We start from the raw sequence: 56,011 nt of genomic DNA, 5'->3' as shown, positions 1-56,011 counted from the left end.
CCTCGGCGAGGTCGAAGCCGTCCGCGACGCCGCCCACGAGCATCGTCGACAGGGCGTCACGGTCGGCGACCACGCGCTGCGACTGGGACAGGGCCTCGCCCATCAGCCGTCGCGCCCACAGCGCGAGCCGGCCCCCCACCCGCGGGTCGGCGTCGATCGCGGCGCGCACCTTCTCGATGGCGAAGCCGGCGTGACCGGTGTCGTCGAGGACGCCGAGGACGAGCCCGCGGGTGTCCGAGTCGAGGCGGGCCGCGACCTCACGGTAGAAGTCACTGGCGATCGAGTCGCCGACGTACGCCTTGACGAGCCCTTCGAGCCAGTCCGAGGGAGCCGTCTGCTTGTGGAAGCCGTCGAGCGCGGCGACGAACGGCTCCATGGCCTGCGTCGGCTCCGCGCCGACCGCGGCGAGCCGGTCCCGTAGCTGCTCGAAGTGGTGGAACTCGGCCGACGCCATCTTCGCCAGTTCCGCCTTGTCGCTGAGCGTGGGCGCCAGCTTGGCGTCCTCCGCGAGCCGCTCGAACGCCGCGAGCTCGCCGTACGCGAGCGCCCCGAGCAGGTCCACGACGGCGGCCCGGTACTGCGGGTCGGCCGAGGCCGTGTCCCAGTCCTGCGCGGCTACTCCGGTGGCTGCGGGAGCGGTGTCGGCGGGGGCTTCGGCGGGCTTCTCAGCGGCGTTGTCAGGCGTCGTCATGAAGCGCACAATAGCCCGCTCACAGCACGAGGGAAGTCCCTGGTCAACCAGTGTGACGACGACTACGTGACCAAATCGGCCATCGCATGTGCGTGATTCCGGGGTATGGTGGTAATGCGCCCGGCGAGTATTCGACGGGCCGCACGAATGAGGATGCCCGGTCGGTGGCCCGATCGGCTCCGACCCGACAGCCCTCCACGTCGGTACGGCACATTGCGTACGACATCCGGAGGGAACCCTCAGCGGCACGAGAGCTCGAGCGTCGGCAGTGGTCCCATGCCACTCGGCCCGCCCGTCAAGAGCGGCCGACGTCCCCGGCACGGTCCCGACACGACCCCCGCGCTCGCCTCGCACCGCGTACACAGAAGAGGCAGCACCCTGACTACGACTTTCCGAGACCTCGGAATCCTTCCTGAGACCGCCGAAGCCCTCGAGGCCGTCGGCATCATCACGCCCTTCCCCATCCAGGAGATGACGCTCCCCGTTGCCCTTTCCGGCACCGACGTCATCGGCCAGGCCAAGACCGGCACCGGCAAGACGCTGGGCTTCGGCCTTCCGCTCCTCGAGCGCGTCACCGTCCCCGCGGACGTCGAGGCGGGCCGGGCCAAGCCCGAGCAGCTGACCGACGCCCCGCAGGCCCTCGTCGTCGTCCCGACGCGCGAGCTGTGCACCCAGGTGACCAACGACCTGCTGACCGCGGGCAAGGTCCGCAACGTACGCGTTCTCGCCATCTACGGCGGCCGGGCGTACGAGCCCCAGGTGGAGGCCCTGAAGAAGGGCGTCGACGTCATCGTCGGCACCCCGGGGCGCCTGCTGGACCTCGCGGGCCAGAAGAAGCTCAACCTCAAGCACGTCAAGGCGCTCGTCCTCGACGAGGCCGACGAGATGCTCGACCTGGGCTTCCTGCCCGACGTCGAGAAGATCATGAACATGCTGCCGGCCCGCCGTCAGACGATGCTGTTCTCGGCGACCATGCCGGGCGCGGTCATCGGTCTCGCGCGCCGCTACATGTCGCAGCCCACGCACATCCGTGCCACCTCGCCGGACGACGAGGGCGCGACGGTGCGCAACACCGAGCAGTTCGTCTACCGCGCGCACAACATGGACAAGCCCGAGCTGGTCGCCCGCATACTGCAGGCCGACGGCCGGGGCCTGGCCATGGTCTTCTGCCGCACCAAGCGCACGGCGGCCGACCTCGCCGACCAGCTCCAGCAGCGCGGTTTCGCCTCCGGCGCGGTCCACGGCGACCTCGGCCAGGGCGCCCGCGAGCAGGCGCTGCGCGCCTTCCGCAACGGCAAGGTCGACGTCCTCGTCTGCACCGACGTGGCCGCCCGCGGCATCGACGTCGAGGGTGTCACCCACGTCATCAACTACCAGTCCCCCGAGGACGAGAAGACGTACCTGCACCGCATCGGCCGTACCGGCCGCGCGGGTGCCAAGGGCATCGCGATCACCCTCGTCGACTGGGACGACATCCCGCGCTGGCAGCTGATCAACAAGGCGCTGGACCTCGGCTTCGGCAACCCGCCGGAGACGTACTCCACGTCCCCGCACCTCTTCGAGGAGCTGAAGATCCCGGCCGGCACCAAGGGTGTCCTGCCGCGTTCCGAGCGCACCCGCGCCGGCCTCTCGGCCGAAGTGGTCGAGGACCTGGGCGAGACCGGTGGCCGTGGCGGTCCGCGTGGCCGCGGTGGCCGTTCGGCGGCGCCGTCGGCCCCCGAGCGCGAGCGTGAGCGCTCGCCGCGCACACCGCGCCAGCGCCGCCGTACGCGCAACGGTGCGCCGCTGGACGAGACGTCCACGACCCCGTCCACGTCGCCCGAGGCCGCCACGGACGCTCCCGCGTCCGTCGAGGCCACCGAGCCCCGCACGCCTCGCCGCCGTCGGCGTACCCGTGGTGGAGCCGGCTCCGAGCCGGTGGCGGCCGCTGCCGTGGCCACCCCGGTGACCGAGGCCGCCGAGGCCGCCGTGGCGACGGCCGAGGGCACCGCAGACGAGCCGGCCAAGCCGCGTCGTCGCCGGAACCGCAGGACCGCCGACACCGTCGTCGAGACGGCGGAGGCGGCGGTGACCGCCGCCGAGGCGGTGGTCGAGAACGTCGCCGCCGAGATCGCCGCCGAGGCTCCGGCCCAGCCGGCCCGCCGTCGGACCCGCAAGGCCGTCGAGACGGCGCCCGCCGCCGAGACGGTCACCGAGGCCGCCGAGGTCACCGAGACTCCGGCCAAGCCCGTGCGGCGCCGGACCCGTAAGGCCGCGGAGGCCGTGGTCGACACCGTCGAGGCCGCCGCCACCGAGGTCGCCGAGACCAAGCCGCGCCGTACGCGGGCCAAGGCCGCGAGCACCGTCACGGACACGGCCGAGGCCGCCGAGGCGACCGAGGCCAAGCCCGTCCGCCGCCGGACCCGCAAGGCCGTCGCCGACGCCGACATCCCGGCCCAGGCCGCCGAGGAGGGCGACGCGAAGCCCGCCACCCGCCGACGCACCCGCAAGGCCGCGGAGGCCGTGGTCGACACCGTCGAGGCCGCTGCCACCGAGGTCGCCGAGACCAAGCCGCGCCGTACGCGGGCCAAGGCCGCGAGCACCGTCACGGACACGGCCGAAGCCGCCGAGGCCAAGCCCGTCCGCCGCCGGACCCGCAAGGCCGTCGCCGACGCCGACATCCCGGCCCAGGCCGCCGAGGAGGGCGACGCGAAGCCCGCCACCCGCCGACGCACCCGCAAGGCTGTCGCCGCGGAGCCTTCGGAGAGCTGATCTCCCGTCCGATGGCCCGGTCCCACTCCGGTGGGGCCGGGCCATCGGCGTTCCCACCCGCTCCCGGCCCCGCCTGTTCCGGCGGGAGGCGGGGCCGGGAACCCGGGGTGGGCGAGGCCTGACCCGGCCTCCCGCGGGGACCGCACCGGAGGAGAGCGAGGCCTCGCCCCGGGGTCCTGCCCCGTGGCGAGGCCTGTCCCGTGGCGAGATCTCCCGTGCTCCCCCGGACCGCCCCTCCCGCCGAGCGTCCGTCTTCCCCGCCCGATAGCCTCCTCCGCATGAGCAGGCCCTACACGTTCGTCCCGCCCGCCGGTGTCCGCGCCTACCGTCTGCCGACCTCGCGCGGCGAGTTCGCCGTGCTCGACGGCGCCCCGGACGGGCAGCCCAAGGGGACAGCGTTGCTGCTGCCGGGGTTCACCGGGAGCAAGGAGGACTTCATCGCGCTGCACGCTCCCCTGGCCGCGGCGGGATACCGGACGGTGGCCGTGGACGGGCGCGGACAGTTCGAGAGCGAAGGGCCCCGGGACGACGAAACCGCCTACGCGCAGAGCGAGTTGGCGCAGGACGTGCTCGCGCAGGCCGCCGCGCTCGGCACCCCGGTGCACCTCCTGGGGCACTCGCTCGGCGGCCAGATCGCCCGCGCGGCGGTGCTGGTCGACTCCTCGCCGTTCGTCTCGCTGACGCTCATGGCCTCCGGCCCCGCCCAGATCTCCACGGCCCAGCAGCAGCGCGTCAAGTTGTTGCGGGACGCGCTCACCGTGATGAGCATGGCCGAGGTCTGGGAGGCGATACGGGCGATGGAGCCGCCCGAGGAGACCGACACGGGCGGGCTGGACGCGGGGCTCGACGACCTCGCCGACCTGCGCCGCCGCTGGCTCGGCAACAGCCCCGCCCAACTGGTCGCCACGGGCCGTCAGCTGTGCGTCGAGCCGGACCGCGTGGCCGAACTGGTCGCCGTCCCCCTCCCGAAGCACGTCATCTCCGGCGAGCGCGACGACACCTGGCCGGTGTCCCTGCTGGACACGATGGCCGTACGGCTGGACGCCCGCCGCACGGTCGTCGAGGGCGCGGAGCACTCCCCCAACGCCGACCAGCCGCTCGAGACCGCCCGCGCTCTGGCCGGGTTCTGGGACAGCACAGCCCGCTAGCGCCACGAACGCCAGGACTGTCAGGACTGCCCGGGTGGCCGGGGCGGTCGGGGCCAGCCGGGGCTCCTAGGACCGCCGGAGACTCCCCGGACCGCCAGGGATTCGTGAGATTCCTGGGACCACCAGAGCTGCCGGGATCGCTAGTACTGCGCCTGCAGGTGCTCCCAGAAGCCGTCCCGCAGGGCGCGGCGCAGGTCCGACTGGCCGCGCAGGGAGTACTGGAGCAGCCCCTCGGCCTCGACCAGCAGGTCCTGGTCGACCGAGCCGGGGAGGTACGGGTGCCCGGGCAGCAGCTCCACCAGGGATTCCCTGCCCCGTGCGGCCAGCCACTTGGCGGCGATCTGCGCGCCCACGAAACGCACGTCCTCCCGTGCGGGCCGGGCCGTCGCCGTCGGGTCGTACGACTGGGCGGTCCGCCTGGCCACGTACGGCTTGAAGAAGTCGAGGTCGAATGTCCGCTGACTGTCGACCTCCCAGAGCAGCGGCTCGGCCTGGTTGCGGCCCTCGGGCGCCTCGATGCCCCAGAGGTGGACCCGGGCGCCGTAGCCCTGCGCCGCCTCGACCGCGGAGACGAGGTCCTCGTCACCGCCGAGCAGCGCCGCGTCGCTGATGGCGCGGTGCCGGGCGAGGGACTCCAGGTCGGACCTGATGAGCGAATCGACGCCCTTCTGCTGGTTGTTGGCGTTCAGGTTGCCCAACCGGACCTTCACGTCCGGGAGTTCGGCGATCGACTGCTGCTCCGCGGTGTGGATACGGCGCCGCGCGCCGTCGTACCAGTAGACGCGCAGCAGCCGGCTGTCGGCGAAGATCGTGCGGGCCCGGTCGATGAGCGCCTCGATGAGGCCCTCGGTGTCCAGGTCGAACGAACGGCGGTCCTCCGTGCCGGCGACGAGCCGTCCCGCGGCCGCGTACAGATATCCGGCGTCGACGAAGATCGCGTGGGTGGAGGGTGTCTTCGCGACCTCGGCGAGCATCCGCTGGAGCAGCTCGTTCGTGCGGTCGATGCGGGCGGCGAGGGCCGCGTGGTCGTCGTTCATCGATTCCATTGTCCCGGCGGTCACGCTGCGAACACAACTGGCGCCGTTCAGTCTCCGCCAACCTGCTTACCCGTCAGTAATTAGGTTCTCGAAAAATTTCCTTAGCGTAGGGAATGTTTGTAACACGCATCCCGTTGGCTACTTACGGAAGCGAGACACCGATGACTCGCTCTCCGCACAAGTAGTTCTCCTCAGGAGGATGACCAGACGAAGGGAGAAGCCCATGCGCTTCGAAATCATGCGACTCGACGATGTCGACGGCACGCCCGTGGACAGCACTGTCGTGGACGCCGCCTCCGTCAACCGGATCGTTCAGCAGGCCGCCGCCATCGGGCAGCGACTGTGGATCCGCCCGGCCGACACGTCCGCTTCGTAATACGAGGACCCGCCTCGTAGCGCCCAGGGGCGTTGCAGGACGCGGACGTTTTCAGACTTCAGAGCCCCGTACGGCATCCGTGCCGTACGGGGCTCTGCGTGTCCTGGGAGCCGTCAGCTCCCCTGGATCACCTGCGTGACGCCGTTGATGATCTGCTGCACCGCGATGGCGGAGAGCATCATGCCCGCGAGCCGGGTCACCAGCACCACGCCGCCGTCCTTGATGACACGGATGATCAGCAGCGAGTAACGCATCACGATCCAGAGCACGACATGGATCGCCAGGATGGCCGTCCACACCGAGACCTGGGTGGCGACGGTGTCGGCCTTCTGCACCGCGAGGATCACGGACACGATCGCGCCGGGCCCGGCGAGCAGCGGCATGCCCAGGGGCACGAGGGCGACGTTGACGTCCTTGGTCTGCTTCGGCTCGTCGGTCTTGCCGGTCAGCAGGTCGAGGGCGATGAGCAGGAGCAGCAGTCCGCCCGCGATCATCAGCGCGGGCACGGAGACGTGCAGGTAGTCCAGGATCTGATGCCCGAGGAGCCCGAAGACGACGATGACGCCACCGGCGACACAGACCGCCTGGAAGGCCATGCGCCGCTGCACCCTGGCGGGGCGGCCGGCGGTGAGCGCCAGGAAGATCGGGGTGATCCCGGGGGGATCCATGATGACGAAGAGCGTGAGGAAGAGGGAGCCGAAGACGGCGACGTCGAACATGGTGAAGGGAAGCCTTGCGAGGTGGTGAGAGGCGGTGGGCGGGTCTTCCGGCCACCGTTGTGGGCAGTGGTTCCGCGGGACGGAACGAGGAGGCACGACCGGCGGTGCCGGGTGCCTGGGAACGGGCCGGTGAACGCGGTTCCGGCCGAGCGCGGGGCGGGACGTACGCCCCCGGGTGAGTACGCTCCGGTGCGGCGACCGGCGCGAGCGCGGCCCGGCACGCAGGGCGCCGGCCCTCAGCCATGGCGCCGGCCAGGACTTCCGTCCCGACCGGGCGGAGGCGTCAGTCCGCGCGCCGCCCGCCGGGCTCAAGCCTCACTGGCACGGACCCGGCCCGTACGGGCCGCATGGCGCGAACCCGGCGGATGCGGAACCGACGGAGGCGCCCGACGGCCGGAGCTCGACGGCACGGCCCCCGACGAAACGGACCCGGCCCGCACAGACGGCCTCATGGCGCCGACCCGTCGGCACAGGCCCGACGAGACCGGCCCGGCGTGGAACGTCCGGGGATTCAGGCTCCGCCTGCGCCCGGCACCGGGAACGCCCCGGTGGCCCGGCGGGTGATCTCCCCGTAGACCTCGGGGTCGGTCGTGAACTCCCCGAGCACACAGGTCTTGCGGCTGCCGTGGTAGTCGGACGAGCCCGTGACCAGCAGCCCCATCTCGGAGGCCAGACCGCGCAGCCGTGCCCGGGTGGCCGGCTCGTGGTCCATGTGGTCGACCTCGATGCCGTCGAGTCCCGCGGCGGCGAGCTCCGCGATCGCCGACTCCGGCACGGTACGGCCCCGCTTGGCGGCGGCGGGGTGCGCGAAGACGGTGACGCCCCCGGCTCCCTTGACCAGCCGGATCGCCTCGAAGGGGTCGGTCTCGTGCTTGGGGACGTAGGCGCGACCGCCGTCGGCGAGCCATTCCCCGGTGAAGGCGTCGGAGACGCTGCCGACGACACCCAGCTCGACCAGCGCGGAGGCGACGTGCGGGCGTCCGACCGATCCGTCGCCCGCGATACGCGCCACCTGTTCCCAGGTGATCGGCACGCCGAGTTCCCGAAGCCTGGCGATCATGCCCTGGGCGCGCGGCACCCGGTCGTCCCGCACCAGCTCGCGCTCGGCGAGCAGTGCGGGCTCCTCGGGGTCGAAGAGGTAGGCCAGCATGTGCATGCTGATGCCGTCGATCCGGCACGAGAGTTCGGCGCCGGTGACGAGGGTGAGACCCTCGGGCAGCGCGGCGGTGGCCTCGGCGTACCCGCGGGTGGTGTCGTGGTCGGTGAGCGCGACGACGTCCAGACCGGCGGCGGCAGCGTTGCGCACCAGCTCGGCCGGGGTGTCCGTGCCGTCGGAAGCGGTGGAGTGGGCGTGCAGGTCGATGCGCACTACGCGGACTCCAGGGGTGACGGGACGGACGGGGACGCTCAAGGATAACGGGAATCCGACACCCCTCCGTCACACCCGAACCGCCCGAGTGCCCCCTACACGCCTCACCGGACCGACAGCCGAACCCCGACATCCCGCCGACTCCGGCGCTCACCAGACCACCCGGCATCCGGCACCCCCGAACCCGACCCCCCTCGAACCCGGCATTCACCGGACGCGACATCCGCCCACCTCGGCACCCATCGGACCCGGACCCGGCCTTCCGAGAACCGGGCATCCGTACACGACAGGACCCGGCAGAGGCCTGCGGCCCGGCGGAGCGGGACCGTCACGGCCCGGCGCGGCCCTACGGCTCCAGGATGCGCGGGGACAAGGCGCCGCACGGCAGCAGGTCCACCTCCGCGCCCGCGTCGCGCAGATCCGTCAGGACCAGTTCGTCGTACATCAGCAGTCCGGTCTGTTCGGGCCAGACGACGGCCCACAGCCACAGCCCGCGCGCCTCGCCCGCGAAGACGGCGCGATCGTCGGGGGAGCTGGAGACGTGCCAGAGCGGGGTGGGCCGGCCGGCCGCGAGAACCTTTGCCTGAGGCGGTTTCTCGACGCTCATGTACGGGCCGGGATCGGGCCCCTCGATGCCCGCGTACCGGGCGCCGAGGCCGACGCCGAGTTCCTCGGCGACCAGGATCAGTTCACCCATGCCGCCGAGCGGGCCGGGACCGGAGCAGGCGATGACGGTGGCCCTGCCACCACTGCGGTCGTCCCCCGCGAACGCCGCCCCGGTGAACAGCCAGCCGACCGGCAGCGGCCACGGCATCCACACCGGTACCCGGGCGCGGTGCACGACCACACCGAGGGCCTCGACGCTGGGCGGGATCACGGGCTGCAGCGGATGCACCGTGCCGTGCACATCGCACTGCCAGGAGTCGGCAAAGAGGCCGGGAGCCCTGACCCGGCCACCACACTTCGGGCAACTGGGTTCGCCCCTCATAGGGCCCAACGGTCCTCCCCGTCCTTCGCCGCGTCAAGGACGATCACCCGTCCGCCGTGCGCCTGCCACACCAAAAACTAGATGCATCTTGCATTAATTAGCTCATCTAACTTATTGTATGTATACGCCAACGATCCAGTCGGTGCACAGCGAAGGAGCGGGCATGATCAGCAGCACGGAAGGCCCCGCGGAGGGGGACACGTTCGACGCCGGCGCCGGCGGCATCCTGCGCCAGCCGAGGGCCGTCTGGGCGACTGCCGGGGCATCCGTCGTCGCCTTCATGGGCATCGGGCTCGTCGACCCGATCCTGCCGTCCATCGCCAAGGGGCTCGACGCCTCGACCAGCCAGGTGTCCCTGCTCTTCACCTCGTACTTCCTGATCACCGCCGTCGCGATGCTGGTGACCGGCTTCGTCTCCAGCCGGATCGGCGGCCGCAAGACCCTGCTGCTCGGACTCGCGCTCGTCGTGGTCTTCGCCGGACTCGCCGGCACCTCGGGGTCCGTCGGCGAACTCGTCGGCTTCCGGGCGGGCTGGGGCCTCGGCAACGCGCTGTTCGTCTCCACCGCGCTCGCCGTCATCGTCGGCGCGGCGGCCGGCGGCAGCGCGGCGGCGATCCTGCTGTACGAGTCGGCGCTCGGCCTCGGCATGGCCTGCGGGCCCCTGCTGGGAGCGCTGCTCGGTGACGCCAGCTGGCGCTACCCGTTCTTCGGCACCGCGTTCCTCATGGCGATCGGCTTCCTGTGCATCACGGCGTTCCTGAAGGAGCAGCCGAAGCCCGCGCGCAAGACCTCGCTCCTGGACCCGCTGCGCGCCCTCGGCCACGGAGGTCTGGCCTCCGCGGCGACGTCCGCGTTCTTCTACAACTACACGTTCTTCACCGTGCTGGCCTTCACCCCGTTCGTACTGAACATGACCCCGTACAAGTCCGGCGCGGTGTTCTTCTGCTGGGGCGTGCTGCTCGCGGTGTTCTCGGTGATCGTCGCGCCGCGCATGCAGGCCCGGTTCGGCTCACTGAAGGTGCTGGGCGGCTCCCTGGTGCTGCTCGCCGCCGACGTGCTCGTCCTCGGGTACGGCGACCACACCACCGCCGTCGTCTGCACGATCCTGTCCGGCGCCTTCATCGGCGTGAACAACACGGTCTACACGGAGCTGGCCCTCGGAGTCTCGGACGCGCCGCGCCCCGTGGCGAGCGCCGGCTACAACTTCGTGCGCTGGTTCGCGGCCGCGGCGGCGCCGTACTTCGCGCCGAAGATCGAGGAGTGGAGCGACATCCACATCCCGTTCGTGGTCGCCGCGGTCACCGCGCTGCTGGGCGCGGCGGTGGTCTTCGTACGGCGCGAGGCGCTCACCTCCGAGGCCGAGGAACTCGAGCCGGCCCACGCCACCGAGGACGGCGTCACGGTCTTCGCCAACTGACGCTTCAGGAACCGGATCTGACGCCCTGTCGGGCCGGGTGCCCGAAAGTCGGTCAGTCCAGCGGTACGGACTTGCGCAGCGGATCGCGCAGGTCCGTACCGCTGTTCAGCCAGCGCTCCTGAAGGGCGGAGGCGCCGTGCACGCGCTTCCAGGCGGCCTCGTTGGGCGTCATGGGGAGCAGCGGCAGGAACCGTACGGGGTCGGCGGGCTCGTCCAGTTCCAGGTCCTCCACCAGACCGCCGGACTCCGCGACCAGGACGGAGGTGAACGGCGCGCCGGGCCACAGGGGTTCGCCCACGTCGAGCGAGGCGCCCGGGGCCACGACCAGGCCCTCGACCTGGGGTGAGGCTCCGAGCACGGCCAGCGGCCGGAGCACCTTGTCGGTGTCGGCGCCGCCCGGCCGGACCGAGAGGACCAACTCGGCGCGCGGGCCCTTCACCGGGTCGGCGAGCACGGCGGTGGGGTCCGCCATCGGCTGGGCGGACATGCCGAGCGTGGCGTAGCGGACGATGTCGCCCTCCGTGAAACGCAGCACCTCGATGCGGTCGGTGCCCAGGAAGGTGACCGCGGCCCGCGCGTCGGGTTCGCCCAGCGCGGAGCGCAAACGGGCCTCGACCAGAGGAAGAACATCAGCCATGGACCGAGCATAGGCCGCGTCAACTGCGCGGCGGCGCACCGGACCCCTGGTCAACAACGCGCAAAGCGGGGACTTGACGTATCGGTGCGCTGATAGTCTTGGCCGCTGGTCGGAGCAGCGCACAGTGGAGGCACCACCCAGGCCCTCTTGGCGCTGGGGGAGTTGCTCCCGGGCTCCGACGCACTGAGACTGATCTGACTCCCCTTCGGAGGGAGACAGACTCCCCTTCGGGGGATGGATCGTCCCTCATGGGGGACCGACCGGAGGAGGTGGGGCTGCAATGGACCGAAGTCGACCGTGCAGTACCACCCGCTCTTCCGGTCGCTGAGTTCGTAGCTGGTTCCGCTGGTTTTTCAGCCTTGCCGGCTGCCGCCTCCCGCAAACGTGTGCATACGTGTCAGCGTTGCCCGGTGCACCACGGAAGAGCGCTTCGTTTCCGCCTGATCTGTCCGATCTGAACCCCTGATCTGTCCGATCTGAATCAACAGCGAAGCTGCCACCGCGACGGTGCGGTGCTCCCCGCTTTGTGGACGTGCCAAACATCCGCAGTCTGGACGTCCCCATTCCGGGTAGTTCCAACCGTCGCCGGCCGCCTCCGTTGCGAAAAGGAGCCCGCCATGTCGATGATCCGAGACCTGCGCGCCGCGGTCCGCCCCCGCCCCTCGCTGCGCAAGGACAGTGGCTCGTACGACACCACCCGTGACCCCGGCACCCCGTCGGCCGTGGTCGACTGCGCCGTCTACCGCGACGGTGCCCGCGTCGAGACGCGCACGCCGCTCACGCCGCACGAGGCGATGCGCCAGGTGCGGCGCGACGGCGGCTTCGTGTGGATCGGCCTGCACGAGCCCACCGAGGACGAATTCGCCGTCATCGCCGGGGAGTTCGGGCTGCACCCGCTGGCCGTCGAGGACGCCGTCCAGGCCCACCAGCGGCCCAAGCTGGAGCGCTACGACGACTCCCTCTTCACCGTCTTCAAGACCATCCACTACGTCGAGCACGACCGGCTGACGGCGACCAGCGAGATCGTCGAGACCGGCGAGGTCATGTGCTTCACCGGACGGGACTTCTTCATCACCGTCCGGCACGGTGGACAGGGCTCGCTGCGCGCCCTGCGGCACCGGCTGCAGGACGACCCCGAGCTGCTCGCCAAGGGCCCCTCGGCCGTGCTGCACGCGATCGCCGACCATGTCGTCGACGGCTACATCGCGGTCGCGGACGCCGTGCAGGACGACATCGACGAGGTCGAGACCGAGGTGTTCTCGCCGGGCCGCAAGGGCAGCCCGCGCGGCACGGACGCCGGGCAGATCTACCAGCTCAAGCGCGAGGTGCTGGAGTTCAAGCGGGCGGTGTCGCCGCTGCTGCGCCCCATGCAGCTGCTCAGCGAGCGCCCGATGCGGCTGATCGACCCCGACATCCAGAAGTACTTCCGCGACGTCGCCGACCACCTCGCGCGCGTGCAGGAGCAGGTCCTCGGCTTCGACGAACTGCTCAACTCGATCCTCCAGGCCAACCTCGCGCAGGCCTCCGTGGCGCAGAACGAGGACATGCGCAAGATCACCTCGTGGGCCGCGATCATCGCCGTACCGACGATGGTCTGTGGCGTGTACGGCATGAACTTCGAGCACATGCCCGAGCTGCACGCACGCTACGGCTACCCGGTGGTCATGGGCATCACGGTCGGCCTCTGTCTCTCGATCCACCGCATCCTGAAGCGCAACGGCTGGCTCTAGGGCGGGCTGGATAGGCTTGGCCCCATGACGCAAGAGCTGCTCGACCAGGCCCTCGTCGAGGAGGCCACCAAGAAGTCCGGGCTGATCTGGGTGCGGGGCGCCGCCACGCCGGCGCTCCCCGCTCCGGCGCACGAGGTGCCCGCTCAGGCGCTGTGGCACGTGTGGCACGAGGGCGCGGCCTGCGTGGTCGGCGACGGGCCCGGCGAGCAGCCGCTGCCGGGGCTGATCGACGGGGGCTTCGCGGTGGTCACCGTCCGCAGCAAGGACAAGGGCGGACGGCTCGTCTCCTGGTCCGCCACGGTCGTGGAGCTCGCCGAGAACACCCCCGCGTGGGAAGCCGCCGTCGGTGAACTCAAGGGCAAGCGGCTGAACGCCCACGACGGCGAGGCCATGCCGGAGCGCTGGGCGCGCGAGTGCCGGGTGCTGCGTCTCGAGCCGACGGGCGGGACGGCCGAGCTGCCCGAGGGTTCGCTCGCCGAGCGGCCGGTGCCGACCCCGGCGACCACCCGTCTGCCGATTCCGGCGGCGCTGCCCCGCCTGCTGATGAAGAAGCGCAAGCGCCGCTAGGGCGAACAGAGCCTGGCAGCCGTCGTTCGGGGCGCGCCGCCGAGGCCGTGGGTCCGAGCCGCCGAGGCTGTGGGTCCGAGCCGCCGCGGAGCGCTCACCGGGCCGCGCGGGGGCTGGTACTGCAACGGTTCTTGTTCTGATTGCTGGGCGGCTCTCATGGGCTGTGTCCGCGTCGTTTGTAGTGGCTGATGCGGGCTTGGCGTCGGCGTCTGCGGCGCCAGGTCGACCAGTGGAGGATGTGGTCGATCGGGGCCGGGTGTCGATGGGTGAGGCGGATGATCAAGCGTCGGATTTCGGCGAGGCTGTAGTGGATGAGCTGGGAGGATCCGTTTCTGCTTTCTCCACGTCCAGGTCTCGGGCCCGCAGAAGGGTGAGGCAGGCGTGGGCGGCCGTCGCGAGGGTCATGTGGCGGTGCCGGCCGGGACAGCGGCGCACCTGGTAGTCGTCCGGGCCGCACTCCTGCTTCGAGGAGCGGTGGCGCACCGGGCGCATGGTGTCCGGTTGCGTCCAGTACGCCCCGATCGCCGCACCGGACACGTGAATCGGCGAAGAATTCCGGGGTCCCGCGTACAACCCCCGCCCCGTCCGGACGGTCTCCTGATCGCCAACCGCCGGTGGCGCCCCGGAGAACTCCGGGCGAACACTGCCGGAACGCACCCAATTGACGGGGAGCGCCCGAGAGGCGCTCCCGCATGCAGAGGAGACCCCGCATGCACAAGCATCTGCGACTGACCCTCGCGACGGCGACCGCTGCCGCGCTGACGGGTGGTCTGCTCTCCTTCACGGCCGTGACGGCGACGGCGGCCGACTCCGTCCAGCACCCGGTGGCGGACTTCAACAACGACGGCTACGGAGACGTGGCGTACTCCGCCGGCTCGTCCACCGTCGGCGGCAAGAAGGGCGCCGGCCAGATCGTCGCCCTGTACGGCTCGGCGAGCGGCGTGACGTCCACGAAGCGCGCCACGATCAGCCAGAACACCGCCGGTGTGCCCGGCAGCGCCGAGACCGAGGACGGCTTCGGCTGGGTCAGCGCCTACGGCGACTTCAACGGCGACGGCTACGACGACCTCGCGGCCGCCGCGCAGCACGAGGACGTGGACGGCGACACCGACGGCGGCACCGTCGCCATCGTGTGGGGTTCGGCGCGCGGCCTGTCCGGCGCGACGACGGTCAAGGACGCGGCGCCCTCGTCGCACGACCGCTGGGGCCGCGCGCTGGCCGCGGGCGACTTCGACGGGGACGGCACGGAGGACCTCGCGGTCGGCTCCTCGTCGAACCGGGTGTACGTCTTCAAGGGCGGCATCACCAAGGCGGGCACCTACGGCGGCCGCTACTCGCTGACCACGGACATCCTCGCCGGCGGCGAGGCCGGCACGCTCATGCTCGCCGCGGGCGACGTCAACGGCGACAAGCGCACGGACCTGGTCGTCGACGGTTACCGGGACGGCGGCGACGTCGGCTACTACAGCAACTGGTACGTGCCCGGCACGGCCTCCGGCCTGGACTCGGGCCTGGCACGCGAAATGAAGAGCGGGCTCATCACCGGAATCGGCGACATCAACGGCGACGGCTTCGGCGACATCGCCACCGGCCAGAACTGGGACCCGGCCGACGACGGCGGCCCGACCGTGCCCGAGTCCACCACAGGCGGCAAGGTGCACATCGTCTACGGTTCCGCCGCCGGCCCGGCCGCCACGGTCGCGGTCACCCAGAACAGCGGCAACGTGCCCGGCTCCTCCGAGCGCGGCGACTGGTTCGGCGGCGAGCTGTCCCTCGGCGACATCAACGGCGACGGCATGACGGACCTGGTGGTCGGCGCCCCCGGTGAGAACCTGGGCAGCGTGGTCGACACGGGCGCGGTCACCGTGCTGTACGGCTCCGCCTCGGGTGTGAACACCATGTCGGGGTACCAGTACTTCGCCCAGTCCACGGCCGGTGTGCCCGGCACGGACGAGAAGGGCGACCGGTTCGGCGGAGAGGTGAAGCTCACCGACGTCACGGGCGACGGCAGGGCGGACCTGACCGTCGGCGCGTTCGGCGAGAACGCCGGCAACGGCTCGCTGGTGTACCTGCCCTCCGACGGCACGCGGATCACCACGACCGGCGCGCGCTCCATCGCCCCGTCCTCGGTCGGCGTCTCGACGGACGCCTCCCCGTACTTCGGAGCCAACGCCGCCAACTGACGCTCCCCTTCCCGTCACAGGAGCCCGCACCCGCCAGGGGTGCGGGCTCCTGTCGTCCCCCGCACGTCCGTGCACGTGCCGCCGGGTACCGTCCCGCGCCGGCGCAACCCTCGGCGCCGTCCGGAGCTGGACCGGTTGCGGGATCAGAAGTGGAAGCGCCGTTCCCGTGGCGCCGGGGCCCAAGGCAGAATCTACGAGGGGGCTCGTGTCGAGGTCCGCCCCTGGCACCGTGAGGACCGCCGGCACTGGGTTCTCGCCCGCCGCAGCGTCAGCCGGCCCGAGCAGATCTCTTACTACATTGCCTACAGCCTCGCCGAAATCCGACGCTTGATCACCCAGTACTAGGACGTGGGCAGCTGCTGCCCGTAATCGACCGTCTCCTTCCTGGACGGCTCCGCCAGCGCGAAGTCCTTGCCCCAGTCGGTCAGCCGGAGGGTGCCGGCGTTGCCCGCGCGGGACAGGAGGAGCGGATACGGGGTCCCCTGCAGCGAGACGTCCAGGGTGCCGCCCGAGCCCTTGTCGCCGGTGATGCGGATGGTGCGGACGCCGGACTCCTCGTGGTGGCCGTCCGTGGCGAGGTCGCCGTGCAGACTGAGCAGCCCGCCGAGCAGGACGTCCTTGTCGGTGAAGCCGCTGAAGCGCTTGTACGCGGGGTCACCGGTCGGCACCTTCACGTACATGCCCTCCAGCTTGTCCGCCGCGGCGGTGTCCGCCGGCTTGCCGCCGCTCTTGCCGTCCTGATGGGCCCAGAACTCGGCGTTCGCCTTGAGGAAGAGGTGCTCACCGACGCGCAGCAGCCGGAAACTGGCCCCCTTCGAGGTGACCGAGCCGGTCCCGCCGTCGGACTTGAGGCGCATGTCGAGGGTGTACGTGGTCCCGTTCGAGACGACGGTCCCGGACAGCCGTACGGTCTTCGCGTCCTCGGCCGCCTTCTTCGTCTTCGCCTGGATGGTGGCGGCGGGCAGCTTGCCGACCCCGTTCGTGCCCGCGTCCGGGTCCTCACTGCCGCACCCCGTCAGCGCCGTCCCTGTCAGGGCCAGTGCGCACATCGCGGTCACCGTCACGGATCTGCGGGTACGGCCCTGGGGAATTGCAGTCACAGGTGGGGCTGCCTCTCGTGCGCGGTCCTCAACGGCGTACGGCAGCGTACCGGTGCCGCCCCCTCCCGACGGAGGCAGTCCGTCCGGACCGCCCACCAGGGCGTATCCGACCGGGACGGGCTAGCCTGAAGCCCACCCGAGCGGACAGAACGGCACATAACGCTTCGAAGCGAAGGAGGCGCGGGCATGGCCGCAGGCGCCCCCCGGATCTTCGTCTCGCATCTGGCCGGCGTCGCCGTCTTCGACCCGAACGGCGACCAGGTGGGCCGGGTGCGGGACCTCGTCGCCATGCTGCGCGTCGGACGGCGGCCTCCCCGGCTGCTCGGCCTCGTCGTCGAACTGTCCACTCGCCGCCGGATCTTCCTGCCCATGACCCGGGTGACCGGCATCGAGTCCGGCCAGGTCATCACGACCGGCGTCCTGAACGTGCGCCGCTTCGAGCAGCGGCCCACCGAACGGCTCGTCTTCGGCGAACTGCTCGACCGGCTCGTCACGCTCGTCGAGACCGGCGAGGAGGTGACCGTCCTGGACGTGTCGGTCCAGCAGCTGCCGGCCCGCAGGGACTGGGAGATCGGCCGCGTCTTCGTGCGCAAGGGGCGCAGCGGCGCCTTCCGGCGCTCCAAGGGCGAGACGATGACGGTCGACTGGTCCTCCGTCACCGGGTTCTCCCTGGAGGAGCACGGACAGGGCGCGGAGAGCCTGCTCGCCACCTTCGAGCAGCTGCGCCCGGCCGACCTCGCGAACGTGCTGCACCACCTGTCGCCGAAGCGGCGCGGCGAGGTGGCCGCCGCGCTCGACGACGACCGTCTCGCCGACGTGCTCGAGGAACTGCCCGAGGACGACCAGATCGAGATCCTCGGCAAGCTCAAGGAGGAGCGCGCGGCCGACGTCCTGGAGGCGATGGACCCGGACGACGCGGCCGACCTGCTCGCCGAGCTGCCGACCGAGGACGTGGAGCGGCTGCTGACGCTGATGCGGCCCGGCGAGGCGGCGGACGTCCGGCGGCTGATGGCGTACGCGGAACGGACGGCGGGCGGGCTCATGACCACCGAGCCCATCGTGCTGCGCGCCGACGCGACCGTCGCCGAAGCGCTCGCCCGGGTCCGCGACCCCGACCTCTCCCCCGCGCTCGCCGCCCAGGTGTACGTGTGCCGCCCGCCGGACGAGACGCCGACGGGCAAGTATCTGGGGGCGGTGCACTTCCAGCGGCTGCTGCGCGATCCGCCGTTCACCCTGGTCGGCTCGCTCGTCGACGACGACCTCCAGCCACTGGCCCCGGAGGACGAGCTGCCCGTGGTCGCCGGGTTCTTCGCGACGTACGACATGGTCGCGGCTCCCGTCGTCGACGAGAGCGGCTCGCTGCTCGGGGCGGTGACCGTGGACGACGTGCTGGACCACATGCTGCCCGAGGACTGGCGGGAGACGGAGTTCCACCTGGACGAGGGTGTGCACGAGAGCATGCACGAGAGCACCCACGGGGACGGCCGTGAAGAGGCCCACGAGGACTCTCACGGCCCCGAGGACGTCCGCCGGGGGCCGGACGGCCCGTCGGGCGGAGGAGACCGCCATGGCGCCTGAGCGTGAGGCCCGTGAGCGGGTCGCCAGTGGGGCCACGGCGGCCCCCCGGCCGCGCACCCGGCTGGACCAGCCGAAGCCGCCGCGGCGCAGACTGCTGCCCGAGTGGGACCCGGAGGCCTTCGGACGGCTCTCGGAGCGCATCGCCCGTTTCCTCGGCACCGGACGGTTCATCGTCTGGATGACGGTCGTCATCATCCTGTGGGTGGTGTGGAACATCTTCGCGCCGGGCGGCCTGCGCTTCGACAACTACCCGTTCATCTTCCTGACCCTGATGCTGTCGCTCCAGGCCTCCTACGCCGCCCCGCTGATCCTGCTCGCGCAGAACCGGCAGGACGACCGCGACCGGGTCAACCTCGAACAGGACCGCAAGCAGAACGAGCGCTCCATCGCCGACACCGAGTACCTCACCCGCGAGATCGCCGCGCTGCGGATGGGCCTCGGCGAGGTGGCCACCCGCGACTGGATCCGCTCCGAGCTCCAGGACCTGTTCAAGGAGCTGGAGGACCGCCATCCCGACGGCCACGGGGACGACCGGGTCGTATTCCCGGCGGAACGGTCGCACGGACGTGACGTAGACGACCGGTGACAGGGCTTTCCGGGTCCCCTGGGGAGCGCCGTACCATCGTCCCTATGGCTACGGAAGACGCGGTGCGTGAAGCACTGGCGACGGTGAACGACCCCGAGATCAACCGACCCATCACCGAACTGGGGATGGTCAAATCGGTACAGATCGGCGCGGATGGCGTGGTCGCGGTCGCCGTGTACCTGACGGTCTCCGGCTGCCCGATGCGCGACACGATCACCCAGCGGGTGACGGAGGCGGTCTCGCGGGTCGAGGGCGTCACCGCTGTCGAGGTCGAGCTCGACGTGATGAGCGACGAACAGCGCCGCGAACTGGCGACCGCGCTGAAGGGCGGCACGGCCGAGCGCGAGGTGCCCTTCGCCAAGCCCGGCTCGCTGACCCGCGTGTACGCGGTGGCCTCCGGCAAGGGCGGCGTAGGCAAGTCCTCGGTCACCGTGAACCTGGCGGCGGCGATGGCCGCCGACGGACTCAAGGTCGGTGTCGTGGACGCCGACATCTACGGCCACTCGGTGCCGCGCATGCTCGGCGCGGACGGCAAGCCGACCCAGGTCGAGAACATGATCATGCCGCCGTCCGCGCACGGCGTGAAGGTCATCTCCATCGGCATGTTCACCCCGGGCAACGCACCGGTGGTCTGGCGCGGCCCGATGCTGCACCGCGCTCTCCAGCAGTTCCTGGCGGACGTGTACTGGGGTGACCTGGACGTCCTGCTCCTCGACCTCCCGCCGGGCACCGGCGACATCGCGATCTCCGTCGCGCAGCTCGTCCCGAACGCCGAGATCCTGGTCGTCACGACCCCGCAGCAGGCGGCGGCCGAGGTGGCCGAGCGGGCCGGCTCCATCGCCGTGCAGACCCACCAGAAGATCGTGGGTGTCGTCGAGAACATGTCGGGGCTGCCCTGCCCGCACTGCGGCGAGATGGTCGACGTGTTCGGCACGGGCGGCGGCCAGTCGGTCGCCGACGGGCTGACCCGCACCACCGGCGCGACCGTCCCGGTCCTCGGCTCCATCCCGATCGACGTCCGCCTCCGCGAGGGCGGTGACGAGGGCAAGCCGGTGGTCCTGACCGACCCCGACTCCCCCGCCGGCTCGGCCCTGCGCGCCATCGCGGGCAAGCTGGGCGGCCGCCAGCGCGGCCTGTCGGGCATGTCGCTGGGCATCACCCCGCGCAACAAGTTCTAGGACTTCCCCGCGAAGTTCCCGCGCTACCCGTACGAAGGAGGGGGCGCCGTCCGTGCGGACGGCGCCCCCTTCCTCGTAGCACCTGTCAGGGCCGCTCCTAGGCGTACGTCGCGATGTCCTTGATCATCGCGAAGCCCAGCCCGTACGCGCTCATTCCCCGGCCGTACGCGCCCACGTGGACGCCTTCCTGGGTGGAACCCGCGAGGACCCAGCCGAACTCGGACTCGCGGTAGTGGAAGGTCGTCGGGACGCCGTCCACGGGGAGGGACAGGGTGGACCAGTCCTGACCGTCCAGGTCGTCGGCCAGCACCCACGCGGTCTCGGTCTGCTGGTCCAGCCAGTCGTCGCGCCGGGCGTGGTCCATCTGGCCGGGCCAGGTGAAGGACAGCAGCCCCACACCGGCGAGCCACGCCGCCGAGGACACCGAGGTGGCCTCCAGCAGGCCCGTGCCGTCCGCGCTGCGGCGCACCGGGCTGGCGGCGACGGTGACCACCACCGCGAACCGCTCCTTGTCCTCGGTCGACTCACCGCGCACCGTCGGCTCGTCACCGTGCCCGATCGAACCGTGCTCGACGGCACCGTCCGCCGAGGTACCCACCTGCATCAGCCAGCGCGGCCCCGTGAAGGCCTCGTCGAGGCCGTACCAGGGGAAGGGCGCCAGCAGGTAGCCGTCGACCGTACGCCGGGCGGAGGGGACCTGTTGTCCGCCCTCCGCGGCCGGCGCCTGCGCGCCTACCCGACTTGTCGTCTCCATCTGCCGGACGCCTCCTCGCTCTCGTCGGACCGGGTGGCCCGCCCCCCTCGGGCGTCCTTGTCGGTCCGCACAACAACTGGGCAGCATAGCCATACCGCTCCGAACAGCCGCGAAAGCGCCCGGCGCGTGGGGCGTGTGCGCGGCGGATTCGAGCCGCGCGGGACGTGTCGGCACACCGCGGAGGGACACGTTCCCGGGCCGTGCGGGGCCGCGTTACGAGGCCTGACGCGGGCAGGCGCGCGCGACCCGCGAGGGCCGCGGATCCCTGACCGCGCACGGTTCGCGCGGCGGGCCGCCGCGGTACTCCGTACGGCTCAGCGGGGCCGTAGCGGCAGTCCGTACGGCTGAGCGGGGCCGTACGGCTCAGGTGGCGTCGGCGTCGTAGGGCGGGCGCTCGTCCGCGGCGAGCTTCTCGCGCTTCTTCGTCATGTCGACGGAGCCACCGGCCGGGCCGTCGGAGGACGCGGAGGAGTCCGACTCGCGGCCGTGCACCGCGTCCGTGACGTCGGCCATCTCCTTCTTCAGGTCGAAGCCGTTACGGATCTCCTTGAGCCCCAGCTCGTCATTGTCCAGCCGCTTGCGGATGAACGTCTTGGGGTTGAGGTCCTCGAACTCGAAGTCCTTGAACTCCGGGCCGAGTTCATCGCGGATGTCCGCCTTGGCGCTCTCCGAGAACTCACGGATCTTGCGAATCGTGCGCGTGACGTCCTGAATCATCTTCGGGAGCTTCTCGGGACCGAAGACGAGCACGGCGAGGACGACGAGCGTCACCAGCTCAAGCGGTCCTATGTCATTGAACACCTGGTAGCTCCTTGCGATGTCCTCGGTCCTCGGCCCTCGGGAGTGTTCCGTGGTCCGGGCCGGGTCCAACGGTACCCGGCGTTCCTGTCCGTCCGGAACTGTCCCGGGGCTTCCGACTTCCTCCGCACCGCTGGTTTTCCGTGTTGTTTGCCGTCCGGAGCTGCGACATCGCGCTCGGCTGTGAGGTTCGTGTCACTCCCGGGCCGTGTCGCACAGCTCTCAGTCGCCGTTCGCGGAACCGAGGACCAGGGTGACCGTCTTCTCCGCGCCGCCGCGCCGGAGCGTCAGCCGGAGCCGGTCGCCGGGGCGGTGGGCGCGGGTCTTCACGATGAGTTCCTCGCCGGAGTGGACACGCAGGCCGTCGACCTCGGTGATGACGTCGCCCGCCTTGATGCCCGCCTTCGCACCGGGACCGCCCGCGCTGACGGCCGGACCGCCCCCGGCGGCCTTGGCGGTGACCCGCGCGCCGTCGCCGCCGTACTCCATGTCGAGCGTGACACCGATCACAGGGTGGGTGGCGCTGCCGGTGTTGATCAGTTCTTCGGCGACCCGCTTGGCCTGGTTGACGGGGATGGCGAAGCCGAGCCCGATGGAACCGGCCTGACCGCTCCCCAGGCCGGAGCCGCTGTCGGCGGAGCGGATGGCGCTGTTGATGCCGATCACGCGGGCCCGCGTGTCGAGCAGGGGCCCGCCCGAGTTGCCGGGGTTGATGGGCGCGTCGGTCTGCAGGGCGTCCACATAGGAGACGTCGGTCCCGTCGCCCTTCTCGCCGCCCGCCGTGATGGGCCGCTCCTTGGCGCTGATGATCCCGGAGGTGACGGTGTTGGCGAGGTCGAAGGGCGCGCCGATGGCGACGACGGGGTCGCCGACCTGGACGTTGTCCGAGTTGCCCAGCGGCATCGGTGCGAGACCGCGGACGCCCGAGACCTTCACCACCGCGAGGTCGTAGCCGCTGTCGTGCCCGACGACCTCGGCCTTCGCGGTCTCACCGCCGCTGAACGTCACGGATATCTCGCCGCTGCCGCCGGCCGGTTCGATCACATGGTTGTTGGTGAGGATGTGTCCCCGGCCGTCGAGCACGAATCCGGTACCGGTGCCCTCCTCCTCGCTTCCGCGCACATGGAGGGTGACGACGCTGGGCAGCGCGTGCGCCGCGATCCCGGCCACGCTGTCCGGGGCGCGCCCCGGGGCCTCCTTGGATGCCTGCGGCAGCTCTACGTCGGTCAGCCCTCCGTTGCGCTCCAGATACGCCCCCGCGGCGCCGCCCACTCCCCCGGACACCAGCGCGAGCGCGACGGCCCCGAGCACCAGGGCCTTCCTGGTCCGCTTGCGCCGCTGCGCCGCGGTGGGCACGCCGACCCCGATCTGCTGGAGGGGGCCGGGCGCGGCCCAGGGATCGTAGTTCTGCCAGGGGTCGGGCGCGGCGGACGCGGCGGACTCCGGCACGTGCGGGAGTCCCTGTCCGGCGGGCGCCGGGGGCGGCACGTCCTGCGGCACGGCGTCGAAGGGCGCGCTCTGGGCCGGGACTCCCCCGGCGAGGTGCGTTCCGTGGGCGGGGGTGGCCGCCTCCGCCCGGGAACCCGGCGCGTGCGCGCCCTGCGCCTGCGTGTCCTGCGTGAGCGCGGCCGTCGGGTGCTGGACCGGCGGGGCGGGCGCCCAGGGGCCTGGACGGCCGTAGGGCGGGGTGCTGTAGGGGTCGGGGGCGTGCAGGGGCTCGGGGCGCCGCGGAGCGGGCCGCTCCAGCTCGAAGTCGCCGTCGCCCGCGTCGCCGCCGTCGGCATCGTTGTGGAGGCCGACAGGGAAAGCGGACGCGGTGGAGGCCGTTCCTTCGGCCGGACCGGAAATCCCCGCGGGGCGGGCCAGCTCGAAGTCCCCGTCGCCGTCCCGGGCGCGGTCACCCTCCCCGGGAACGGGAGCTCCGCCCCCGGTTCCGGAATCGGCTCCCGTGCCCTGCGGCCGGGGCCGGCCCCACCACTTCGCCTTTGTGGGCTTGCCCTCGTCCATGCTCTCCCCACACCTGGCCCGCGGCACAACTCGCCGACGGTCACCGCAGACTTGTCGACCCCACGCCCGTGATCCCTCCCGCGGACGCGGCCCACCCCGGATTCAACCAGGTTCACGGGCCGCAGCGCAGAGGGCGGGGTCAGTGGGCGGTACGAGAGGTGGGGGACGAGGAGGAAGTGGGGGACGGTGTGGCGGCGGGGGCGGCGAGCAGTCCCGGGGTCGTGACGTCCGGGTCGGCGGGCCACGAGGTCAGCGCGAGCGGCCGGGCGTCGGTGAGCGGACGTATCAGTGGGGACATCGCGGCGGCACCGGCCACCACCGGTGTCGTCAGCGCGTGCATGGCCTCCTGGCCGCGGCCCGCCGGAGCGGGGACTCCGGGCAGCAGCGGGGCGGACACCTCGGTCGGCGCCACCGGACCATTGCCGAGCGCCCGCTCGCCCTGGGCGAGCAGCGGTCCGACGGACCGGCGGCGCTGCGACTCGGGAGCCGCGGCGGCCCCCGCGCCCTGGGAGCGGGACGGCGTCACATTGCTTCCGGCGCCGGATCCCCCGCGGGCGTCCGCGGTGTCCCCCGGCATTCCGGTGGACACCCCGCCGAGCGCGACGGCGGCCAGCGACACCGCGCCCGCCGCGGCGAAGGCGAACCGCAGTCCGCGTGAGGCCGACCGCTCGGCCTCGTGACGGCTGACGTCATGGATACGGAAGCCGCGGCCCGGTGAGGGCGGCAGTACATCGGCGTGCGGTCCGGTCGGCACGTATCCGAAGGACTGGGTGCCCCGCATTCCGAAGACGCCGGGCATGCCGGTGCCCGAGGAGCCGCCGGGAAGTCCGCCGCCGAAGGTTCCTCCGCCCAGCCGCGAGCTGTCGGAGTCGCCTCCGCCGGGAAGCCCCTGGAGACGGGCCAGGAAGCTTTCGGAGGGGGGTGGCGGGGCCACTTCCGCGAAGACGTTCTTCAGTCGGCGCTGCGCGTCGGCCTCGGCCTTGCACTTCGCACAGGTGGCGAGGTGGGCCAGGACGCGGTCGCGCGACTCATGACCGAGCTCTCCGTCCACCAGGGCGGACAGCCGGTCTCCGAGGTGCTGCTCGGCAGGGGTGGGACGGGATCCACTCACGCGGTCGCGCCCCCTCCCCCCAGCACGGGCACACGGGCCGCGAACGAGCGTCGCTCGGCGCGGGCCTCGGGAGACCGGTGAGCCAGGGCTTTGCGCAGCTGCGAACGGCCGCGGTGGATCCGGGAGCGGACCGTGCCGAGCTTGACGCCCAGGGTCGCGGCGATCTCCTCGTAGGACAGTCCCTCGATGTCGCAGAGGACGACGGCGGCACGGAACTCGGGTGCGAGGGTGTCCAGCGCCTGCTGGACGTCGGCATCGAAGTGCGCGTCGTTGAAGACCTGCTGCGGGGAGGGCTCCCGGCTGGGCAGGCGCTCGGCCGCGTCGTCGCCGAGGGCGTCGAAGCGGATGCGCTGCTTGCGCCGCACCATGTCGAGGAAAAGGTTCGTGGTGATGCGGTGCAGCCAGCCCTCGAAGGTGCCGGGTGTGTACGTCGACAGCGAGCGGAAGACGCGGACGAAGACTTCCTGGGTGAGGTCCTCGGCGTCGTGCTGGTTGCCCGTGAGGCGGTACGCGAGGCGGTAGACGCGGCCGCTGTGGGTGCTGACGATCTCCTCCCACGTGGGCGGAGTCCACGGCTGCGACTCCGCGTCGGTGGTGAACGTCGCGGTCTGCACAGGGGCAGCAGCGTGGGACTGGTCAGCGTTGTCGGTCACGGATTTCGGCTCACCGGCTGATCTGAGTAGGCGCCTCAGCACCCCTCCCCGATCCACAGGCGCAGCCGCACCTCCCCTGTCGGCTCTGGTGGTGTCCAGTGGAGCCCCCACCATAGCCACCTCGCCCGTTAGCTCCGGATAAGCGGTTTTACGGGAATTTGATACGGGCTCATATGGGTGCGTCAGCACCTGCCCGCGGTCCCGTCCCGTGTACTGGTCCATCGACTTCCCCCCGCTCGGTTCCCCCACCCCTCTAAACGCCCGGTCCCATCCGCGGGTTCCCAGCACCAACGGATACAGTCACGACCAGGCAACCACGGGGACAGGAGAGGGTCATTACCGGCAACCGGCAGACGAGCTGGGCGTTCGCCGACGCCTTTGTCGCCGAGGACGAGGCGGTGCGCTGGGCCCGGGACCGGGCCCGCGAGGCAGGCCTGCGCTCGGTGTCGCCCGGCACGGGCGCCGCGCTGTGCCTGCTCGCCGCCACCGTGGACGCGAAAGCGGTCGCGGAGATCGGGACCGGGACCGGCGTCTCCGGAATTCATCTTCTGCACGGCATGCGGCCGGACGGGGTACTGACCACGGTGGATCCGGAGCCGGAGCGCCAGCAGTTCGCCCGCCAGGCCTTCCGCGCCGCCGGTTTCGCCAGCAATCGCGCCCGCTTCATCCCGGGCCGCGCGCTCGACGTCCTGCCCCGTCTCGCCGACGCCGGTTACGACCTCGTCTTCTGCGACGGCGACCGGCTGGAGTGCCTCGACTACCTCGCTGAATCGTTGCGCCTGCTGCGTCCGGGCGGGCTCGTCGTCTTCGAGGGCGTCTTCGCGGACGGCCGCACCGTGGACGCGGGACCGCAGCCCGCGGAAGTGGGCCGGCTGCGCGAACTGCTGCGCGCGGTGCGCGAGAGCCAGGAGCTGGTGCCCTCGCTCCTGCCGGTGGGCGACGGCCTGCTGTGCGCGGTCAAGCGCTGACCCAGCCGCCCGGAGCCTTTCCCGTCGCACGCCGCTGACCAGGCAGTACGCCTCTGCCGATCGCTGCCGGACAAGCGGCGCGGCCGTCCCCGCACCCCGGAAAAGCGGCTTCCCCGGCACCATGTGCGGTACCGGGGAAGCCGAAGAGGTAAGGGCGCGTTCCGCGTCAGCCGACGACCTTCTTGAGGGCGTCGCCGAGCGCGTCAGCCTCGTCAGGGGTCAGCTCGACGACGAGCCGACCGCCGCCTTCGAGCGGAACGCGCATGACGATGCCCCGCCCCTCCTTGGTCACCTCGAGCGGGCCATCGCCCGTCCGCGGCTTCATGGCCGCCATGCTCGTTCCCCTTCCTGAAACCAGCTCATCGTCGCCGACGGCCCCCTCGGAGGGCACGCACGTCCTCTCATAGGACACACGTCACCGGCATCGAACACATTGCTTCCAGGCCATTATCCCGCATCTCAGGACCCGATGACCAACATCAGTCGGCATCGCTTGCGCAACGCGCTTGAGCAAAACCACTCAATTCGGCGATGTGGCTGCGATACTGCGCCGCCGCATGGACTTCCGCGGCTCGGAATTCTTTGACGCAGGTCACATGTCGGCCCCGCGCCACCGCCGGTGATCTCCGCCATGCTGTCATCTGACACAGGACGTACCGCCCGGTACGACGGAGCCGCGACACCGGAGGGGACCCACCATGGCCGACACCGTGCTCTACGAGGTGAGCGACGGACTCGCGACCATCACGCTGAACCGCCCCGAGGCGATGAACGCGATGAACACCGAGACCAAGGTCGCCTTCCGGGACGCGGCGCAGGCGGCCGCGTCGGACGACGCCGTGCGGGCGATCCTGCTGACCGCCGCCGGGGACCGGGCGTTCTGCGTCGGGCAGGACCTCAAGGAGCACATCGGGCTGCTGGCCGCCGACAAGCAGTCGGGGTCGGGCCTGACCATGAGCACCGTGCGCGAGCACTACAACCCCATCGTGCGGGCGCTGACCGGCGCCGCGAAGCCCGTGGTGGCCGGGGTCAACGGCGTCGCGGCCGGGGCCGGCTTCGGTTTCGCGCTCGCCGCGGACTATCGCGTCGTCGCCGACACCGCCGCCTTCAACACGTCCTTCGCCGGCGTCGCGCTGACCGCCGACTCGGGCATCTCCTGGACGCTGCCCCGGGTCGTCGGCCCGAGCCGCGCCGCCGACCTGCTGCTCTTCCCGCGCAGCATCAGCGCGCAGCAGGCGTACGAGCTGGGGATCGCGAACCGGCTGGTTCCGGCCGCCGAACTGCACGCCGAGGCGGAGAAGGTGGCGCGGGCACTGGCCTCGGGGCCGACGCTGGCGTACGCCGCGCTGAAGGAGTCCCTCGCGTTCGGGCTCACCCACTCGCTGGACGAGACCCTGGAGAAGGAGGACGAGCTCCAGGCGCGAGCGGGTGCCTCCGAGGACCACACCATCGCGGTCCAGGCGTTCGTGAACAAGGAGAAGCCGAAGTACCTGGGACGCTGACGGTCCGGGAGCGGGCGCCGCGGCCGGTGGCGCGGCTCCCCGTGTCCCTCGTGGCCCGCGTCGCCCCTGTGCTCCTCCGGCCGGGGCGCCGCTCCTCGCGCGTCCCCGTGGCCCCCGGCGCCGCTCCCTGCGCTCCCGGGAGGGCGCCACCGGTCACGGGGCGTCGCGCACCGCGCAGTCCGCCAGATGGTCGTTCACCAGGCCGCACGCCTGCATCAGGGCGTACGCCGTCGTCGGGCCCACGAAGCGGATGCCGCGCTTCTTGAGGGCCTTGGAGAGGGCGGTCGACTCGTCGGTGACGGCCGGGACGTCCGAGAGCTTCGTCGGCGCCGGACGGGCGGCGGGGTCGGGGGCGAAGGACCAGATCAGCTCGTCCAGCTCGCCCGGGGACCAGTCGGCCAGCACGCGCGCGTTGGCGACGGTCGCACGGATCTTGGCGCCGTTGCGGATGATCCCCGGGTCGGCGAGCAGGCGCTCCTCGTCGGCCTCCGTGAACGTCGCGACCTTGGCGATCTCGAAGTCCGCGAAGGCCGCGCGGAAACCGGACCGGCGGCGCAGGATGGTGATCCAGGACAGCCCCGACTGGAAGGCTTCCAGGCACAGGCGCTCGTAGAGGGCGTCGTCGCCGTGGACCGCCCGGCCCCACTCCTCGTCGTGGTAGGCCACGTAGTCCTCGGTGGACAGCGCCCAGGGGCAGCGCAGGGCGCCGTCGGGTCCGGCCAGCGCGTCACTCACTGCCCGTCCTCCGGGTGCTTGCGCAGCGAGGTGGTGTGGCTCGCCGCGCGGGCTCCGGCGAGCGCGGTCTCCAGGTCGGCGATCCGGGCGTCCCGCTCGCCGATCTCGGCGCCCAGCCGGCCGAGGGCGTCGTCGACGTCCGCCATGCGGTAGCCGCGCACGGCGACGGGGAAGCGCAGCGCGTCCACGTCACCGCGCTGCACCGGGCGGTCGTACGGAAGCGGATCCCGCAGGATCTCGGGCTCGGCGTCGGGAAGGGGGGTGCTCTCGCCGCCGCCCACCACGGACAGGGTGACCGCGGCGACCACGACGGCGAGCGCGACGACCAGGAACAAGAACATGAACATCGCTGAGGTCCCCACGCTCTGGTGCCGGCGCGGGTCGCGCCGGCGCGAAAGTACTGATGCTGACGAAAGCGGTCTGACGCTGCAAGTGTCAGGCTCCGATCGTGCCATGCGAGTCTGGCAGTTAGGGTCGCAGGCGGCTCATCAGCGGCACTTACTGGGAGAGGTCATAGGGGATGCTCAGGCTGGGCAGGCGTGAATTCGACGCGCACGAACCGGTGATCATGGCGATCGTGAACCGGACCCCGGACTCCTTCTACGACCAAGGAGCCACCTTCCGCGACGAGCCCGCCCTCGCTCGCGTGGAGCAGGCGGTGTCCGAGGGCGCCGCCATCATCGACATCGGCGGGGTCAAGGCCGGGCCGGGCGAAGAGGTGACGGCGGAGGAGGAGGCGCGCCGGACGGTCGGCTTCGTCGCCGAGGTGCGCCGCCGTTTCCCCGACGTGATCATCAGCGTCGACACCTGGCGGCACGAGGTCGGCGAGGCGGTCTGCGAGGCCGGTGCCGATGTGCTCAACGACGCCTGGGGCGGGGTCGATCCGCGCCTGGCGGAGGTGGCCGCCCGTTACCGGGTGGGGCTGGTGTGCACGCATGCCGGGGAGTCGGAGCCGCGGACGCGCCCGCACCGGGTCGCGTACGACGACGTGATGGCCGACATCCTGCGGGTCACGCTCGGTCTGGCGGAGCGCGCGGTCGCCCTGGGGGTGCCCCGCGAGTCGGTGCTGATCGATCCCGGGCACGACTTCGGGAAGAACACCCGGCACAGCCTGGAGGCGACGCGGCGGCTGGGAGAGATGGTCTCCACGGGGTGGCCGGTTCTCGTCTCCCTCTCCAACAAGGACTTCGTGGGCGAGACGCTCGACCGGCCGGTCAAGGAGCGGGTCGTCGGGACTCTGGCGACGACCGCCGTCTCGGCGTGGCTGGGGGCGCAGGTGTATCGCGTCCACGAGGTCGCGGAGACGCGTCAGGTGCTGGACATGGTGGCGTCGATCGCCGGGCACAGGCCGCCGACGGTGGCCCGGCGAGGGCTGGCGTAGCGGACGGACCGCGTCCATGGGGCCGTAAGGCAGACCCCGCGCGAGGGCGCCGGGGCGGTGCGCGGGTCGACGTGGGGCCCCCGCGTGGACGGGCGGCGGAGGGGCCGCCGTCTCAGCCCTCCGCCGCCCGTCGTCAGTCCCTGCCGGCCCCGCGGCCGCTCCCCTGCCGAAGGGCGGCCGCTCCCCTGCCGAAGGAGAGACCGGACCGGTTCTAGCGGCCGGCCTCCTTCGACACCAGCGCCACCGCCTCGTCCACGTCGTCCGTGATGTGGAACAGGAGCAGGTCCTTCTCCGAGGCCTTGCCCTGGGCGATCAGGGTGTTCTTGAGCCAGTCGACGAGGCCGCCCCAGTACTCCGTGCCGAACAGCACGATGGGGAAGCGGGTGACCTTCTGGGTCTGGACCAGGGTGAGCGCCTCGAAGAGTTCGTCGAGGGTGCCGAGGCCGCCGGGCAGGACCACGAAGCCCTGTGCGTACTTCACGAACATCATTTTCCGGACGAAGAAGTACCGGAAGTTCAGGCCGATGTCGACGTACTGGTTCAGCCCCTGCTCGAAGGGGAGCTCGATGCCGAGGCCGACGGAGATGCCCTTGGCCTCGCAGGCGCCCTTGTTCGCCGCCTCCATGGCGCCCGGCCCACCGCCGGTGATGACGGCCCAGCCGGCCTCCACGAGCATGCGGCCGAGCTGTACGCCCGTCTCGTACTCCGGCGAGCCCGGCTTGGTCCTGGCCGAGCCGAACACGCTGATGGCGGGCGGCAGTTCGGCCAGGGTGCCGAAGCCCTCGATGAACTCCGACTGGATGCGCAGAACGCGCCAGGGGTCGGTGTGCACCCAGTCCGACGGGGCCCGCTCGTCCAGCAGCCGCTGATCCGTCGTGCTCGCCTGCACCTGATCCCGCCTGCGCAGCACCGGGCCCAGCCGCTGCTCCTCCGGTGGCCGCTTCTTGCCCTCCGGGTTGCCAGTAGCCATGTCCACTCCCTCCGCGTACGGATCTCCCCCGCCCCGGCCGAGGCCGGAGCGGGGGAAGGTCGTTCCGCCCCAGGGTAGATCTCCGCTGGTTACGGCGGGGGGACGTGGGCATGTCCGCCATGAACCGCCAACGGGACGCCTCAGGCGGTGAGCCAGGCGCGCAGCCGCTCCTCACCCGCGATGATCTTGGCTGTCTCCACCCGCTCGTCCCGCTTGTGAGCCAGGTGCGGGTTCCCGGGGCCGTAGTTGACCGCCGGAACGCCGAGCCGGCTGAAACGGGAGACGTCCGTCCAGCCGTACTTGGGCTGCGGGGTGCCCCCGACCGCCTCGATGAAGGCGGCGGCGGCCGGGTGGGAGAGGCCGGGAAGAGCGGCACCGCTGTGGTCGTCGACGACGAACTCGTCCACGCCGCAGTCGGCGAAGACCTCGCGGACGTGCTCGATCGCCTCCTCCTCGGTGCGGTCGGGCGCGTAGCGGAAATTGACCGTGACGACGCACTCGTCGGGGATGACATTGCCCGCGACACCGCCCGAGATGCCCACCGCGTTCAGGCCCTCGCGGTACTCCAGGCCGTCGATCACCGGGTAGCGCGGCTCGTACGCGGCCAGCGCGGCCAGGATCGGGGAGGCCGCGTGGATCGCGTTCGAACCCATCCAGCTGCGGGCGGAGTGGGCCCGTTCGCCCTTGGTCTTCAGCAGCACCCGCAGCGTTCCCTGGCAGCCTCCCTCGACCTGCCCGTCGGAGGGCTCCAGGAGGACGGCGAAGTCGCCCTGCAGCCATTCGGGGTGGGCTTCGGACACATGCTTCAGCCCGTTCAGGTGGGCCGCGACCTCTTCGTTGTCGTAGAAGACGAAGGTGAGGTCCCGGTTGGGCTCGGGCACGGTGGCCGCGACACGGAGCTGCACCGCGACGCCCGACTTCATGTCGCAGGTGCCGCAGCCCCACAGCACGCCGTCCACGTCGAGGCGCGAGGGCACGTTGTCCGCGATGGGCACCGTGTCGATGTGGCCGGCGAGGACGACCCGCTCGGCGCGGCCCAGGTTCGTGCGCGCCACGACGTTGTTGCCGTACCGGTCGACCGTCAGATGCGGCAGGGCGCGCAGGGCGGCCTCCACGGCGTCCGCGAGCGGCTTCTCGTTGCCGCTCTCCGAGGGGAAGTCGACGAGCTGCGCGGTGAGCTCGGCTGCGTCCAGGGTGAGGTCAAGCGGGGTGTCGGCCATGCCGACGACCCTAGCGCGCCCGGCCTGGGGGTCCCGAAAGCAGCCGGATGCGGTCGTATCCCCCGGCGGCGCTCCCGTCGTCCACAGCCCCACGGTCCGCCGACAGCGGTCTCCAGTACCTTGTACGCGTGCCAGAGCCGTCCCCCACTCCTGTCCGGCGCCGCGGTCGCCTCCTCCGCTTCGGCGGGGCCGTCATGGTCCTGCTCGCCCTCGCGGGCTATCTCGGCGTGCAGTACCTCACGGGCGGCACCGGCGCGCCCCGGTGCAAGGTCGTCTCCGGCAAGGGCGACGGCGCGTCGTACGAGTTCACACCCGAGCAGGCGGTGAACGCGGCGACGATCTCGGCGGTCGGCACCTCCCGCCGGATGCCCGAGCGCGCGGTGGCGATCGCCCTCGCGACGGCTCTCCAGGAGTCGGGACTGCGCAACATCCAGCACGGCGACCGGGACTCCCTCGGCCTGTTCCAGCAGCGGCCCTCGCAGGGCTGGGGCACGACGAAGCAGATCATGGACCCGACGTACGCGGCGGGCATCTTCTACGAGCATCTGGCCAAGGTGCCCGGCTATTCGCGGCTGCCCCTCACCGTCGCCGCGCAGCGCGTGCAGCGCAGCGGCTATCCGCAGGCGTACGCGAAGCACGAGCCGGACGCCACGCTGCTCGCCGCCGCCCTGACCGGCCGCGCGGCGGCCACGCTGACCTGCGAGGGACGCCCGGACGCGACCCCGGCGGGCGGTGCCGCCCCGGTGCGGGCCGCGCTCGCGCGGGACTTCGGGCGCGATGTGCTCCAGGAGGCGGGCGCCACCGTGGACGCCAACGGTTCCTCCGCGTCGCCGGCCCCTGTCGCCCCGGCCTCGCCGAGGGCCGGCGACCGGACCGTGACGGTCCCCGTGCGCGAGGACTCCACCGCCGGGGCCGGGGTGGTCCGCCGTGGCTGGGAGCTGGCGCACTGGGCCGTGGCCAACTCCTCGGCCCTGCACATCGAGCGGGTGTCGTACGCGGGGCGCGAGTGGACCGCGGGGACCTCGGAGGGCACGTGGCGCACGGCCGACGACAAGGGCGGTGCGGCCGGGGGGAAGGCCGCGGCCGAGGTCCGTATCGTCACTGCTCAGTAGTACGGACCCTCACCCGTTGGGGGGACGGGCCCTCGGGGGCCGGTGACGGGCACGGGCTTGCGCGCACTCACTCCCGCATCCGGGAAATCCCTTGAGAACAAAGGGCCGCAGGGATTCGGCGGGATACACGTCCGGGTATTGTTTGCCCGTTTTTATCCACAACCGATAATGCGACGCATTACCAACTCTTTGCGTCGGGCCACCGCAACCTTCGTGGACTTCGAGCGGTAGTCACTGCGTCCGAGCCCGGAACGATCACCGCAGAGGCTCAGCGGACGGTGACGCGGTCGGTCGGCAGCCAGCCGGTCGGCTCCCGGGCACGGTCGGACACTTCCCCGTTCTCTCCCGTCATAAGGAGCAACATGTCCCTCCCCCTGACCCGCCGGATCGCCCGTGTCGTGCTGCTCGTCGCAGCCGGAGCGGCGCCCGTGGTCGGTGCGGCCGGCTCCGCCTGCGCGGCGGCCGAACTGCCGGCCGCCCCCAGCCTCGGCGGGCTGACCGCCCTGGACGGGGCGAACGTCGGCAACACCGTCGACGGAGCGGCGCGGAACGTCGCCGGGATCGCCGGCAAGTCCGGCGGCGACGCGGTCAAGAAGTCCGTGCCGGCCGCGGGCAAGACCGGCGGGAAGGTCGCCAAGAAGGCGACGCCGGCCGCGCAGAAGGTGGCCGGGGACGCCGCCGGGCAGGCCGGTGGCCTCCTCGGCGACACCGCGAAGACCGCGACCGGCGGCAGCCTGCCGACGGACACCGTGACCAAGGGCGGGCTGCCGACGGAGCAGCTCCCGCTGAAGGGCCTGCCGCTGGGCTAGGCACCGCCGTAGCGCCGACGCCCCGGACGCGGGGCCCGGCGGACGCGGGCGGCGACGGGGGTCCGGGGAAGCGAGTTCCCCGGACCCCCGTTTCGTACTACTGGGCCGACGGTGCCCGCCGGAGGCGTTCGACCGCCGCCGCGACGCGCTCGTCCGAGGCGGTGAGGGCCACGCGGACGAACTTCTCTCCCGCCTCGCCGTAGAAGTCGCCGGGGGCCACCAGGATGCCCAGGTCGGCCAGGTGGGCGACCGTGGACCAGCAGGACTCGTCCCGGGTGGCCCAGAGATAGAGGCTCGCCTCGCTGTGCTCGATCCGGAAGCCGTGGTCCAGCAGGGCGTCGCGCAGCGCGGTGCGGCGGGCGGCGTAGCGCTCGCGCTGTTCGCGGACGTGGGTGTCGTCCGAGAGGGCGGCGACCACGGCGGCCTGGGTCGGCGCGGAGGTCATCATGCCGCCGTGCTTGCGGATCGCGAGGAGTTCGCCGAGCACGGCGGGGTCGCCCGCGAGGAACGCGGCGCGGTAGCCGGCCAGGTTCGAGCGCTTGGAGAGCGAGTGGACCGAGACGATCCCCTCGTAGGAGCCGCCGCAGACGTCCGGGTGCAGTACCGAGACCGGGTCGGCCTCCCAGCCCAGCTCGAGGTAGCACTCGTCCGAGAAGACGAGGATGCCGTGCTCGCGGGCCCAGGCGACGATCCGGGTGAGGTCCGCGGCGGACAGGACCTTGCCGGTCGGGTTGGACGGGGAGTTCAGCCACAGCAGCTTCAGGCCCGTCGGGTCCAGCTCCGTCGGGTCGTCGTAGACCACGTGGTCCGCCCGCGCGAGCCGCGCTCCGACCTCGTACGTCGGGTACGCGAGGCGCGGGTACGCGACCTTGTCGCCGGGGCCGAGGCCGAGCTGGGTCGGCAGCCAGGCGACCAGTTCCTTGGAGCCGACGATCGGCAGGACGTGGCGGTGGGTGACGTCCCGTGCGCCGAGCCGTCGCTCCACCCAGCCGGTGAGCGCGTCCCGCAGCTCGGGCGTGCCCCACACCGTGGGATAGCCGGGCGAGTCCGCGGCCGCGACCAGAGCTTTCTGGATCAGCTCGGGCACCGGGTCGACCGGGGTGCCGACGGACAGGTCGACGATGCCGCCCGGGTGAGCGGCGGCGGTCGCCTTGTAGGGCTCCAGCTTGTCCCAGGGGAAGGTGGGAAGCCGGTCGGAGACTGCGGACACGGGATCGGGCTCACTTTCTCGTACGTACGGCCCGTACAGGCGGACACGGGCTGCTGCACGGATGCCGCACGGGCTGACACGGCAAAACGCCTCGGTCCCGTAAGGCGATCGGAGCGATCAGGCCGTACGGGACCGAGGCGGCGCTCCCCCAGCTACCGCTGGGAGGGACCCCCAGCGGGCCGCTTACTGGTTCTGCGGCGGGAGCGCTGCGATGAAGGGGTGGTCGCGCTCGATCAGACCGAGCTTGCTGGCGCCGCCGGGCGAGCCGAGCTCGTCGAAGAACTCGACGTTCGCCTTGTAGTAGTCCTTCCACTCTTCCGGAGTGTCGTCTTCGTAGAAGATCGCCTCGACCGGGCACACCGGCTCACAGGCTCCGCAGTCGACGCATTCGTCCGGGTGGATGTACAAGGACCGGGAGCCCTCGTAGATGCAGTCGACCGGGCACTCCTCGATGCACGCCTTGTCCTTGACGTCGACACAAGGCTGCGCGATGACGTAGGTCACGCTGTCGTTCCTCCTCGATAGGGCGCTGGCGGGCCTCCGTAGGCTCCGCCGCCTGGCGCGCGGGAGCGCGGCGTCGTCGATGCCCGCCCCTAGTATCTCCGTTCTTGGGCATGATCCGAACAGGAGGGGTGAACTGACCTGTGGAAATCTCTGCATCCGGCCGCCTGGAGGTCCGTATCACCGCTGCTGACGTGGGAAAACGTGTCTCGGTACGACGCATGATCGACGACGGAGACACGGGCGGGAAGTTCACCGACACGGTCGGAGTTCTCACATCGTGGGACAACGGTGTGCTGCTGATCACACGACGGACCGGCGAGAGTGTCCGGATCGCGGAATCCTCGCTGGTCGCGGGCAAGGTCGTGCCCTCCGCCCCGGCTCGGCGGCGCGGGCCCGCGGCCTCGTACGAGGAGCTGGCTCGGGTCGCCGCGCGGGCCTGGCGGCCGGTGGAGAGCGAGCGGCTCGGCGCATGGGAGCTGCGGGCGGCGGGCGGGTTCACCCGACGCGCCAACTCCGCGCTTCCGCTGGGCGACCCGGGCGTGTTGCTCGACCAGGCGCTGACCCGCGTACGGGACTGGTACGCGGCCCGTGGCCTGCCCGCCTACATCCAGACCGCGACAGGCGCCGAGGGCACCCAGGAGCTGTTGTGCGCCGAGCTGGAGGCGCGTGACTGGGCGCGTGAGGTGACGGCCGAACTGTGGACCGGCGCGCTCGCGCCGATCGGGGACCGGGAGGCACCCGGGGTCCTGCTCTCCCGCACGGCCGACGAGGCGTGGCTCGGCCGCTACCAGCGCAAGGGCCTGAGCGACGTGGCCCTGAAGGTGCTGGGCAGCGGTCCCTCGGTGTGGTTCGCGACCGTGCCCGGCGCCCAGGGCGCGGCTCCGGCCGCGATCGGGCGCTGCGTGGTGGACGGCCGCTGGGCCGGATTCGCCGCCGTCGAGGTCGACCCGGCCCACCGCCGCAAGGGCCTCGCCACCGCCGTCATGGCCGCGCTGGCCCGCCGCGCCCTGGACGAGGGCGCCTCGGCGGCCTGGCTCCAGGTGGAGGCGGACAACACCGGGGCACGGGAGCTGTACGCGGGCATGGGATTCGGGGCGCATCACGCCTACCACCACTACCGCGCGCCGCGGACGCAAAAGGTGTCCGGCGACGACCGCTATCGATCGACGTGACGGGGCACGAGCCAGCTATGCGTTCCCCTCAGCCACCGGACCCGGAGCGAGCCGACGAAGTACGGCGGCGGTTCGCCGACGAGGCACGGGCCGAGCGGCCCGATCCGGCGGTGCTGTGCCTGCTGGTGGGCGCCGCGGCGGACGGGACGCTGGACGAGGCGGGCATGGACGCGGCGCAGGTCGAGCTGGACGGGCTGGCCGGCCGGCTGCCCTTCCGTCCGGGCGGCCCCCGCGCCTGGGCGAGCGCCCTGTCCGAACTCCTCGGCGGGCGCTGTGGATACCGGGGGTCACCGGGCGACTACCAGCGGCTGGAGTCCTCCCTGCTGCACGCGGTGCTGCGCCGGCGGCGTGGGCTGCCCATCCTGCTCTCGGTGGTGTGGATGGAGGTCGCGCGACGGGCCGGCGCACCGGTCTACGGGGTCGCGCTGCCCGGTCACTTCGTGGTGGGCTTCGGCCCGCCCGAGGAGCAGGTGCTCGCCGATCCCTTCGACGGCGGGCGCGTCCTGACCGGCTCCGACGCCGAGCTGCTCGTCGCCGGGGCCACCGGCGCCCCGCTCGACCCGTCGATGCTCTCCCCCGCCGACCCGCTCGACGTCGTCCTGCGCATCCTGAACAACATCCGTGCCTGGGCCGCCGCCCGGCCCGAACGCTCCGACGTGGCCCTGTGGTCGGTGGAGCTGTCCCTCCAACTTCCCTCGCACCCAGCGCGGCTGCGCTACGACCGCGCCCAACTCCTCGTCCAGCGAGGGGACTTCCTCAGCGGTGCCGCCGAACTGGACGCGTACGCGGACGTGGTGGCGGGCGTCGACGAACCGGCCGCCGACCGCGTACGCCGACAGGCCCACGCGGCACGGGCGATGCTCAACTGACGCGCGTACGCCGGGTTCCGCGCGTGACCCGCCCGGAGCCGTGCCAGGAGCCCACGGCTCCCCTCACAGCCACCCCTTCTCCCGCGCGATCCGTACCGCCTCCGCCCGGTTGCGGACCGCCAGTTTCTGGATGGCCGTGGAGAGGTAGTTGCGGACCGTGCCCTGGGAGAGGTGGAGGGCGGTGGCCAGTTCGGCGTTGGTGGAGCCGTCGGCGGCGGCACGGAGGATCTCGCGTTCGCGGTCGGTGAGCGGGTTGGCGCCCTCCGCCAGCGCGGCCGCGGCCAGCGTGGGGTCGATCACGCGCTCGCCCGCCAGCACCTTGCGTACCGCTTGGGCGAGTTGGGCCGCCGGAGCATCCTTGACCAGGAAGGCGTCGGCACCGGACTCCATGGCGCTGCGCAGATAGCCGGGGCGGCCGAAGGTCGTGAGGACGATCAGCTTGAGGGCGGGGAACTCCTTGTGGAGTGCGGCCGCGGCCTCTATGCCCGTCATGCCCGGCATCTCGATGTCGAGGAGCGCCACGTCCACGTCATGGGCGCGGGCCGCCGCCAGTACCTCGTCGCCGCGGGCCACTTGGACGACCACCTCGATGTCCGGCTCCAGTCCCAGCAGGGCGGCCAGCGCCTCGCGGACCATCGACTGGTCCTCGGCGAGGAGGACCTTGATCGTGCGGCTCATGCACCGGATCCTACGGGGTCGTCCGCCGCGCCCACAGGGGCTCGGCCGCCGGCGAGCGGCGCCCGTGCGACCAGCCGGAATCCGTGCCGGACACGACCCGCCTCCAGCGATCCGCCCGCCTGCTCCAGGCGTTCGGTCAGTCCCGTCAGTCCGTTGCCGGCGGCGGCGCCGGAGGAACCGCCCGAGCCGTCGTCCTCCACCGACAGTTCGAGCACGGGGCCGTCCAGAGTCTGGCGCCGGACGAGTGTCACGACGCAGCGCCGGGCGCCGCTGTGCCGTACGACGTTGGTGATCGCCTCGCGCAGGGCCCAGGCCAGCGTGGACTCGCTCTCCTCGGGGACACCCTCGACGTCGGGTTCGGCCGGCAGGTCGGCGATGACGCCCGCCGCGGTCAAGGCGACCTGGGCGCCCGCGAGTTCACCGGCCAGCCGGGGCCGCCGGTAGCCGGTGACCGCCTCGCGTACGTCGACCAGGGCCTGGCGGCTCACCTGCTCGATGTCGGCGACCTGCTGGGCCGCCTTGCCGGGATGGTCCGGGAGCATCCGCCCGGCCAGCTCGCTCTTCAGGGTGATCAGCGAGAGGGAGTGGCCGAGCAGGTCGTGCAGGTCCCTGGCGAGGCGCAGGCGCTCCTCGTTCGCGGCGAGCTGGGCGACGGTGGCCCGTGCCTTGCGCAGCTCCACCGTCGTACGGACCAGCTGCCGTACGCCGGTCATCGCGAAGCCGATCAGGACGACGAGCAGGACGAGGTTGCGCGCGTCCCGCTCGCCGCCGTGCAGGCCGACGAGCAGCATCACGACGGCGGTCAGCGGGATGGTCCAGTACGACACCCGCAGCGGGAACGTCGTCCCGCAGGCGACCGAGACGTACACGAACAGGCCGAGCCAGGGCGGGCCGAGCGTCAGGCACAGCACGACGGCGAGCGCGCCGAGGGCGAGGACGAGGGAGGAGACGGCCAGGGTGCCCGCGAAGGCCCTGCCCATGTTCCGGAAGACGAGCGTCAGATAGATCGCGACGAAGGCCGCGAGGCCGAGCCAGCCGGCCGCGGTGGCCGCGGGCGTGTGGTTGCCGGAGGCGAGGTCGTGGACCGGCGAGCTGAGGAACACCAGCCAGATGACGATCCACGCCGACTTGCGCAGGGCCTCGCGGACGTTGCGGGGGGACTCTCCCATCCGCACCAGCCGGTCCGTGCGGGCCTCGTCGGGCACCGGGTCTTCCGTCATGGCACTCACGCCTTCAGCGTGTCCTTCCGGTACAGCCATGCCGCGCCGCCCGCGAAGAGGGCGAAGGAGACGGCGAGGATGGCGATGTCCTTCGCGTGCGGGGCGTCGCCCAGTTCGATGGCCTGCCCCAGGGCAGCGTACGCGTGCGTGGGCAGCCACTTCGCGATGTTCTGCAGCCAGTCGGGGAAGGTGGTCGTGGGCATCCAGAGGCCACCGAGCATCGACAGGCCGAAGTAGATGATCATCGTGATCGGCCGGACCGCGTCACCGCTGGCCAGATAGCCGATGGCGACGCCGAGCGCGGCGAAGACCAGGCTGCCGGCCCAGATCACGCCGGTGAGCGCGAGCCACTGCCAGGCGTCCAGGCGTACGTCCTTCACGGCCGCGGCGACCACGAAGACGATCACGATCGACGGCAGGCTGATCACGGCGGCGCCGGCCGTCTTGGCGAGGACGTAGCCGCGGCCCGGCAGCGTGGTGAGCCTCAACTGCCGTACCCAGCCGCTCTCCCGCTCCTTCGCGATGCGTTCGCTGTTGCCCATGAGAACGGCGGTCAGGGCCCCGAAGGAGGCCATGGAGACCATGAAGAAGGTCGGCAGGGTGAGGCCGGTTCCGTCCACCTCGGTGGTGCTGTCGGCGCTGCCCGCGATCAGCAGGAACAGGGCCGAGGGGTAGACCACGGAGAAGAACAGGAACTTCTTGTTGCGCAGGGCGCGGGTGATCTCCAGCTTGATGAGACTGTTCACTTGGACGTCGCCTCCTCGGCGGCGGTGCGGTCGGCCTCGGCGGCCGCGGTGCGGTTGGCCTCTTCGGCCTCGGTGATGGCGACGAAGGCCTGCTCGAGACCGAGCCCGGCGACTTCGAGGTTGCGCGGGTAGACGCCGAGCCCGTACAGCGCGTGCACGGTGGCGTCCGCGTCGGAGGACTGGATGCGGACGGTCTGCCCGGACACGTCGATGGAGGTGAGGAAGGGCAGCGCGCGCAGCGGGGCCTCGTCGATGGGGCCCTCCAGGTCGAAGGCGACGCGGCGGGCGCCGGCCTTGGCCTTGATCTCGGCGGCGGTGCCGTCGGCCAGCAGGCGTCCCCGGTGCAGGACGAGGACGCGGTCCGCTATGGCGTCGGCCTCCTCCAGGTAGTGCGTGGCGAACAGGACCGTGCGGCCCTGGTCGGCCTGCTCGCGCATGGTGGCCCAGAACGCCTGCCGGGCGGAGACGTCCATGCCGGTGGTGGGCTCGTCGAGGACGATCAGGTCGCTGTCGCCCGCCGTGGCGAGGGCGAACCGGACGCGCTGTGCCTGGCCGCCCGAGAGCTTGTCGACCCTGCGGTCGGCGATCTGGCCGATGCCGGCGCGGGCGAGGACGTCGGTGGCGCGGTACGGCTTCGGGTGCAGATCGCAGGCGAGTTTCACGAGTTCGCCGACGGTGACCTCGTCCATCAGCCCGCCGCTCTGCAGCATGGCGCCCACCCGGCCGGCGACGATCGCCTCGCGCGGGCCGGTGCCGAACACCCGGACCGTCCCGCTGTCGGCGTTCTTGAGGCCGAGCAGCAGGTCCAGCGTGGTCGACTTGCCCGCCCCGTTGGGACCCAGGAGGGCGACGGTCTCGCCCGGGTGCAGTTCGAGCGTCAGCCCGTCCACGGCCCGGACGCTCCCGTAGGCCTTGGTCACCGATTCGAACCCGACCACCGGTGTGGTGGTGGTCGCCGCAGTCGTTGTCATGTGATCCATCGTGGCCGCGAGGAGGGTGCCCGCGGCAGTGCGCTGTGTCCTCGGTCGCGGATGACAGATGTCATGTCGGCGGCGGGCGACCGTGCCCGGCGGCGGCCCTCCACGGAACGGCGAGAGGGCACCCGGCCGGTGAGAACCTGGCCGGATGCCCTCGACGCGCGTGGTGCGCCCGCTAGTTGGGGTCGGTGGGGATGGTCACGTCGCGTGCGGCGGCCGTCTTCCCGACCAGCGCCCGGCCCACGGCGGAGGCCACTTCCTGCGGGCTCACGGCCTTCTTGCTGCCGTCGCCCTTGGTGACCGTCACACCGTCGAAGGCGTGGCCGTACAGCTCCTGGAGCACCTTCAGGTCGTAGCGCTCGACGAGCTTGCCCTCGACCGGCTGGACGCTCAGGAACTTCCAGATGGACTTCTGCGGACTGAAGGCGATGAGGTGGGTGGCGTCCGTGCGGACGGTGATGTTCGCCGACATGGCGACCGTCGCGAACGTCGACATCTTCCGGTCCACCTCGGCCTTGGTGACCGTCGGCTGGCGGGTCGTGGTGGCGACCTTCACCGGAGTGGTCGCGTCGGTCCCGACCTGGGCGAGGTAGGCGTCCTTGACGGCCTGTGTCGAGGACGCGACGTCGATGCCCTTGCCCGCCTTGCCGTAGACGGCGACGGCCTTGCCCGGGCTGAACTTGATGGTGCCGTCGGTCGCCGACCCGGAGCCGCTCGCGGCGCGCTCCAGGGCGGCCTGGAGCTTCTCCTCGTCGACCGGCATCACGGGCGCGACCACGCGCTCCTGGCCGAACAGCGAGCCGATCACCGAGACCGGGTTGTAGTCGCTGCCTGCGGCGGCGCGGACGGTGGCCTGACTGTCCAGCTGGAGTCCGGCCTGGTCGGGCTTGAGCTGCACCGTGTCGCCGTCGACGGACAGCGTCAGGGCCTTGTTCGTGCGGTCGCCGAAGGCGTCGTCGAGCTTCTTGACGGCGTCGTCGCGGGTGCCGCCGCCGATGTCGACGCCGAGCACGGTGGTGCCCTTGGGCACGTCCGAGTGGTTCATGAGCAGGCCCGCGCCGTAGGCGCCGCCGACGAGGACGACGGCGAGGGCGCCGAGGAGCGCCGGCTTGTTGCGGCCCTTTTTCTTCTTCGCCTGCTTCGACGAGGCGGGCGGCTGCTGGACCGGTTCGGGCAGCTTCGGCGGTGTGTGGGACCTGGGTCCCTCGTTGCGCGTGCCCGCGTCGAACGAGAAGTTCTGGCTGGGTGAAACGACGGGGATACCGCTGGTCAGGGTGTGCCCGGAGACGTTGTCCGCGGGGGCGCCGTAGCCGCCGGGCCCCGGGTCGGGCGCCGGCTTCTGCGGGGTGAGGATCGCGGTGTCGTCGCTGAGACCGCCGCGCGGGCCCGTTCCGGCGCCGGGATATCCCGCGCCCGCGTTCGGGTTGCCGGGGGCGGAGCCCGGTGTCGCGGCCAGGCTGCCGGGAGCCGCGCCGGGGCCGGCCGGAGGCACCATCGGGCCGTCGCCGGTGGCGGGACCGCCGGTCGGACCGGCCGGGCCGCCCCGGCCGCCCTCGGAGAAGTACGGGAGGTCGTCGCGGCGCGGTTCGCCGGTTCCGCCGGACGAACCTATGGCCGGGAACGAGCCGGTGTCGCGCAGCGCCCCGGAGACGTCGAAGGAGCCCGTGCCGCCGCCGTGACCGGGTGCCACGGGTCCGGCACCGGTGGCACCGGGGAGCCCGGCACCGTTCGTACCGCCGGGCCGCACACCACCGGTGATGCCCAGCGGACCGGCGCCGTTGGACGGCGCGGGCCGTCCCGTGCCCGGTGTCCCCGCGGGACCCGAGCCGTTCGACGCGCCCGAGGGAGCGGGGGAGGCCGAACCGCCCGGCAGGCCCGCCCCGTTGGTCGACCCGCCTCCCGGACCGCCCTTGGGCGCGCCGGACTTGCGTGGCGCGAACCAGTCGCTCGTCTTCTCCTCGGCCGGGCCGGGCTGGTCCACGGGCGCGGGTGCCGGTGCGGACGGGGCCGGGGTGGTGGCCGTCGTGGCGGAGGCGCCCGCGGGCGAACCGCCGCCGCGCGGCGCCTGTGCGCCCGTGTTCGCGCCGTCGCCGCCCTCGGAGGGCGCGTCGGTGCCGGCGACGGGGGTACGGACGACCACGGGCGGGATGGGCCGCGATCCAGGGATGTTGATCCGGATCCGTGTCGTCAGTGTGGTCTCGGTCTTGCGCTCCTCCGGCGGCTTGCCGGCGGCCGATCGGCCCGCGTCGGCGCCGCCTTCGGAAGCCATGGGGGTCCCGTACGGCGGCGTCCCCGACGGGTACGCGGCTCCACCGCGCCCGTTGGGCCCGGAGGACGAACTGTCAGTTTCACGACTCAAGGCAGGTTCTCCCGGTTGGCTCCGCCGCCCGTTTACTCGACCTCATCTCGGGCAGCTCGGCGGCGCGCACCACCATACTGGCCATGTCCGGCCCGCAAACCTCGCCCGCGAAGGAATCTCGCACCGGACCCGCACCTGACGGATACGGCGAAGTGGTACGTCACTTGCCAAGTCGGGCACCGGAGGCGCCCGGTTGCCGCCCCTGCCCGAGCGTGGCGCACATCACAGCCACGGCCATGCCTCCGAGCAGGAAGAGGTACGAAACAACTCCCGCGCCGAAGAGGAAGTCCCCTTCCGGGCGACTGGCGGTGAGCAGGACGACGGCGACCATCCAGCCGGCCGCCGGGGCGACGGCCCCGGCCCGGGACGCTGTGGCCCGCGCTCCGCCCAGGAAGAGTCCGGCGGCGCCCGCCAGCGCCAGCAGCAGCCCGAGGGGGAACAAGCCGGACTCCACCAGCGCCCCGGCGACCCCGACCAACGCTCCGAGCAGGAAGAGACCCAGGTAGGCGGCGATCCGCCCGCCCGAGGGCCGTGTCAGTGGCTGGGCGAGCGCACTTCCGCCGCCGCGCCGTCCGTTCGTACTCATCACAGACCCGCCCCTGTCCGAGTGGCCGCCTTGCCCGCGTCCGTCACCGGCCGTTCCTCTCGATGTCCTGGATGCCCGGGATGCCCTGGAACAGGTCCGTCTCCCGCGTCGCGGGACGCGGGGCGTCGACCAACTCGTAGTACTCGGTGGTGAAGAGCGGCTGCGCCAGCTCGTTCGAGAGGACGAACCAGGGGCCGTCCACGGTGATCTGGGTGGCGTGCGCCCGCATCGCGGCGGCCTTGGCGGCGGCGTACGCGGTGCCGTCGACCTCGGTGGTGATGGTCGCCTCGTCGACCACGCCCGGTACGTCGTCGATCGCGGCCGACCGGTCGAACGGCAGCTCGGGGAGGGCCTCGCGCAGAAGCGCGAACGCCTCCTCGGCCACCGGGCGCGGCACCCGGTTCCAGTAGGTCTTGGTGATCCGCCACGCGTCGCCGAGATCCTGGCGGTGGGTGGGATCAGCGGCCAGCTCGGCGGCGCGCACGGCCACGCGGTGGGTCTGGATGTGGTCCGGGTGCCCATAACCCCCATCGGGGTCGTAGGTGACGAGCACCTGGGGGCGCACCTCGCGGATCACCTCGACCAGGCAGTCGGCGGCCTCGTCGAGGTCCGCGGACCAGAAGGCACCCGGGCGGTGGTTCTGCTCGACGCCCATCATCCCGGAGTCACGGAACCGCCCGGCTCCGCCCAGGAAGCGGTGGTCGGCGACGCCCAGTTCCTTCATGGCGGCGCTCAGCTCACCGGTCCGGTACGGACCCAGTCCGCCCTCGCGATCGGGGGCGAGATGGGCGAGTTCGGGCGGAATGACCTCACCCTCCTCGCCGAGGGTGCAGGTCACCAGCGTCACATGAGCGCCCTCGGCCGCGTATCTGGCCATGGTCGCGCCATTGTTGATCGACTCGTCGTCCGGATGCGCGTGCACCAGGAGCAGACGCCGGTCGGGCAGTTCCGTCATGGAACCCACCCTACGAGGCGCCCGCCCCGTCCCCGGTCCGGGCGGGGATCAGAACTTGATGCTGCCGATCATCCCCGCGATGTTCGTGGTCAGCTCGCTGATCGTGGGTGCGACCGTCGAGGAGGCGAGATAGAAGCCGAGCAGCATGCATACGACCGCGTGCCCGCCTTTCAGTCCTGACTTCTTGATCAGAAGAAAGACGATGATCGCCAGCAGCACCACCGCCGAAATCGAGAGTGCCACGGCGGCTCACCTCCAAAGGTCCCAGGGACTCGGGGTCCGGTACGGGACCGGACATGGGGGGTCTGTAAATCCATACAGCAGCCAGCAGGTTCTTACCCACGCAGCGCTAGTGATCATAACTATCCGTACGCGCGCATCGATCGGCGCACGGCCGCACAAGGGGGCGCATGGCCAATATGGTCGGGGGATGACGAACGAGCCTCTCTCCTTCCCGCGCCGGTACGCCCGCACGCAGCGGTTCACCTCCGGCGCGCCGCGCGCGTTCACCGTGTCCCCCGACGGTTCCCGTGTGGTGTTCCTGCGGTCCTCCTCCGGTACGGAGAGGGCGAATCAGCTGTGGGTCCTCGATGTGGCGGAGGGCCAGGAACGGGTCGCGGCCGACCCCGCGGCACTGCTCGGCGGCGCCGGCGAGCGCCTCTCCCCGGAGGAGCGGGCGCGCCGCGAGCGCAGCCGCGAGGGCGGCGCGGGGATCGTCGGATATGCCACGGACACAGCCGCCGAGTTGGCCTCTTTCGCCTTGTCAGGGCGGCTCTTCACGGCGGAGCTGCGAGCCGGCACGGCGCGTGAACTCACGGTCCCCGGACCGGTGATCGACCCGCGCCCCTCCCCCGACGGCCGGCTCGTGGCATACGTCGCCGGGGGCGCGCTGAGGGTCGTCGGGGCGGAGGGCGACGACGACCGGGCGCTCGCGGAACCCGAACCCTCGGCGGAACCAGGGTCGGTTTCCTACGGGTTGGCCGAGTTCATCGCGGCCGAGGAGATGGGGCGTTCGCGCGGATTCTGGTGGTCGCCGGAGGGGGACCGGCTGCTCGTGGCGCGGGTCGACGACACGCCCGTGCAGCGCTGGTGGATCTCCGATCCGGCGCATCCGGAAGCCGATCCGCAGCGGGTCGCCTACCCGGTGGCGGGCAGCGCCAACGCGGAGGTGCGGCTCTTCGTGATCGGGCTCGACCGGGTGCGCACGGAGGTCCGCTGGGACCGCGCGCGTTATCCGTATCTGGCGCATGTGCACTGGTCAGCGGCGGGTGCTCCGCTGCTTCTGGTGCAGGCGCGGGACCAGCGCAGCCAGCTGTTCCTGGCCGTGGACCCGGACTCCGGGACGACCCGGATGGTGCACGCCGACGAAGATCCAACTTGGCTGGATCTTTTCCCCGGAGTGCCCTGCTGGAGCCCCGACGGACAGCTCGTGCGGATCGCCGACGAGGGCGGTGCACGGGTCCTGGCGTTCGGTGAACGCCCGCTGACCGGGGCCCAGTTGCACGTCCGGGCGGTGCTCGACGTCTCGGCCGACGATGTGCTGGTCGCGGCCTCGGCGGGCGCGGCCGCGGCCGCGCCGGAGACCGGCGAGGTACACGTGTACCGCGTGAACGAACTCGGGCTGGAGCGCCTGTCGCAGGAGCCCGGGGTGCACTCGGCGGTGCGCGCCGGGGGCGTGACCGTGCTCGTGTCGTCGGTGCTCGACCAGGCGGGCGCCCAGGTACAGGTGCTGCGGGAAGGCGACCGAAGGAAGGCGGGGGTCCCCCGGGCCGGAGGCTGGGAGCGGGTGGCGACCATCCCCTCGTACGCCGAACATCCCGGATTGTCCCCGCGCGTGACGCTCACACAGGGGGGCGCACAGAAAATCCCATGCGCCGTGCTTATGCCTACTGACTACGACGGCGACACTCCCCTACCGGTCCTGCTGGACCCCTACGGCGGTCCGCACGGCCCCCGGGTGCTGGCGGCGCACAACGCGCACCTCACCTCGCAGTGGTTCGCCGACCAGGGCTTCGCGGTGGTCGTCGCCGACGGCCGCGGCACCCCGGGGCGCTCCCCCGCCTGGGAGAAGGCGATCCGCGACGACCTCACGCTCTCCCTCGACGACCAGGTCGAGGCGCTGCACGGTCTCGCGGAGCGGTTCCCGCTCGACCTGTCCCGGGTCGCGATCCGCGGCTGGTCGTACGGCGGCTGGCTCGCGGGGCTCGCCGTGCTGCGCCGCCCCGACGTCTTCCACGCGGGCATCGCGGGCGCCCCGGTCGCCGACTGGCGGCTGTACGACACCCACTACACGGAGCGGTACCTCGGCGATCCGGCCGCGAGCCCCGCGGCGTACGCGAAGAGCTCACTGGTCACCGACGAGGGGCTCTCCGCGCCCACCGGGCCGCACCGGCCGCTGATGATCGTGCACGGCCTCGCGGACGACAACGTCGTGGTGGCGCACGCCCTGCGGCTGTCCTCGGCTCTGCTGGCCGCCGGCCGCCCGCACGAGGTGCTGCCGCTGTCCGGAGTCACGCACATGACTCCCCAGGAACAGGTCGCCGAGAACCTGCTCCTGCTTCAGGTGGACTTCCTGCGGCGCTCTCTCGGTCTGAGCTGAGCGACAGCACTCCGCGAAGCGCGGCAACCATCGATCCAGCGACCGCGACGCAACGCCGGCCGGCTCCGCGAGAGCGGCGCCGGCTCAGGCGCGAAGGGCAGCAACGAGCCGGGGTGACATGGCGCACCCCGGCTCGTTTACGGCACCCGCACGGCCGTACGGTGTTCACCTTGGCGCGTCCGTATATCGGTACCGCTTCCGCCAAGTTGCCTGTGTGTTAACGAAGTTTGCTCATATTTGTGGTGTTATGCCACCCCGTCGGAGGGCTCCTCCGGGGGGACGACCTGCTTCTCCTCCGCGAAGTGACAGGCCGAGTCGTGGGCGGTCGGACCGGCGGAGAGCCGGAACTCGGCCGGCACCGCGAGCAGCGGCACCTCCAGCGTGCAGCGCTCCTGCGCCTTCCAGCAGCGGGTGCGGAACCGGCAGCCGGACGGGATGTGCGCGGGCGAGGGCACGTCCCCGGTGAGGATGATCCGCTCCCGGTGCTCCCGGGCCTCCGGGTCCGGCACGGGCACGGCGGACAGCAGCGCCTGGGTGTAGGGGTGCGTCGGATGGTCGTAGATCTCGACGTCCTTGCCGGTCTCCACGATCCGGCCCAGGTACATGACCCCGACCCGGTCGGAGATGTGCCGCACGATCGACAGGTCGTGCGCGATGAACACGTAGCTGAGATTGAACTCGGCCTGGAGCCGGTCCAGCAGGTTGATGACCTGTGCCTGCACGGAGACGTCGAGCGCGGAGACCGGCTCGTCGGCGACGATGATCTCGGGCCGCAGCGCGAGACCCCGCGCGATGCCGATGCGCTGGCGCTGGCCGCCGGAGAACTGGTGCGGATAGCGGTTGATGTACTCCGGGTTGAGCCCGACCACGTCCAGCAGGTCCTGGACCCTGCCCCGCCGGTCGCCCTTGGGCGCGACCTCGGGATGGATGTCGTACGGCTCCCCGATGATGTCGCCGACGGTCATCCGGGGGTTGAGGGAGGTGTACGGGTCCTGGAAGACCATCTGGATGTTGCGGCGTACGGCCTTCAGCGCCTTGCCCGACAGCCGGGTGATGTCCTCGCCCTTGTACTTGATCGTCCCCTCGGTCGGCTTCTCCAGGTTGACCAGCATCTTGGCGACCGTCGACTTGCCGCAGCCGGACTCGCCGACGATGCCGAGGGTCTCGCCGTGGCCGAGGTGGAAGTCGACGCCGTCGACGGCCTTGACCGCGCCGACCTGTTTCTTGAACAGGATTCCCTGGGTGAGCGGGTAGTGCTTGACCAGTCCGCTGACCTCCAGCAGCGGCTCACTTGCTGCTTGTGTCATCGAGGCACTCCCTCCAGAAGAAGCAGGCGCTCCGGCGGTCCGCGTCGACCTCCGCGAGCGGCGGCACCTCGGTGCGGCAGATGTCCTGGGCCATCGGGCAGCGCGGATTGAAGGCGCAGCCGGGCGGGATGTGCATCAGGTTGGGCGGCAGTCCCTTGATCGCGTACAGCTCCTGGCCCTTCTGGTCGAGCCGGGGGATCGAGTCCAGGAGCCCCCTCGTATAGGGGTGGGCGGGCGCCTTGTAGATGTCGTGGACCGGTGCCGTCTCCACGATCCGGCCCGCGTACATCACCGCGATCCGGTCGGCGACGTCCGCGACCACGCCGAGGTCGTGGGTGATGAGGATGAGTCCCATGTTGAGCTCGCGCTGCAGCTCGGCGAGCAGGTCCATGACCTGGGCCTGCACGGTCACGTCGAGCGCGGTGGTCGGTTCGTCGGCGATGATCAGGGCGGGTTCCAGGGCCAGCGCCATGGCGATCATGATGCGCTGGCGCATACCGCCGGAGAACTGGTGCGGATAGTCGCGCACGCGCTCGGCGGCGGCCGGGATGCGCACATGCTCCATCAGTTCGATCGCCTTGGCGCGGGCTTCCTTGCGCGACATCCCGCGGTGCACGGTGAACATCTCGCCGAGCTGGTCGCCGACGCTGATCACGGGGTTCAGGGACGACAGCGCGTCCTGGAAGATCATCGCCATCTCGGCGCCCCGCACCTTGCGCCGCTCCTCCTCCTTGAACTTCAGCAGGTCCTTGCCCTGGAAGAGGATCTCGCCGCCGGTGATCTTCCCGGGCGGCATGTCGAGGATGCCCATCACGGCCTGGGCCGTCACCGACTTGCCGGAGCCGGACTCGCCGAGCACGGCGAGTGTCTCGCCCTCGTCGACGCTGTAGTTGACCCCGTTGACGGCCTTGGCGACTCCGTCCCTGGTCCTGAACTCCACGTGCAGATCGCGCACTTCGAGCAGCACGGCGGTCACCTCAGCTTCGGGTCGAGGGCGTCGCGCACAGCGTCGCCGAGCATGATGAACGCGAGCACGGTGATCGCGAGCGCGCCGGCCGGCCACAGCAGCATGTGCGGGGCCTGGCGGATGTACGCGGACGCCGAGGAGATGTCGATGCCCCAGCTGACCGTCGGGGGCTTCAGACCGACGCCCAGGTACGAGAGCGTCGCCTCCAGCGAGATGTAGGTACCGAGGGCGATGGTCGCCACGACGATCACCGGCGCAACCGCGTTCGGGGTGATGTGGCGCAGCATCAGCCGGGAGTTGGAGGCGCCGAGGGCGCGGGCCGCCTGGACGTAGTCGTTCTCCTTGGTTGTGATGACGGAGCCGCGCGCGATGCGGGAGATCTGCGGCCAGCCGAGCAGCACCATGAACCCGACGACCGGCCAGATGGTGTTGCTGGTCACCACGGAGAGGAGGACCAGACCGCCGAGCACGACGGGGATCGCGAAGAAGATGTCGGTGATCCGGGACAGGACCGAGTCGCCCATCCCGCCGTAGAAACCTGCCAGACCGCCGAGGAGCGAGCCGAGGAGCGCGACCCCGAGCGTGGCGAGCACACCGACGCTGATCGAGACGCGGGTCCCGTACACGGTCCGGGTGTAGACGTCGCAGCCCTGCCCGTCGTAGCCGAAGGGGTGTCCGGACTGCGAGCCCTCCTGGGCCTTGGAGAGGTCGCACTGGAGCGGGCTCTGTGAGGTGATCAGCGAGGGCCAGATCGAGATGACGACCAGGAAGACGATGACGAGTCCGGCGATGATGAAGACGGGGTTGCGGCGCAGGTCCCGCCAGGCGTCGGACCACAGGGAGCGCGGCTTCTCCTGGGGACCCGTGCCCTCCGGTCCTCCCGGCGTCTTCTCCAGGGTCTCCGCCTCGCTCGTCCCGAGGTCCATCGTGCCTCCGAAGCCGGTCGGGGCGATGGCGAGGTCCTCCGGCGGCGGCCCCTCCGGCCCGTGATGTGGCTCTTCCTCGTACGGCGGCTGCTCAGGCATAGCGGATCCTCGGGTCGAGTACGGCGTACAGGAGGTCGACGAGCAGGTTGGCGACCATGAAGATGAGGACGAGGATGGTCACGAAGCCGACGACCGTCTGGGTGTTCTGGCGCACGACCCCCTGGTAGATCTGGTAACCGACCCCGTGGATGTTGAAGATCCGCTCGGTGACGATCGCGCCGCCCATCAGCGCGCCGATGTCGGTGCCGATGAAGGTGACGACGGGGATCAGCGAGTTGCGCAGCAGGTGCCGGATGGTCACCCGGCGCCGCGGCAGCCCCTTGGCGACGGCCGTACGGACATAGTCGGACCGTTTGTTCTCCGCGATGGAGGTCCGGGTCAGGCGGGTCACGTACGCGAGGGAGACCGAGGCCAGCACCAGGCCCGGCACGATCAGCTCGCCGAAGGTTGCTTCCCCGGAGACCGACGGTTCGATCCAGTGCCATTGGACGCCGAGCACCAGCTGGGCCAGCAGACCGGTGACGAAGGTCGGCACGGAGATGACCACGAGGGTGAGCAGCAGGACGCCGGTGTCGACGGGCCGGCCGCGGTGCAGACCGGTGATGACGCCGAGCGTGATGCCGATGACGATCTCGAAGAAGATCGCGACGATCGTGAGCCGGATGGTGACCGGGAAGGCGGAGGCCATCAGCTCGGTGACCGGCTGTCCGTTGAACGCGGTGCCGAAGTCACCGGTGAAGATGTGGCCGAGGTAGGTCAGGTACTGCTGCCACAGGGGCTTGTCGAGGCCGAAGTCCTTGCGCAGCTGGGCGGCCGTGGCGGGGTCGCACTGCCGGTCGCCGCACAGGCCCGCGATGGGGTCGCCCATCACGTTCACCATCACGAAGATGAGCATGGTGGCGCCGATGAAGACCGGGATCATCTGCAGCAGACGCCGGATGACGTACCGTCCCATGAGTGCTCCGGGGATAGAGGGGCGGGCCGCTGTGACGGACCCGCCCCGGGCGGCTCAGTTGACGGTGATCTCGTTGTAGACCGGGACGCTGAACTGGTTGAGCGCCACGTTCGAGACCTTGTCCGAGTAGCCGGCGCTGCCGTTCTGGTACCAGAGCGGGATGGCGGCCATGTTGTCCCGCACGACCCCTTCGGCCTGCTGGAAGAGCTTGATGGCCTTGCTGGTGTCGGTCTCGGCGTTCGCCTGGTCGACGAGGTTGTCGAAGTCCTTGTTCGACCACTGGCCGTCGTTGGACGAGGCGTTCGTGTAGTACAGCGGCTGGAGGAAGTTCTGGATCAGCGGGTAGTCCATCTGCCAGCCGGCCCGGAACGGACCGGGCATCTTGTGCTGCCCGATCTGGTTGCGGAAGTCGGCGAAGGTGCCGATCGGGTTGCCGACGCAGGCCTTGTCGTTGCCGAGGGCGTTGTTGATGGAGTTGCAGACGGCGTCGACCCACTCCTTGTGGGAGCCCGTGTCCGCGTTGTAGGAGATCTTGACCTGGCCGCCGGGCAGACCACCGCCCTCCTCGACCAGCTTCTTGGCCTCGGTCGGGTTGTACTTGCAGGAGTCGCCGCACAGGCCGTCCTGGAAGCCGCCGTCCTTGCCGAGCACCGGTGAGGTCCAGTCGGTCGCGGGTGTCCGCGTCTTCTGGAAGATCGTGTCGGTGATCTGCTGGCGGTTGATCGCCATCGACAGGCCCTGGCGGACCTTCGTCGCGCCGCTCGTGTCCCACTTCGGGTCGTAGAAGGGGAAGGCGAGGGTCTGGATGATGCCGGCCGGGGTGTTGATGTACCGGCCGTTCAGGTCGCTCTTGGCGTTCTTGAGCTGAGCCGCGGGCACGTCGTCGACGAGGTCGAGGTTGCCGGCCAGGAGGTCGTTGTAGGCGGTGTTGTTGTCCGTGTAGACCTTGAGGGTCACGCCGCCGTTCTGCGCCTTGTCGTCACCGGGGTAGTCGTCCCATTTCACCAGGGCCATCTGCGAGCCCTTGGTGTACGAGTCGATGGTGTACGGGCCGTTGCCGATGGGCTTCTTCACCCACGCCGCGTGGTCGTCGAAGAACGCCTTGGGCAGCGGCGAGTAGGCCGAGTAGCCGAGGGTGTCCGGGAAGGTCGAGAACTTCTGGTTGAGCTTGACGGTGAAGGTGTTCGTGCCGGTGACCTTGAGCCCGGAGAGCGTGTCGGCGCTCTGGCTGCCGGTCTCGGGGTGCACCTTGTCGTAGCCCTCGATGTACCCGAAGAAGTAGGCGTTCTTCTGGTTGTTCTTCAGACTGGCGCCGTAGTTCCAGGCGTCGACGAAGGACTGGGCGGTGACGGCCTCTCCGTTGCTGAACTTCCAGCCGTCCTTGATCGTGATCGTGAAGTTCTGCGAGTCGGAGGTGTCGATCTTCTGGGCGAGCATGTCCTCGGCGGCACCGGTCTCGGCGTTGTACCGCTTCAGGCCGCGGAAGATCATGTCGAGGACCTTGCCGCCCTGCACCTCATTGGTGTTGGCCGGTTCCAGCGGGTTCTGCGGGTCGCCCCAGGAGGCACTGACGGTGCCGGAGCCGCTGCCGCCGCCGCTGTCACTCCCTCCGCCCCCGCAGGCGGTCGCCACCAGGGCTACCGCCGCCGCACATGCGGCCCATTTGGCGTGCGTGGCTCCACGCATGGAGTGCCTCCTCAAGAGTGCGCTGTGCCGCTGGCGCCGGGGTCGTGCGTCCGGCTCCCGGTGCGCTGTGCCTTTAGGGCCCAATATCCGTCCATATGGGGCGCATCGCACATTCACCCCACCCTTCCGGGTGTCGATCCATCCGGAAGGGGGTACTCCGGACACTCCGTCAAAGGATCTTGGGAGCCGACGCAACAGATCTTCGCGGTTCGATACGGAACTGTTGATTCCAGTGCACGAGATGTACGCATTCCGAGACTCCGCCGTCCGGTTATCGAACTCATTGCCCGTTTCGCGAAGTTGGCCCGAATCTGGACACGGAACGGCCACAGTGCGCTACACGCGTAGTTACGCTGAGGTCAAGTCCAGGCAAAGAAAGTAAAGACAACGCCAAGGCGACCGAGATTTTATTGACCTTGCATGAATTGCGTTGAAAAAGTCCGGCGTAGCCCGTAGGGAGCGCCCTGCGGAGCCCTTGACCCCCTCGGGCCTGGAGCACCATGACCCCCCCTACTCCTTCCGCGGCCGCCCCGCTTGAGGTGACCGACGAGACCGGCAAGATCCCGGCTCCGTCCATCAACCCCAAGGGCTCGGAGAGTCGCTCCCCGGGACGACTCGCCTGGAAGCGGTTCAAGCGCGACCGCACCGGCGTCATATCCGCCTACGTGGTGATTTTCTTCTTCGTGATCGCTATCTGCGCACCGCTGATAGCGAAGCTCTACGGGAAGAACCCGTACGAGCAGTACGGCCAGGAGACCGACGGCCTGCTGAACGACTTCGCCTTCCCGATGAAGCCCAACGGCGGCATCGACGGCAACTTCTGGTTCGGCATCGAGCCCCAGCTGGGCCGCGACGTCTTCACGTTCCTGCTCTACGGCATCCGCACCTCGCTGATGATCGCCACCGCCGCCACGCTGCTGACCACCGTGATCGGTGTGGTGATCGGCATCACCGCGGGATACCTCGGCGGCAAGACGGACTACTTCGTCGGCCGGGTCATCGACATCCTGCTGTCGTTCCCGTCGACCTTGTTCTTCATCGCCTTCATGCCGGTGGTCTACGCGCTCTTCGTGCCCTTCAACGAAGATGTCCCGACCTGGCTGCGGGCCACCTGCCTGATCCTCGTCCTCTCCGCCTTCGGCTGGGCCTCCATCGCACGACTGCTGCGCGGCCAGGTCCTCGGCCTGCGGGAGCGCGAGTTCGTCGAGGCGGCGAAGGTGACCGGCGCGTCCTCGCGCCGCATCGTCTTCAAGGAGCTGCTGCCCAACCTGTGGACGCCGATCCTGATCCAGTCCACCCTCATGCTGCCGGCGTACGTCACGGCCGAGGCGGGCCTCGCCTTCCTCAACGTGGGCATCCAGGACCCGACCCCGGACTGGGGCGTCATGATCCAGCGCGGTGCCGGCTTCTACACGGAAGACATCACCTTCATGATCTTCCCGGGCGTTTCGATGGTCATCTTCGTCCTCGCCTTCAACCTGCTCGGAGACTCGGTCCGCGACGCACTCGACCCGAAGTCCAAGCGCTGACTTCCACCCCCAGACCCGGTCGTAGTCGTCCGGCTGGTTACCCGTCTCTCACTCACCCACCACTAGGCAGGTAAGCCATGTCCTTTTCCCGCAGAAACTTCCTCATAGCCACTGGTGTGGCCGCCGGTGCCACCACGGTCCTGAGCGCCTGCAGCAGCGGCAACGGAGGCGGGAGCAGCAGCAACAAGGCTCCGTCCGTGGACAAGGCCAAGGCCGCCACCATCGCCGTCGGCACCAAGGCCGACTCCACCGGTGCGGCCCCCGAGGTCCCCGGCGCGGTCAAGGGCGGCACGATCTACACGCTGGACCAGATCGACTGGGACCACCTGGACCCGGCGCAGCTCTACTCCTCGTACGAGGGCGCCTGCTCGGTCCTGTTCCTGCGCGGCCTGACCGGCTACAAGGTCGACTCCAAGGGCGGCACCACGCTCGTGGGTGACCTCGCCACGGACGCCGGCACCGTGGCCGACGGCGGCAAGACCTGGTCCTTCACGCTGAAGGACAACGTGAAGTGGGAGGACGGCGCCGACGTCACCATCGCGGACGTGCGCCACACCTTCGAGCGCCTCTTCGCCTCGTTCGTCACCCAGGGTCCGCGTTACCCGCAGGGCTGGCTCGTCGGCGGCGACAA

52 protein-coding genes and 2 pseudogenes (2 of these 54 only partly in view) are annotated in these 56,011 nt (G+C 71.1%); 21 read left to right on the top strand and 33 right to left on the bottom strand.

Translation table 11 applies throughout. The annotated features are described in order from the left end of the window. Positions 1 to 691: the 5' portion of a ferritin-like fold-containing protein gene (locus OG788_RS29365; RefSeq protein WP_266762469.1), read on the bottom strand. Its footprint begins 71 nt before the window's first position; the window shows 691 of its 762 coding nt (coding positions 1-691); it begins with the start codon at positions 689 to 691; its stop codon lies beyond the left edge, outside the window. Between the two features lie 471 nt (positions 692 to 1,162). On the opposite strand from OG788_RS29365, the gene OG788_RS29360 reads away from it, so the two are divergent. Together OG788_RS29360 and OG788_RS29355 are read left to right on the top strand one after the other, a co-directional pair. Beyond that, on the top strand, positions 1,163 to 3,442 hold the full coding sequence (locus tag OG788_RS29360; RefSeq protein ID WP_406374397.1) for a DEAD/DEAH box helicase: 2,280 nt from the start codon (positions 1,163 to 1,165) through the stop codon (positions 3,440 to 3,442). Between the two features lie 278 nt (positions 3,443 to 3,720). Next, positions 3,721 to 4,590 carry an alpha/beta fold hydrolase gene (locus tag OG788_RS29355; RefSeq protein WP_406374396.1) on the top strand — a complete coding sequence of 290 codons (870 nt, stop codon included), beginning with the start codon at positions 3,721 to 3,723 and terminating at the stop codon, positions 4,588 to 4,590. 140 nt (positions 4,591 to 4,730) lie between these two features. Here OG788_RS29355 and OG788_RS29350 read toward each other — a convergent pair whose 3' ends face one another. Further along, on the bottom strand, positions 4,731 to 5,627 hold the full coding sequence (locus tag OG788_RS29350) for an NYN domain-containing protein (RefSeq protein ID WP_406374395.1): 897 nt from the start codon (positions 5,625 to 5,627) through the stop codon (positions 4,731 to 4,733). Positions 5,628 to 5,850: 223 nt separating this feature from the next. Here OG788_RS29350 and OG788_RS29345 point away from each other — a divergent pair, with 223 nt between their 5' ends. Next, positions 5,851 to 6,003 (top strand): hypothetical protein, encoded by a 153-nt coding sequence (locus OG788_RS29345; protein ID WP_007384531.1) that lies wholly within the window; start codon positions 5,851 to 5,853, stop codon positions 6,001 to 6,003. 113 nt (positions 6,004 to 6,116) lie between these two features. Here OG788_RS29345 and OG788_RS29340 read toward each other — a convergent pair whose 3' ends face one another. The 3 genes from OG788_RS29340 to OG788_RS29330 all read right to left on the bottom strand — a co-directional run bounded on the left by OG788_RS29340 (position 6,117) and on the right by OG788_RS29330 (position 9,079). Beyond that, positions 6,117 to 6,722: a MarC family protein gene (locus OG788_RS29340; RefSeq protein ID WP_266762461.1), complete on the bottom strand. Its 606-nt coding sequence runs from the start codon at positions 6,720 to 6,722 to the stop codon at positions 6,117 to 6,119. Positions 6,723 to 7,233: 511 nt separating this feature from the next. After that, a complete protein-coding gene (locus OG788_RS29335) occupies positions 7,234 to 8,091 on the bottom strand; it encodes a PHP domain-containing protein (protein WP_406374394.1) in 858 nt (285 codons plus the stop codon). A 346-nt stretch (positions 8,092 to 8,437) separates the two neighbouring features. Continuing rightward, positions 8,438 to 9,079 carry a DUF6758 family protein gene (locus tag OG788_RS29330; protein WP_266762457.1) on the bottom strand — a complete coding sequence of 214 codons (642 nt, stop codon included), beginning with the start codon at positions 9,077 to 9,079 and terminating at the stop codon, positions 8,438 to 8,440. Positions 9,080 to 9,242: 163 nt separating this feature from the next. On the opposite strand from OG788_RS29330, the gene OG788_RS29325 reads away from it, so the two are divergent. Continuing rightward, a complete protein-coding gene (locus OG788_RS29325; protein ID WP_406374393.1) occupies positions 9,243 to 10,496 on the top strand; it encodes an MFS transporter in 1,254 nt (417 codons plus the stop codon). Between the two features lie 52 nt (positions 10,497 to 10,548). Here OG788_RS29325 and OG788_RS29320 read toward each other — a convergent pair whose 3' ends face one another. Beyond that, complete coding sequence (locus tag OG788_RS29320; protein ID WP_406374392.1) at positions 10,549 to 11,133, bottom strand: suppressor of fused domain protein; 585 nt, start codon at positions 11,131 to 11,133, stop codon at positions 10,549 to 10,551. 617 nt (positions 11,134 to 11,750) lie between these two features. On the opposite strand from OG788_RS29320, the gene OG788_RS29315 reads away from it, so the two are divergent. Next, positions 11,751 to 12,863 carry a magnesium and cobalt transport protein CorA gene (locus tag OG788_RS29315; protein ID WP_351553291.1) on the top strand — a complete coding sequence of 371 codons (1,113 nt, stop codon included), beginning with the start codon at positions 11,751 to 11,753 and terminating at the stop codon, positions 12,861 to 12,863. 24 nt (positions 12,864 to 12,887) lie between these two features. After that, complete coding sequence (locus OG788_RS29310; RefSeq protein WP_351553288.1) at positions 12,888 to 13,430, top strand: hypothetical protein; 543 nt, start codon at positions 12,888 to 12,890, stop codon at positions 13,428 to 13,430. A 279-nt stretch (positions 13,431 to 13,709) separates the two neighbouring features. Here OG788_RS29310 and OG788_RS29305 read toward each other — a convergent pair. Further along, positions 13,710 to 13,904: pseudogene (locus OG788_RS29305) on the bottom strand (IS701 family transposase); the annotation flags it as partial. Positions 13,905 to 14,140: 236 nt separating this feature from the next. Between OG788_RS29305 and OG788_RS29300 the strand changes: the two are divergent. Beyond that, the gene (locus tag OG788_RS29300; protein ID WP_406374391.1) at positions 14,141 to 15,613 is read left to right on the top strand and encodes a VCBS repeat-containing protein; all 1,473 of its coding nucleotides are present in this window, start codon (positions 14,141 to 14,143) and stop codon (positions 15,611 to 15,613) included. A gap of 144 nt (positions 15,614 to 15,757) precedes the next feature. After that, a pseudogene (locus OG788_RS29295) lies at positions 15,758 to 15,919 on the top strand (IS701 family transposase); the annotation flags it as partial. Positions 15,920 to 15,954: 35 nt separating this feature from the next. On the opposite strand, the gene OG788_RS29290 reads toward OG788_RS29295, so the two are convergent. Beyond that, on the bottom strand, positions 15,955 to 16,713 hold the full coding sequence (locus OG788_RS29290; protein WP_406374390.1) for a hypothetical protein: 759 nt from the start codon (positions 16,711 to 16,713) through the stop codon (positions 15,955 to 15,957). A gap of 186 nt (positions 16,714 to 16,899) precedes the next feature. Here OG788_RS29290 and OG788_RS29285 point away from each other — a divergent pair, with 186 nt between their 5' ends. The 3 genes from OG788_RS29285 to OG788_RS29275 are packed head-to-tail and all read left to right on the top strand — an operon-like array spanning position 16,900 to position 20,055. Then, positions 16,900 to 18,291, top strand: coding sequence for a magnesium transporter MgtE N-terminal domain-containing protein (locus OG788_RS29285; protein ID WP_406374389.1), 1,392 nt, complete (start codon positions 16,900 to 16,902; stop codon positions 18,289 to 18,291). Then, positions 18,281 to 18,877 carry a DUF1003 domain-containing protein gene (locus OG788_RS29280; RefSeq protein ID WP_351553282.1) on the top strand — a complete coding sequence of 199 codons (597 nt, stop codon included), beginning with the start codon at positions 18,281 to 18,283 and terminating at the stop codon, positions 18,875 to 18,877. Before OG788_RS29285 ends, OG788_RS29280 begins: the two co-directional genes overlap by 11 nt. Before the next feature lie 44 nt (positions 18,878 to 18,921). Then, positions 18,922 to 20,055, top strand: a complete 1,134-nt coding sequence (locus OG788_RS29275; RefSeq protein WP_406374388.1) for an Mrp/NBP35 family ATP-binding protein — start codon at positions 18,922 to 18,924, stop codon at positions 20,053 to 20,055. A gap of 97 nt (positions 20,056 to 20,152) precedes the next feature. On the opposite strand, the gene OG788_RS29270 is transcribed toward OG788_RS29275, so the two are convergent. The 5 genes from OG788_RS29270 to sigE form a co-directional block, all read right to left on the bottom strand. Continuing rightward, the gene (locus OG788_RS29270; protein WP_351553277.1) at positions 20,153 to 20,809 is read right to left on the bottom strand and encodes a hypothetical protein; all 657 of its coding nucleotides are present in this window, start codon (positions 20,807 to 20,809) and stop codon (positions 20,153 to 20,155) included. 363 nt (positions 20,810 to 21,172) lie between these two features. Then, the gene (locus OG788_RS29265; protein ID WP_351553274.1) at positions 21,173 to 21,610 is read right to left on the bottom strand and encodes a sec-independent translocase; all 438 of its coding nucleotides are present in this window, start codon (positions 21,608 to 21,610) and stop codon (positions 21,173 to 21,175) included. Between the two features lie 219 nt (positions 21,611 to 21,829). Continuing rightward, positions 21,830 to 23,614 (bottom strand): trypsin-like peptidase domain-containing protein, encoded by a 1,785-nt coding sequence (locus OG788_RS29260; RefSeq protein ID WP_406374387.1) that lies wholly within the window; start codon positions 23,612 to 23,614, stop codon positions 21,830 to 21,832. Between the two features lie 139 nt (positions 23,615 to 23,753). Continuing rightward, entirely contained in the window at positions 23,754 to 24,725 is a 972-nt protein-coding gene (locus OG788_RS29255; RefSeq protein WP_406374386.1) for an anti-sigma factor family protein, read from the bottom strand. After that, complete coding sequence (gene sigE / locus OG788_RS29250) at positions 24,722 to 25,420, bottom strand: RNA polymerase sigma factor SigE (RefSeq protein WP_266762435.1); 699 nt, start codon at positions 25,418 to 25,420, stop codon at positions 24,722 to 24,724. The genes OG788_RS29255 and sigE overlap by 4 nt, the downstream gene beginning before the upstream one ends. A gap of 227 nt (positions 25,421 to 25,647) precedes the next feature. On the opposite strand from sigE, the gene OG788_RS29245 reads away from it, so the two are divergent. Beyond that, a complete protein-coding gene (locus tag OG788_RS29245; RefSeq protein ID WP_351553315.1) occupies positions 25,648 to 26,346 on the top strand; it encodes an O-methyltransferase in 699 nt (232 codons plus the stop codon). Between the two features lie 166 nt (positions 26,347 to 26,512). On the opposite strand, the gene OG788_RS29240 is transcribed toward OG788_RS29245, so the two are convergent. Next, a complete protein-coding gene (locus OG788_RS29240; protein ID WP_003966491.1) occupies positions 26,513 to 26,680 on the bottom strand; it encodes a DUF3117 domain-containing protein in 168 nt (55 codons plus the stop codon). A 364-nt stretch (positions 26,681 to 27,044) separates the two neighbouring features. Between OG788_RS29240 and OG788_RS29235 the strand changes: the two genes are divergently transcribed. After that, on the top strand, positions 27,045 to 27,848 hold the full coding sequence (locus OG788_RS29235) for an enoyl-CoA hydratase-related protein (protein WP_351553265.1): 804 nt from the start codon (positions 27,045 to 27,047) through the stop codon (positions 27,846 to 27,848). 153 nt (positions 27,849 to 28,001) lie between these two features. Here OG788_RS29235 and OG788_RS29230 read toward each other — a convergent pair whose 3' ends face one another. Both OG788_RS29230 and OG788_RS29225 read right to left on the bottom strand, forming a co-directional pair. Further along, entirely contained in the window at positions 28,002 to 28,583 is a 582-nt protein-coding gene (locus OG788_RS29230) for a DNA-3-methyladenine glycosylase I (RefSeq protein ID WP_351553262.1), read from the bottom strand. Continuing rightward, positions 28,580 to 28,930 (bottom strand): DivIVA domain-containing protein, encoded by a 351-nt coding sequence (locus OG788_RS29225; RefSeq protein ID WP_266762431.1) that lies wholly within the window; start codon positions 28,928 to 28,930, stop codon positions 28,580 to 28,582. Before OG788_RS29225 ends, OG788_RS29230 begins: the two co-directional genes overlap by 4 nt. Positions 28,931 to 29,103: 173 nt before the next feature. Here OG788_RS29225 and folP point away from each other — a divergent pair, with 173 nt between their 5' ends. After that, the gene (gene folP, locus OG788_RS29220; RefSeq protein WP_351553256.1) at positions 29,104 to 29,964 is read left to right on the top strand and encodes a dihydropteroate synthase; all 861 of its coding nucleotides are present in this window, start codon (positions 29,104 to 29,106) and stop codon (positions 29,962 to 29,964) included. A gap of 211 nt (positions 29,965 to 30,175) precedes the next feature. Here the strand turns inward: folP and OG788_RS29215 are convergent, their stop codons facing one another. Next, complete coding sequence (locus OG788_RS29215) at positions 30,176 to 30,934, bottom strand: TIGR00730 family Rossman fold protein (RefSeq protein WP_406374385.1); 759 nt, start codon at positions 30,932 to 30,934, stop codon at positions 30,176 to 30,178. A 140-nt stretch (positions 30,935 to 31,074) separates the two neighbouring features. Next, positions 31,075 to 32,154: a succinyl-diaminopimelate desuccinylase gene (dapE, locus tag OG788_RS29210; protein ID WP_406374384.1), complete on the bottom strand. Its 1,080-nt coding sequence runs from the start codon at positions 32,152 to 32,154 to the stop codon at positions 31,075 to 31,077. A 128-nt stretch (positions 32,155 to 32,282) separates the two neighbouring features. On the opposite strand from dapE, the gene OG788_RS29205 reads away from it, so the two are divergent. After that, the gene (locus OG788_RS29205; protein ID WP_406374383.1) at positions 32,283 to 33,266 is read left to right on the top strand and encodes a heavy metal transporter; all 984 of its coding nucleotides are present in this window, start codon (positions 32,283 to 32,285) and stop codon (positions 33,264 to 33,266) included. Positions 33,267 to 33,628: 362 nt separating this feature from the next. Next, on the top strand, positions 33,629 to 34,075 hold the full coding sequence (locus OG788_RS29200) for an ATP-binding protein (protein ID WP_406374382.1): 447 nt from the start codon (positions 33,629 to 33,631) through the stop codon (positions 34,073 to 34,075). 97 nt (positions 34,076 to 34,172) lie between these two features. Here OG788_RS29200 and OG788_RS29195 read toward each other — a convergent pair whose 3' ends face one another. Together OG788_RS29195 and fdxA are read right to left on the bottom strand one after the other, a co-directional pair. Beyond that, positions 34,173 to 35,285: a bifunctional succinyldiaminopimelate transaminase/glutamate-prephenate aminotransferase gene (locus tag OG788_RS29195; RefSeq protein ID WP_406374381.1), complete on the bottom strand. Its 1,113-nt coding sequence runs from the start codon at positions 35,283 to 35,285 to the stop codon at positions 34,173 to 34,175. Between the two features lie 183 nt (positions 35,286 to 35,468). Continuing rightward, positions 35,469 to 35,789, bottom strand: coding sequence for a ferredoxin (gene fdxA / locus OG788_RS29190; RefSeq protein ID WP_018089397.1), 321 nt, complete (start codon positions 35,787 to 35,789; stop codon positions 35,469 to 35,471). A gap of 140 nt (positions 35,790 to 35,929) precedes the next feature. On the opposite strand from fdxA, the gene OG788_RS29185 reads away from it, so the two are divergent. Together OG788_RS29185 and OG788_RS29180 are read left to right on the top strand one after the other, a co-directional pair. Next, entirely contained in the window at positions 35,930 to 36,961 is a 1,032-nt protein-coding gene (locus OG788_RS29185) for a GNAT family N-acetyltransferase (RefSeq protein ID WP_406374380.1), read from the top strand. Positions 36,962 to 36,978: 17 nt separating this feature from the next. Then, the gene (locus OG788_RS29180) at positions 36,979 to 37,830 is read left to right on the top strand and encodes a tetratricopeptide repeat protein (protein WP_406374379.1); all 852 of its coding nucleotides are present in this window, start codon (positions 36,979 to 36,981) and stop codon (positions 37,828 to 37,830) included. Positions 37,831 to 37,893: 63 nt separating this feature from the next. Here the strand turns inward: OG788_RS29180 and OG788_RS29175 are convergent, their stop codons facing one another. The 8 genes from OG788_RS29175 to OG788_RS29140 form a co-directional block, all read right to left on the bottom strand. Next, on the bottom strand, positions 37,894 to 38,508 hold the full coding sequence (locus OG788_RS29175; RefSeq protein ID WP_351548774.1) for a response regulator transcription factor: 615 nt from the start codon (positions 38,506 to 38,508) through the stop codon (positions 37,894 to 37,896). Further along, on the bottom strand, positions 38,505 to 39,728 hold the full coding sequence (locus OG788_RS29170) for a sensor histidine kinase (RefSeq protein ID WP_406376878.1): 1,224 nt from the start codon (positions 39,726 to 39,728) through the stop codon (positions 38,505 to 38,507). Before OG788_RS29170 ends, OG788_RS29175 begins: the two co-directional genes overlap by 4 nt. A 5-nt stretch (positions 39,729 to 39,733) precedes the next feature. Further along, positions 39,734 to 40,474, bottom strand: coding sequence for an ABC transporter permease (locus OG788_RS29165; protein ID WP_356750608.1), 741 nt, complete (start codon positions 40,472 to 40,474; stop codon positions 39,734 to 39,736). After that, positions 40,471 to 41,445, bottom strand: a complete 975-nt coding sequence (locus OG788_RS29160; RefSeq protein ID WP_406374378.1) for an ABC transporter ATP-binding protein — start codon at positions 41,443 to 41,445, stop codon at positions 40,471 to 40,473. The genes OG788_RS29165 and OG788_RS29160 overlap by 4 nt, the downstream gene beginning before the upstream one ends. Positions 41,446 to 41,626: 181 nt before the next feature. Further along, entirely contained in the window at positions 41,627 to 43,810 is a 2,184-nt protein-coding gene (locus OG788_RS29155; protein ID WP_406374377.1) for a hypothetical protein, read from the bottom strand. 160 nt (positions 43,811 to 43,970) lie between these two features. Then, complete coding sequence (locus OG788_RS29150; RefSeq protein ID WP_406374376.1) at positions 43,971 to 44,396, bottom strand: DUF6113 family protein; 426 nt, start codon at positions 44,394 to 44,396, stop codon at positions 43,971 to 43,973. Positions 44,397 to 44,439: 43 nt separating this feature from the next. Next, positions 44,440 to 45,351 carry an N-acetyl-1-D-myo-inositol-2-amino-2-deoxy-alpha-D-glucopyranoside deacetylase gene (mshB, locus tag OG788_RS29145; protein WP_406374375.1) on the bottom strand — a complete coding sequence of 304 codons (912 nt, stop codon included), beginning with the start codon at positions 45,349 to 45,351 and terminating at the stop codon, positions 44,440 to 44,442. 48 nt (positions 45,352 to 45,399) lie between these two features. Next, entirely contained in the window at positions 45,400 to 45,594 is a 195-nt protein-coding gene (locus OG788_RS29140; RefSeq protein WP_150947166.1) for a hypothetical protein, read from the bottom strand. A 187-nt stretch (positions 45,595 to 45,781) separates the two neighbouring features. Here OG788_RS29140 and OG788_RS29135 point away from each other — a divergent pair, with 187 nt between their 5' ends. Further along, on the top strand, positions 45,782 to 47,950 hold the full coding sequence (locus tag OG788_RS29135; RefSeq protein ID WP_406374374.1) for a prolyl oligopeptidase family serine peptidase: 2,169 nt from the start codon (positions 45,782 to 45,784) through the stop codon (positions 47,948 to 47,950). A gap of 245 nt (positions 47,951 to 48,195) precedes the next feature. Here OG788_RS29135 and OG788_RS29130 read toward each other — a convergent pair whose 3' ends face one another. The 5 genes from OG788_RS29130 to OG788_RS29110 are packed head-to-tail and all read right to left on the bottom strand — an operon-like array spanning position 48,196 to position 53,851. Then, on the bottom strand, positions 48,196 to 49,257 hold the full coding sequence (locus tag OG788_RS29130) for a dipeptide ABC transporter ATP-binding protein (RefSeq protein ID WP_351548799.1): 1,062 nt from the start codon (positions 49,255 to 49,257) through the stop codon (positions 48,196 to 48,198). After that, positions 49,238 to 50,224, bottom strand: coding sequence for an ABC transporter ATP-binding protein (locus tag OG788_RS29125; protein WP_351548802.1), 987 nt, complete (start codon positions 50,222 to 50,224; stop codon positions 49,238 to 49,240). The genes OG788_RS29130 and OG788_RS29125 overlap by 20 nt, the downstream gene beginning before the upstream one ends. 5 nt (positions 50,225 to 50,229) lie before the next feature. Continuing rightward, positions 50,230 to 51,249, bottom strand: coding sequence for an ABC transporter permease (locus OG788_RS29120; RefSeq protein ID WP_406374373.1), 1,020 nt, complete (start codon positions 51,247 to 51,249; stop codon positions 50,230 to 50,232). Next, complete coding sequence (locus tag OG788_RS29115) at positions 51,242 to 52,165, bottom strand: ABC transporter permease (protein WP_266762398.1); 924 nt, start codon at positions 52,163 to 52,165, stop codon at positions 51,242 to 51,244. Before OG788_RS29115 ends, OG788_RS29120 begins: the two co-directional genes overlap by 8 nt. 54 nt (positions 52,166 to 52,219) lie before the next feature. After that, the gene (locus OG788_RS29110) at positions 52,220 to 53,851 is read right to left on the bottom strand and encodes an ABC transporter substrate-binding protein (protein WP_406374372.1); all 1,632 of its coding nucleotides are present in this window, start codon (positions 53,849 to 53,851) and stop codon (positions 52,220 to 52,222) included. 500 nt (positions 53,852 to 54,351) lie between these two features. Between OG788_RS29110 and OG788_RS29105 the strand changes: the two genes are divergently transcribed. Next, positions 54,352 to 55,380 carry an ABC transporter permease gene (locus tag OG788_RS29105; protein ID WP_356750589.1) on the top strand — a complete coding sequence of 343 codons (1,029 nt, stop codon included), beginning with the start codon at positions 54,352 to 54,354 and terminating at the stop codon, positions 55,378 to 55,380. A gap of 77 nt (positions 55,381 to 55,457) precedes the next feature. Beyond that, positions 55,458 to 56,011 carry the start of an ABC transporter substrate-binding protein gene (locus OG788_RS29100; RefSeq protein WP_406374371.1) on the top strand. 1,210 nt of this gene lie beyond the right edge of the window, so 554 of the gene's 1,764 nt are visible here — the first part of the coding sequence; the start codon lies at positions 55,458 to 55,460; the stop codon falls past the right edge of the window.

This window comes from Streptomyces sp. NBC_00647 (assembly GCF_045207245.1).
In the GTDB taxonomy this organism is placed as follows: Bacteria; Actinomycetota; Actinomycetes; order Streptomycetales; family Streptomycetaceae; genus Streptomyces.
This window is presented reverse-complemented; position numbering and strand designations above follow the sequence as displayed.

Bases quoted from the DNA above. Each gene is read 5' to 3' on its own strand.
- OG788_RS29360 (WP_406374397.1), top strand. From the start codon at position 1,163: ATGACGCTCCCCGTTGCCCTTTCCGGCACCGACGTCATCGGCCAGGCC.
- OG788_RS29355 (WP_406374396.1), top strand. From the start codon at position 3,721: ATGAGCAGGCCCTACACGTTCGTCCCGCCCGCCGGTGTCCGCGCCTAC.
- OG788_RS29350 (WP_406374395.1), bottom strand. From the start codon at position 5,627: ATGAACGACGACCACGCGGCCCTCGCCGCCCGCATCGACCGCACGAAC.
- OG788_RS29345 (WP_007384531.1), top strand. From the start codon at position 5,851: ATGCGCTTCGAAATCATGCGACTCGACGATGTCGACGGCACGCCCGTG.
- OG788_RS29340 (WP_266762461.1), bottom strand. From the start codon at position 6,722: ATGTTCGACGTCGCCGTCTTCGGCTCCCTCTTCCTCACGCTCTTCGTC.
- OG788_RS29330 (WP_266762457.1), bottom strand. From the start codon at position 9,079: ATGAGGGGCGAACCCAGTTGCCCGAAGTGTGGTGGCCGGGTCAGGGCT.
- OG788_RS29325 (WP_406374393.1), top strand. From the start codon at position 9,243: ATGATCAGCAGCACGGAAGGCCCCGCGGAGGGGGACACGTTCGACGCC.
- OG788_RS29320 (WP_406374392.1), bottom strand. From the start codon at position 11,133: ATGGCTGATGTTCTTCCTCTGGTCGAGGCCCGTTTGCGCTCCGCGCTG.
- OG788_RS29315 (WP_351553291.1), top strand. From the start codon at position 11,751: ATGTCGATGATCCGAGACCTGCGCGCCGCGGTCCGCCCCCGCCCCTCG.
- OG788_RS29310 (WP_351553288.1), top strand. From the start codon at position 12,888: ATGACGCAAGAGCTGCTCGACCAGGCCCTCGTCGAGGAGGCCACCAAG.
- OG788_RS29300 (WP_406374391.1), top strand. From the start codon at position 14,141: ATGCACAAGCATCTGCGACTGACCCTCGCGACGGCGACCGCTGCCGCG.
- OG788_RS29285 (WP_406374389.1), top strand. From the start codon at position 16,900: ATGGCCGCAGGCGCCCCCCGGATCTTCGTCTCGCATCTGGCCGGCGTC.
- OG788_RS29280 (WP_351553282.1), top strand. From the start codon at position 18,281: ATGGCGCCTGAGCGTGAGGCCCGTGAGCGGGTCGCCAGTGGGGCCACG.
- OG788_RS29275 (WP_406374388.1), top strand. From the start codon at position 18,922: ATGGCTACGGAAGACGCGGTGCGTGAAGCACTGGCGACGGTGAACGAC.
- OG788_RS29270 (WP_351553277.1), bottom strand. From the start codon at position 20,809: ATGGAGACGACAAGTCGGGTAGGCGCGCAGGCGCCGGCCGCGGAGGGC.
- OG788_RS29260 (WP_406374387.1), bottom strand. From the start codon at position 23,614: ATGGACGAGGGCAAGCCCACAAAGGCGAAGTGGTGGGGCCGGCCCCGG.
- OG788_RS29240 (WP_003966491.1), bottom strand. From the start codon at position 26,680: ATGGCGGCCATGAAGCCGCGGACGGGCGATGGCCCGCTCGAGGTGACC.
- OG788_RS29235 (WP_351553265.1), top strand. From the start codon at position 27,045: ATGGCCGACACCGTGCTCTACGAGGTGAGCGACGGACTCGCGACCATC.
- OG788_RS29225 (WP_266762431.1), bottom strand. From the start codon at position 28,930: ATGTTCATGTTCTTGTTCCTGGTCGTCGCGCTCGCCGTCGTGGTCGCC.
- folP (WP_351553256.1), top strand. From the start codon at position 29,104: ATGCTCAGGCTGGGCAGGCGTGAATTCGACGCGCACGAACCGGTGATC.
- OG788_RS29215 (WP_406374385.1), bottom strand. From the start codon at position 30,934: ATGGCTACTGGCAACCCGGAGGGCAAGAAGCGGCCACCGGAGGAGCAG.
- dapE (WP_406374384.1), bottom strand. From the start codon at position 32,154: ATGGCCGACACCCCGCTTGACCTCACCCTGGACGCAGCCGAGCTCACC.
- OG788_RS29200 (WP_406374382.1), top strand. From the start codon at position 33,629: ATGTCCCTCCCCCTGACCCGCCGGATCGCCCGTGTCGTGCTGCTCGTC.
- OG788_RS29180 (WP_406374379.1), top strand. From the start codon at position 36,979: ATGCGTTCCCCTCAGCCACCGGACCCGGAGCGAGCCGACGAAGTACGG.
- OG788_RS29175 (WP_351548774.1), bottom strand. From the start codon at position 38,508: ATGAGCCGCACGATCAAGGTCCTCCTCGCCGAGGACCAGTCGATGGTC.
- OG788_RS29170 (WP_406376878.1), bottom strand. From the start codon at position 39,728: ATGACGGAAGACCCGGTGCCCGACGAGGCCCGCACGGACCGGCTGGTG.
- OG788_RS29160 (WP_406374378.1), bottom strand. From the start codon at position 41,445: ATGACAACGACTGCGGCGACCACCACCACACCGGTGGTCGGGTTCGAA.
- OG788_RS29150 (WP_406374376.1), bottom strand. From the start codon at position 44,396: ATGAGTACGAACGGACGGCGCGGCGGCGGAAGTGCGCTCGCCCAGCCA.
- mshB (WP_406374375.1), bottom strand. From the start codon at position 45,351: ATGACGGAACTGCCCGACCGGCGTCTGCTCCTGGTGCACGCGCATCCG.
- OG788_RS29135 (WP_406374374.1), top strand. From the start codon at position 45,782: ATGACGAACGAGCCTCTCTCCTTCCCGCGCCGGTACGCCCGCACGCAG.
- OG788_RS29130 (WP_351548799.1), bottom strand. From the start codon at position 49,257: ATGACACAAGCAGCAAGTGAGCCGCTGCTGGAGGTCAGCGGACTGGTC.
- OG788_RS29120 (WP_406374373.1), bottom strand. From the start codon at position 51,249: ATGCCTGAGCAGCCGCCGTACGAGGAAGAGCCACATCACGGGCCGGAG.
- OG788_RS29115 (WP_266762398.1), bottom strand. From the start codon at position 52,165: ATGGGACGGTACGTCATCCGGCGTCTGCTGCAGATGATCCCGGTCTTC.
- OG788_RS29110 (WP_406374372.1), bottom strand. From the start codon at position 53,851: ATGCGTGGAGCCACGCACGCCAAATGGGCCGCATGTGCGGCGGCGGTA.
- OG788_RS29105 (WP_356750589.1), top strand. From the start codon at position 54,352: ATGACCCCCCCTACTCCTTCCGCGGCCGCCCCGCTTGAGGTGACCGAC.